The 57,503-nt window shown below is 67.9% G+C and carries 53 protein-coding genes (1 of these 53 running past the window's edge); 22 read left to right on the top strand and 31 right to left on the bottom strand.

Annotated elements, in window-relative coordinates:
* The 4 genes from dnaG to ACFWUR_RS14940 all read right to left on the bottom strand — a co-directional run.
* Positions 1–1,678 carry the 5' portion of a DNA primase gene (gene dnaG, locus ACFWUR_RS14955; protein ID WP_378906995.1) on the bottom strand. 248 nt of this gene lie to the left of the window's left edge, so the window shows 1,678 of its 1,926 coding nt (coding positions 1–1,678); it begins with the start codon at positions 1,676–1,678; the stop codon falls past the left edge of the window.
* Between the two features lie 24 nt (positions 1,679–1,702).
* On the bottom strand, positions 1,703–2,956 hold the full coding sequence (locus ACFWUR_RS14950; protein WP_378906993.1) for a deoxyguanosinetriphosphate triphosphohydrolase: 1,254 nt from the start codon (positions 2,954–2,956) through the stop codon (positions 1,703–1,705).
* Position 2,957: 1 nt separating this feature from the next.
* Complete coding sequence (locus ACFWUR_RS14945) at positions 2,958–3,536, bottom strand: YdcF family protein (protein ID WP_378907474.1); 579 nt, start codon at positions 3,534–3,536, stop codon at positions 2,958–2,960.
* Positions 3,537–3,790: 254 nt separating this feature from the next.
* On the bottom strand, positions 3,791–4,468 hold the full coding sequence (locus ACFWUR_RS14940) for an MBL fold metallo-hydrolase (protein ID WP_378906991.1): 678 nt from the start codon (positions 4,466–4,468) through the stop codon (positions 3,791–3,793).
* A gap of 69 nt (positions 4,469–4,537) precedes the next feature.
* Here ACFWUR_RS14940 and ACFWUR_RS14935 point away from each other — a divergent pair, with 69 nt between their 5' ends.
* Complete coding sequence (locus ACFWUR_RS14935; RefSeq protein ID WP_378906989.1) at positions 4,538–6,523, top strand: TPM domain-containing protein; 1,986 nt, start codon at positions 4,538–4,540, stop codon at positions 6,521–6,523.
* Positions 6,524–6,605: 82 nt separating this feature from the next.
* Here the strand turns inward: ACFWUR_RS14935 and ACFWUR_RS14930 are convergent, their stop codons facing one another.
* Positions 6,606–7,964 (bottom strand): acyltransferase, encoded by a 1,359-nt coding sequence (locus ACFWUR_RS14930; protein ID WP_378906987.1) that lies wholly within the window; start codon positions 7,962–7,964, stop codon positions 6,606–6,608.
* Positions 7,965–8,169: 205 nt separating this feature from the next.
* Positions 8,170–9,570, bottom strand: a complete 1,401-nt coding sequence (locus tag ACFWUR_RS14925; RefSeq protein WP_174551939.1) for a glycine--tRNA ligase — start codon at positions 9,568–9,570, stop codon at positions 8,170–8,172.
* A 189-nt stretch (positions 9,571–9,759) separates the two neighbouring features.
* Between ACFWUR_RS14925 and ACFWUR_RS14920 the strand changes: the two genes are divergently transcribed.
* The 8 genes from ACFWUR_RS14920 to ACFWUR_RS14885 all read left to right on the top strand — a co-directional run bounded on the left by ACFWUR_RS14920 (position 9,760) and on the right by ACFWUR_RS14885 (position 16,268).
* A complete protein-coding gene (locus tag ACFWUR_RS14920; protein WP_056821345.1) occupies positions 9,760–10,110 on the top strand; it encodes a helix-turn-helix transcriptional regulator in 351 nt (116 codons plus the stop codon).
* A 4-nt stretch (positions 10,111–10,114) separates the two neighbouring features.
* Positions 10,115–10,564 (top strand): Fur family transcriptional regulator, encoded by a 450-nt coding sequence (locus ACFWUR_RS14915; RefSeq protein ID WP_378906985.1) that lies wholly within the window; start codon positions 10,115–10,117, stop codon positions 10,562–10,564.
* A gap of 107 nt (positions 10,565–10,671) precedes the next feature.
* The gene (locus tag ACFWUR_RS14910) at positions 10,672–10,965 is read left to right on the top strand and encodes a hypothetical protein (RefSeq protein WP_378906983.1); all 294 of its coding nucleotides are present in this window, start codon (positions 10,672–10,674) and stop codon (positions 10,963–10,965) included.
* Entirely contained in the window at positions 10,965–12,824 is a 1,860-nt protein-coding gene (locus tag ACFWUR_RS14905; RefSeq protein ID WP_378906981.1) for an alpha/beta hydrolase, read from the top strand. The genes ACFWUR_RS14910 and ACFWUR_RS14905 overlap by 1 nt, the downstream gene beginning before the upstream one ends.
* Positions 12,821–13,333 carry a hypothetical protein gene (locus tag ACFWUR_RS14900; protein ID WP_378906979.1) on the top strand — a complete coding sequence of 171 codons (513 nt, stop codon included), beginning with the start codon at positions 12,821–12,823 and terminating at the stop codon, positions 13,331–13,333. The genes ACFWUR_RS14905 and ACFWUR_RS14900 overlap by 4 nt, the downstream gene beginning before the upstream one ends.
* 469 nt (positions 13,334–13,802) lie before the next feature.
* Positions 13,803–14,177: a hypothetical protein gene (locus ACFWUR_RS14895; protein WP_378906977.1), complete on the top strand. Its 375-nt coding sequence runs from the start codon at positions 13,803–13,805 to the stop codon at positions 14,175–14,177.
* Complete coding sequence (locus ACFWUR_RS14890; protein WP_378906975.1) at positions 14,174–15,511, top strand: hypothetical protein; 1,338 nt, start codon at positions 14,174–14,176, stop codon at positions 15,509–15,511. The genes ACFWUR_RS14895 and ACFWUR_RS14890 overlap by 4 nt, the downstream gene beginning before the upstream one ends.
* Positions 15,498–16,268, top strand: a complete 771-nt coding sequence (locus ACFWUR_RS14885; RefSeq protein WP_378906973.1) for an ESX secretion-associated protein EspG — start codon at positions 15,498–15,500, stop codon at positions 16,266–16,268. Before ACFWUR_RS14890 ends, ACFWUR_RS14885 begins: the two co-directional genes overlap by 14 nt.
* Positions 16,269–16,512: 244 nt before the next feature.
* Here ACFWUR_RS14885 and ACFWUR_RS14880 read toward each other — a convergent pair whose 3' ends face one another.
* A complete protein-coding gene (locus ACFWUR_RS14880) occupies positions 16,513–17,487 on the bottom strand; it encodes a hypothetical protein (protein ID WP_378906972.1) in 975 nt (324 codons plus the stop codon).
* A 103-nt stretch (positions 17,488–17,590) separates the two neighbouring features.
* Between ACFWUR_RS14880 and ACFWUR_RS14875 the strand changes: the two genes are divergently transcribed.
* Positions 17,591–18,199, top strand: coding sequence for a TetR/AcrR family transcriptional regulator (locus tag ACFWUR_RS14875; RefSeq protein WP_378906971.1), 609 nt, complete (start codon positions 17,591–17,593; stop codon positions 18,197–18,199).
* 110 nt (positions 18,200–18,309) lie between these two features.
* Complete coding sequence (locus ACFWUR_RS14870) at positions 18,310–19,062, top strand: LGFP repeat-containing protein (protein ID WP_378906970.1); 753 nt, start codon at positions 18,310–18,312, stop codon at positions 19,060–19,062.
* Between the two features lie 61 nt (positions 19,063–19,123).
* Here the strand turns inward: ACFWUR_RS14870 and ACFWUR_RS14865 are convergent, their stop codons facing one another.
* The 5 genes from ACFWUR_RS14865 to ACFWUR_RS14845 form a co-directional block, all read right to left on the bottom strand.
* A complete protein-coding gene (locus ACFWUR_RS14865; RefSeq protein WP_378907471.1) occupies positions 19,124–19,477 on the bottom strand; it encodes a YbjN domain-containing protein in 354 nt (117 codons plus the stop codon).
* A 77-nt stretch (positions 19,478–19,554) separates the two neighbouring features.
* Positions 19,555–20,370 carry an isoprenyl transferase gene (locus tag ACFWUR_RS14860; RefSeq protein ID WP_378906968.1) on the bottom strand — a complete coding sequence of 272 codons (816 nt, stop codon included), beginning with the start codon at positions 20,368–20,370 and terminating at the stop codon, positions 19,555–19,557.
* Positions 20,371–20,517: 147 nt separating this feature from the next.
* Complete coding sequence (gene recO, locus ACFWUR_RS14855; protein WP_378906966.1) at positions 20,518–21,285, bottom strand: DNA repair protein RecO; 768 nt, start codon at positions 21,283–21,285, stop codon at positions 20,518–20,520.
* Between the two features lie 47 nt (positions 21,286–21,332).
* Entirely contained in the window at positions 21,333–21,932 is a 600-nt protein-coding gene (locus tag ACFWUR_RS14850; RefSeq protein WP_378906964.1) for a TetR/AcrR family transcriptional regulator, read from the bottom strand.
* Complete coding sequence (locus ACFWUR_RS14845; protein WP_378906962.1) at positions 21,919–22,785, bottom strand: alpha/beta fold hydrolase; 867 nt, start codon at positions 22,783–22,785, stop codon at positions 21,919–21,921. Before ACFWUR_RS14845 ends, ACFWUR_RS14850 begins: the two co-directional genes overlap by 14 nt.
* Positions 22,786–22,927: 142 nt before the next feature.
* Between ACFWUR_RS14845 and ACFWUR_RS14840 the strand changes: the two genes are divergently transcribed.
* A complete protein-coding gene (locus ACFWUR_RS14840; protein WP_378906961.1) occupies positions 22,928–24,355 on the top strand; it encodes an amidase in 1,428 nt (475 codons plus the stop codon).
* A 64-nt stretch (positions 24,356–24,419) separates the two neighbouring features.
* On the opposite strand, the gene ACFWUR_RS14835 is transcribed toward ACFWUR_RS14840, so the two are convergent.
* The 9 genes from ACFWUR_RS14835 to hrcA all read right to left on the bottom strand — a co-directional run bounded on the left by ACFWUR_RS14835 (position 24,420) and on the right by hrcA (position 34,935).
* Positions 24,420–27,260: a hypothetical protein gene (locus ACFWUR_RS14835; RefSeq protein WP_378906959.1), complete on the bottom strand. Its 2,841-nt coding sequence runs from the start codon at positions 27,258–27,260 to the stop codon at positions 24,420–24,422.
* Between the two features lie 90 nt (positions 27,261–27,350).
* Positions 27,351–28,262 (bottom strand): GTPase Era, encoded by a 912-nt coding sequence (era, locus tag ACFWUR_RS14830; protein WP_378906957.1) that lies wholly within the window; start codon positions 28,260–28,262, stop codon positions 27,351–27,353.
* Positions 28,255–28,590 carry a cytidine deaminase gene (locus ACFWUR_RS14825; protein WP_378906955.1) on the bottom strand — a complete coding sequence of 112 codons (336 nt, stop codon included), beginning with the start codon at positions 28,588–28,590 and terminating at the stop codon, positions 28,255–28,257. Before ACFWUR_RS14825 ends, era begins: the two co-directional genes overlap by 8 nt.
* Positions 28,583–29,953, bottom strand: coding sequence for a hemolysin family protein (locus ACFWUR_RS14820; RefSeq protein WP_378906953.1), 1,371 nt, complete (start codon positions 29,951–29,953; stop codon positions 28,583–28,585). Before ACFWUR_RS14820 ends, ACFWUR_RS14825 begins: the two co-directional genes overlap by 8 nt.
* Entirely contained in the window at positions 29,950–30,498 is a 549-nt protein-coding gene (ybeY, locus tag ACFWUR_RS14815; protein ID WP_378906951.1) for an rRNA maturation RNase YbeY, read from the bottom strand. Before ybeY ends, ACFWUR_RS14820 begins: the two co-directional genes overlap by 4 nt.
* Before the next feature lie 107 nt (positions 30,499–30,605).
* The gene (locus tag ACFWUR_RS14810; protein ID WP_378907469.1) at positions 30,606–31,670 is read right to left on the bottom strand and encodes a PhoH family protein; all 1,065 of its coding nucleotides are present in this window, start codon (positions 31,668–31,670) and stop codon (positions 30,606–30,608) included.
* Positions 31,671–31,870: 200 nt separating this feature from the next.
* Positions 31,871–32,611 (bottom strand): 16S rRNA (uracil(1498)-N(3))-methyltransferase, encoded by a 741-nt coding sequence (locus tag ACFWUR_RS14805; RefSeq protein ID WP_378906949.1) that lies wholly within the window; start codon positions 32,609–32,611, stop codon positions 31,871–31,873.
* Positions 32,612–32,615: 4 nt separating this feature from the next.
* On the bottom strand, positions 32,616–33,773 hold the full coding sequence (gene dnaJ / locus ACFWUR_RS14800) for a molecular chaperone DnaJ (protein ID WP_378906947.1): 1,158 nt from the start codon (positions 33,771–33,773) through the stop codon (positions 32,616–32,618).
* A 130-nt stretch (positions 33,774–33,903) separates the two neighbouring features.
* Positions 33,904–34,935 carry a heat-inducible transcriptional repressor HrcA gene (gene hrcA / locus ACFWUR_RS14795; protein ID WP_378907466.1) on the bottom strand — a complete coding sequence of 344 codons (1,032 nt, stop codon included), beginning with the start codon at positions 34,933–34,935 and terminating at the stop codon, positions 33,904–33,906.
* 415 nt (positions 34,936–35,350) lie between these two features.
* Between hrcA and ACFWUR_RS14790 the strand changes: the two genes are divergently transcribed.
* Positions 35,351–35,725, top strand: a complete 375-nt coding sequence (locus tag ACFWUR_RS14790) for a hypothetical protein (RefSeq protein ID WP_378906945.1) — start codon at positions 35,351–35,353, stop codon at positions 35,723–35,725.
* A gap of 766 nt (positions 35,726–36,491) precedes the next feature.
* Here ACFWUR_RS14790 and ACFWUR_RS14785 read toward each other — a convergent pair.
* The 4 genes from ACFWUR_RS14785 to ACFWUR_RS14770 form a co-directional block, all read right to left on the bottom strand.
* Positions 36,492–36,686: a hypothetical protein gene (locus ACFWUR_RS14785; protein WP_378906943.1), complete on the bottom strand. Its 195-nt coding sequence runs from the start codon at positions 36,684–36,686 to the stop codon at positions 36,492–36,494.
* Between the two features lie 514 nt (positions 36,687–37,200).
* On the bottom strand, positions 37,201–37,443 hold the full coding sequence (locus ACFWUR_RS14780; RefSeq protein ID WP_378906941.1) for a hypothetical protein: 243 nt from the start codon (positions 37,441–37,443) through the stop codon (positions 37,201–37,203).
* Positions 37,444–37,843: 400 nt separating this feature from the next.
* Positions 37,844–39,064 (bottom strand): radical SAM family heme chaperone HemW, encoded by a 1,221-nt coding sequence (hemW, locus tag ACFWUR_RS14775; RefSeq protein ID WP_378906939.1) that lies wholly within the window; start codon positions 39,062–39,064, stop codon positions 37,844–37,846.
* A gap of 138 nt (positions 39,065–39,202) precedes the next feature.
* Complete coding sequence (locus tag ACFWUR_RS14770; protein ID WP_378906937.1) at positions 39,203–39,631, bottom strand: SgcJ/EcaC family oxidoreductase; 429 nt, start codon at positions 39,629–39,631, stop codon at positions 39,203–39,205.
* 435 nt (positions 39,632–40,066) lie between these two features.
* On the opposite strand from ACFWUR_RS14770, the gene ACFWUR_RS14765 reads away from it, so the two are divergent.
* The 6 genes from ACFWUR_RS14765 to ACFWUR_RS14740 all read left to right on the top strand — a co-directional run bounded on the left by ACFWUR_RS14765 (position 40,067) and on the right by ACFWUR_RS14740 (position 46,909).
* Positions 40,067–41,839, top strand: coding sequence for a nitrite/sulfite reductase (locus ACFWUR_RS14765; protein ID WP_378906935.1), 1,773 nt, complete (start codon positions 40,067–40,069; stop codon positions 41,837–41,839).
* A 20-nt stretch (positions 41,840–41,859) separates the two neighbouring features.
* A complete protein-coding gene (locus ACFWUR_RS14760; RefSeq protein ID WP_378906933.1) occupies positions 41,860–42,579 on the top strand; it encodes a phosphoadenylyl-sulfate reductase in 720 nt (239 codons plus the stop codon).
* Positions 42,576–43,535 carry a sulfate adenylyltransferase subunit CysD gene (gene cysD / locus ACFWUR_RS14755; RefSeq protein WP_378906931.1) on the top strand — a complete coding sequence of 320 codons (960 nt, stop codon included), beginning with the start codon at positions 42,576–42,578 and terminating at the stop codon, positions 43,533–43,535. Before ACFWUR_RS14760 ends, cysD begins: the two co-directional genes overlap by 4 nt.
* Positions 43,535–44,830 carry a sulfate adenylyltransferase subunit 1 gene (locus tag ACFWUR_RS14750; protein ID WP_378906929.1) on the top strand — a complete coding sequence of 432 codons (1,296 nt, stop codon included), beginning with the start codon at positions 43,535–43,537 and terminating at the stop codon, positions 44,828–44,830. The genes cysD and ACFWUR_RS14750 overlap by 1 nt, the downstream gene beginning before the upstream one ends.
* The gene (locus ACFWUR_RS14745) at positions 44,830–45,834 is read left to right on the top strand and encodes a CbiX/SirB N-terminal domain-containing protein (RefSeq protein ID WP_378906927.1); all 1,005 of its coding nucleotides are present in this window, start codon (positions 44,830–44,832) and stop codon (positions 45,832–45,834) included. Before ACFWUR_RS14750 ends, ACFWUR_RS14745 begins: the two co-directional genes overlap by 1 nt.
* Before the next feature lie 154 nt (positions 45,835–45,988).
* Positions 45,989–46,909, top strand: coding sequence for a hypothetical protein (locus ACFWUR_RS14740; protein ID WP_378906925.1), 921 nt, complete (start codon positions 45,989–45,991; stop codon positions 46,907–46,909).
* 88 nt (positions 46,910–46,997) lie between these two features.
* Here ACFWUR_RS14740 and ACFWUR_RS14735 read toward each other — a convergent pair whose 3' ends face one another.
* Entirely contained in the window at positions 46,998–47,636 is a 639-nt protein-coding gene (locus ACFWUR_RS14735; protein WP_378906923.1) for a TetR/AcrR family transcriptional regulator, read from the bottom strand.
* A gap of 103 nt (positions 47,637–47,739) precedes the next feature.
* Between ACFWUR_RS14735 and ACFWUR_RS14730 the strand changes: the two genes are divergently transcribed.
* Positions 47,740–49,158: an MFS transporter gene (locus ACFWUR_RS14730; RefSeq protein WP_378906921.1), complete on the top strand. Its 1,419-nt coding sequence runs from the start codon at positions 47,740–47,742 to the stop codon at positions 49,156–49,158.
* Between the two features lie 16 nt (positions 49,159–49,174).
* The gene (locus ACFWUR_RS14725) at positions 49,175–49,870 is read left to right on the top strand and encodes an SGNH/GDSL hydrolase family protein (RefSeq protein ID WP_378906919.1); all 696 of its coding nucleotides are present in this window, start codon (positions 49,175–49,177) and stop codon (positions 49,868–49,870) included.
* A gap of 10 nt (positions 49,871–49,880) precedes the next feature.
* Here the strand turns inward: ACFWUR_RS14725 and ACFWUR_RS14720 are convergent, their stop codons facing one another.
* Positions 49,881–50,819, bottom strand: a complete 939-nt coding sequence (locus tag ACFWUR_RS14720) for a helix-turn-helix transcriptional regulator (RefSeq protein WP_378906917.1) — start codon at positions 50,817–50,819, stop codon at positions 49,881–49,883.
* A 93-nt stretch (positions 50,820–50,912) separates the two neighbouring features.
* Here ACFWUR_RS14720 and ACFWUR_RS14715 point away from each other — a divergent pair, with 93 nt between their 5' ends.
* Positions 50,913–51,323 carry a VOC family protein gene (locus ACFWUR_RS14715; RefSeq protein ID WP_378906915.1) on the top strand — a complete coding sequence of 137 codons (411 nt, stop codon included), beginning with the start codon at positions 50,913–50,915 and terminating at the stop codon, positions 51,321–51,323.
* A 151-nt stretch (positions 51,324–51,474) separates the two neighbouring features.
* Here ACFWUR_RS14715 and ACFWUR_RS14710 read toward each other — a convergent pair whose 3' ends face one another.
* From ACFWUR_RS14710 to ACFWUR_RS14695, 4 genes are all read right to left on the bottom strand, one after another.
* Positions 51,475–52,272: an HAD family hydrolase gene (locus tag ACFWUR_RS14710; protein WP_378906914.1), complete on the bottom strand. Its 798-nt coding sequence runs from the start codon at positions 52,270–52,272 to the stop codon at positions 51,475–51,477.
* A 253-nt stretch (positions 52,273–52,525) separates the two neighbouring features.
* Entirely contained in the window at positions 52,526–54,835 is a 2,310-nt protein-coding gene (locus tag ACFWUR_RS14705) for an Hsp70 family protein (RefSeq protein WP_378906912.1), read from the bottom strand.
* Between the two features lie 672 nt (positions 54,836–55,507).
* Positions 55,508–55,642, bottom strand: coding sequence for a hypothetical protein (locus tag ACFWUR_RS14700; RefSeq protein WP_378906910.1), 135 nt, complete (start codon positions 55,640–55,642; stop codon positions 55,508–55,510).
* 100 nt (positions 55,643–55,742) lie between these two features.
* Entirely contained in the window at positions 55,743–57,329 is a 1,587-nt protein-coding gene (locus tag ACFWUR_RS14695) for an FAD-dependent oxidoreductase (RefSeq protein ID WP_378906908.1), read from the bottom strand.
* Positions 57,330–57,503: the final 174 nt, after the last annotated feature.

The following is a 57,503-nucleotide window of genomic DNA, read 5'->3' as shown; positions in this document are numbered from 1 at the left end:
TGGCCAGCTCGGAGACCAGGGCGCGGATCATCAGGTCGTCGGTGTGGTCGGCCACGGCGGCGACCCACTCCGCACCACTGAGTCCGGCTGCCGTGCCACCCGCTTGGGCGATCATGATGCGCACGGCCACGTAGGCGGGGTGGGTGAAGGCGGCGGCGTCGATGGCGTCGAAGGCCACGCCCGCGATGCCGGGGTATTGCAGTGCGGCGCTGAGGGATTGACGTTGGGCGTAAAGGACCGGATCGTTCGGCGCAGGCCGTACCGAGGAACTTTCCTCGACGCGAGGCGCGGGAATCGCCGCGGCGCCCGACTTCAGCGCGGGCGTCGAGTTGGCGCCCATCCGGTTCTTCTTCGCTTCCTCACCGACCCGGCGTACGACCAGCTGGATGTCGTCCCAGCCGACCCAACCGGCCAGCTTGGTGGCGTACCCCTTGCGGGTGGCGTTGTCCTTGATCTGCGCCACCACGGGCACCGTACGACGCAACGCCTCGACACGACCCTCGACATCGTCGAGATTGTGCTCGGCGAGCAAGCCGCGAATCACGAACTCGTACAGCGGGGTTCGCCGTGCCACCAGATCGCGCACGGCGCTGTCACCGGAGTGCTGACGCAACTCGCACGGATCTTGACCGTCGGGGGCGACAGCGATGTAGGTCTGTCCGGCCAGTCGCTGATCGCCGCTGAAAGCCTTCAACGCCGCGGCCTGCCCGGCCGCGTCACCGTCGAAGGTGTAGATGATCTCGCCGCGCCAGAAGTTGTCGTCCATCAGCAGCCTGCGCAGCACTTGCATGTGCTCTTCACCGAAAGCGGTGCCACAGGAGGCCACTGCGGTTTTCACACCGGCCAGGTGCATGGCCATGACGTCGGTGTAGCCCTCGACTACCACGGCCTGATGACCCTTGGAGATGTCACGCTTGGCGTGGTCGAGGCCGAACAGCACCTGAGACTTCTTGTACAGCAACGTTTCCGGCGTGTTCACGTACTTGCCGGGCATGGTGTCGTCGTCGAACAGCTTGCGCGCGCCGAACCCGATCACCTCGCCGCCGAGGTTGCGGATCGGCCACAGCAAACGGCGATGGAACCGGTCGATCGGACCGCGCTTGCCCTGCTTGGACAGTCCGGCCGCCTCGAGCTCCTTGAACTCGAAACCCAAGCGCTGCAGGTGCTTGGTCAACCCGTCCCAGCCCGCGGGGGCGTACCCGCAGCCGAACTGCTGCCAGGACGCCTTGTCGAAGTTGCGGTCGGTCAGATATTTGCGTGCGGTCTCGGCCTCGGGTTCGTGCAGCAAAGCCGCGTAGAACTCCTGCGCGGCGGCATTGGCGGCGACCAGCCGCGAGCGGGTGCCGCGGTCGCGCTGCACCGAGGTGCCGCCACCTTCGTAGTTGATCTGGTAACCGATGCGATCGGCCATCTGCTCGACGGCCTCGACGAAACCGATGTGTTCCATCTGCTGCAGGAACTTGTAGACGTCGCCGCCCTCGCCGCAACCGAAGCAGTGGAACAGCCCGTGGTTGGGTCGCACATGGAACGACGGTGACTTCTCGTCGTGGAACGGGCACAGACCTTTGATCGAGTCGGCGCCCGCGCGCTTGAGCGCCACGTACTCACCGACTACGTCTTCGATCCGGACACGTTCACGGATCGCCGCGATATCGCGATCTGGGATTCGTCCGGCCACGGGGGCGAGTCTAGTCGGGTCTGCTCAGCGGCAGTCCAGCGAGGCGGCGACGCGTTCGAAGCGACTCTCGGTGTAGGAGGCGATCTGGTCGATCACCACGCGCACTCGGGCGACCTCGGTGGTGGCGGCGTTGAACCAGGGCAGCAGCTGAGCGTCGAGGTGGGCGGGCGCGGTGGTGAGCAGGCGATCGGCGACGGCTTGGACTCGGTCGCGCTGGGTCTGCTGGCGGGCGAGGTGGCCGGGGTCGGAGCGCACGTAGCGCAGCGCCACGGTCTTGAGCACGGCGACCTCGGCGGCCACGATGGGCGGCACGATGAGGTCGGCCTCGTAGCGGCTGAGCGGGCCTTCGCCGTAGCGCTCGTGGGTGGCCGAGATCGCGGCGGTGGCGAAGCGGCCGACCAGTTCGCTGGTGAGCCGTTTCAGAGCTACCGAGGCGGTGAAGCTGCCGTCGTAGTCCGCGGCGTCGGCCACGATGTCGAGTTCGGAGAGCCGCTGGGCGGCGGCGGCAAGCGCTTCGATCGATTGGTCGGGGTGCTGGCCGTGCCCCTGCTCGGCGAGGGCGGCCTGTTCGGCCGGATCGGCGAGGGCGCGCAGGTCGATGCGGCCGACGATCACGCCGTCCTCCACGTCGTGCACCGAGTAGGCGACGTCGTCGGACCAGTCCATGATCTGGCATTCCAAGCTCTGCTTGCGGTCGGGCGCGTCTTTGCGCACCCACGCCAAGCGTTCGAGATCGTCGTCGTAGGCGCCGAACTTGGTACCGGAACCGCTTCTGCCCCACGGGTATTTGAGGGTCGCGTCCAGGGCGGCCCGAGTCAGGTTGAGCCCGAAGCTCTCCCCGTCGGCGGCGAGGACCTTGGGTTCGAGCCGCGTCAGGATCCGCAGATTCTGCGCGTTGCCTTCGAAACCGCCGTATTCGTCGGCGAATTCGTCGAGGGCGCGTTCACCGTTGTGGCCGTAGGGCGGGTGGCCGATGTCGTGCGCCAGGCCTGCGAGGTCGACGAGGTCGGGGTCGGCTCCGACACCGTCGGCGATACTTCGCCCGATCTGGGCAACCTCGAGGGAGTGGGTCAGGCGGGTGCGTGGGGTGTCGCCCTCGCGCGGACCCATGACCTGGGTCTTGTCGGCGAGGCGACGCAACGCGGCGGAGTGCAGCACGCGGGCACGGTCGCGGGAGAACTCACTGCGATGACCCTTGTCCGCGGCACCGGGCCATGCGGTCTTCCCCGGTTCGTGGACCATGCGTTCCTGGTCGTGCGGGGTATAGGTACCTGTCATCTCACTGTCCCGCCTCATAGGGGAAATCCGCCGAGAAATGAGTGAGCTGATACCAGAGCAGCGCGCCGGTTTCGCGGGCGATGCCATGGAATTGCGACTCCCTCGTGTAGACGGCCGGCCCGGTGCGGGTGGGTGCGGTCCACGCTTCCAGGCCTGCGTCGCGAGCCATCGTCCTGGTTCGCAGTGAATGCCACGGATCGCTCACGAGTACGGCCGATGACATGTCGCGCTCCCCCATCGCTGTCGCGACGGCCTCGATGCTGCGCAGGGTGTCCGAGCCTGTTTCCACGGCCACGATGTTCTCGCTGGGCACGCCCTGGTCTTCCAAATACCTTTTGCCCGAGGCGGCTTCGGTGTACAGGTCGCCCTCCTGCTTGCCGCCGACGGTGATCACCGTGGGTGCCACACCGGCTTCGTAGAGTCGCCACGCCTGATACAGCCGCGCCTCGAAAACCGACGACGGTGTCCCCGAATACTGGGCCGCGCCGAGCACCACGATCGCGTTCGCGGGGGTGTAGTCGTCGATCCGCGCGACCTGCCAGACCCGGATCGCCGTCCCGGCGACCAGCACCAACCCCATCAACACCGCTCCGGCGATCAACCGGACGAACCACACCGAGACCGTCGACACCACCCCGCGCGGATGCCTGACATCCGGGGCGGGCGCTGACGTTCGCGAGAAACCCGATTTCACCCTCGTCAGTCTGCCAGGTCGGTCCGTGGCCCCGGGTGGTCAGCGGTCACCGCCGGATTCCGTTCCGATGAACTGCCGGTCGGTGCCGACGAGAACTGCGACGTACCCGCGAATCAACCGCTCTGACGCCGACCCGGTCCTCACCAACCACGCGCACGCCATTCGGGCAGATTCGCGCGGTCGGCGCCGAGCGTGGTGTCGTCGCCGTGGCCGGGGTAGACGACGGTGTCGTCGGGGTAGCGGTCGAAGAGTTTGGTGCTGACGTCGGTGAGGAGGGTGTCGAAGTCGGCGCGACTGTGCGTTTTCCCCACTCCACCCGGAAAAAGTGAGTCACCTGTGAAGAGGTGGGTGTGGCCCGCGTTGTCGGTGAGGGCGAGGGCTATCGAGCCGGGGGTGTGGCCGCGCAGGTGGATGACCTGTAGGACGAGATCGCCGATGTCGATGGTGTCGCCGTCTTCCAACCGACGCTCGGGGCGGTGCGGGAGGTGGTCGGCGTCGAGGGTGTGGGCGGCGGTGGGAACGTCGAGGGTCTTGGTGACCTCGGTCAGTGCCTGCCAGTGGTCGGGATGGCGGTGGGTCGTGACGAGCTGGACGACCTGGCCGGGGGTCTCGAGCGCGGTCAGCTCGATGATGCGCTCGGCGTCGTTGGCGGCGTCGATCAGCACGGCGGCGCCGGTGGCGGTGCTCTGGATCAGGTAGGTGTTGTTGTCCATCGGGCCGACCGACATCTTCACGATGCGGGCGCCGGGGACGTCGCGTTGCTGGGCGTCCTCGCCGGCGGTGACGTGACCGGTGTACTGGCGATCGACTGTGACCATGCACCCGATCGTAGAAGCCACGCGTCGCGCTGTCGTGCCGGTGTCGGTGTCGACCGTTAGATTCGACCCATGCCGCTGTCGAGTTCGGCCCCACGATCGGTTTCCGTGCTCTGCGCGGTGTTCGCCGCGTTGAGTCTGTTGTGCGCGCCGAGTGCTGTCGCCGAACCGCCCTCGCGGATGGGCCCACAGGTGGTCGATACCGCGAACGTGCTCAGCACCGGCGACGAAGGACGAGTGCTCGACGCCGTCGATGCTCTCTACCGCGATCACCAGGTGAAGCTGTGGGTGATCTACGTACGGACCTTCGGCTCGATGACGGCACAGGACTGGGCCGCCCGCACCGTCGACCTCTCCGGCTTCAGCGATCGCGACCTACTGCTGGCGGTGGCCGTCGACGATCGCGGATATTGGCTCGACGGCACCCTGCCCGAGGGCGTGAGCGACGCCGAACTGGACTCGGTGCTCGCTGGTTCGGTGGAACCCGATCTGCGGGACCAGAAATGGGCGCAGGCCGCAGTCGACACGGCCGAGGGGATCGGTTCGGCGATGAAGGGCACGAGCGTGCCGTGGGGCGTGCTCATTCTGATCGCGCTGGCAGTGATCCTGGTGGCAGGCGGCCTGGTGCTGTTCTCGCGCAAGCGTCGCGGCGACAGGGATCGCGCCGAGCTGGCGACCGCGCGCGGTATGGACCCCACCGACTCTGCGGCCCTGGCGAAACTGTCCCTGCCGACCCTGCACGCGCTCTCGCGCGAGCGACTGGTCGAGATCGACGACGCCGTGCGCACCAGCGCCGAGGAATTGACCTTGGCCACCAGCGAATTCGGCGACACCGCGGTGACCCCGTTCCGCGCCGCACTCGATGCCGCCCGCACCGCCACGACCAAGGCGTTCACCATCCGTCAGCAACTCGACGACGCGATCCCGGAGACACCGGATCAGCAGCGCGCCATGCTCATCGAACTGATCGCCACCGCGGGCAAGGCCGATCGAGAGCTCGATGAGCAGGTCGCCGATTTCGACGCCATGCGCGATCTGCTCATCGACGCACCCGCCCGGCTGGATGCCCTCACCCGCGACGTCATCGCGCTGACCGCGCGCATGCCGGGCTCCGAAGCCGAACTCGCCCGGCTCGATTCGACCTATCCGTCCTCGGTCATCGCCCCGATCCACGACAACGTGCGGATGGCTCAGGAACGCATCGCCTTCGCCGAGACCAATATCGACAATGCCCGCACCGCACTCACCCAGCCCGTCGGGAAGCAGGGCGGTGCGGTCGCGGCGATCCGCGCGGCCGAGGGCGCGATCGGGCAGGCCAGGACCTTGCTCGATGCCGTCGACCAGGCGGCGACGAACATCCAGCAGGCACGCGATGGGCTGCCCGCCGCCCTCGACGAACTGCGCGCCGACCTGAGTTCGGCCGAGAACCTGACCGATTTCGGCGGCGCCGACTTGGCTGCCGCGGTCTCTTCGGCCACCGCGGCCCTGAAAACCTCGAACGCAGACGGCGATCCGCTCGGCTCCTTCCACCAGGCGGTCGCCGCGGACGCCGCACTGGACCGGGCGATCGCGGCAGCCTCGGATCGCAAACTGGCCGTGGAAGATCTGCGACGCAGACTCGACCGCACTCTCACCGATGCGGCCGCGCGGATCGACGCGGCCTCGTCGTTCATCACCACCCGGCGCGGCGGGGTCGATGCCCAGGCACGCACCCGGCTCTCGGAGGCACAACGCCATCTCGACGAAGCACGCGCACTCGCGGGCAGCGACCTCGAACGCGCACTCGCCAGCGCGCAGACGGCCGCGGACCTCGGCGGCCGGGCGATGCAGCAGGCACAGGCCAGCGTGCGGGCATGGGAGACACGCCAACCGATGTCGGGCGGCGGCTCGCAGACCGGCGCGGTGCTGGGCGGAATTCTGGTGAACGAGCTTCTGCGCGGAGCGATGGGCGGCGGTTCGCGGCGCGGTGGTTACGGCGGCGGTGGCGGCGGGTACCGACCCGGCTCGTTCGGCGGCTCGTCGGGGTCGCGCCGAGTCAGCCGGGGCGGCAGATTCTGACCCAAGCCGCCGGAAAGTGCCGGCGCCCACTTCCGGGCTTCGGCACATCCGGTCATGCGCGGGCTGTTCGCGTCCGCAGCAATCACGCGGTCGCGGCTGCCAGATCGGCGGGCGACCAGGACAGCTCCGCTGCCACGGCATCCAGTAGTTCGGCGGCGAGCGTGCCGCCGCCCAGGCGGCCGATGGCCAGCCTGCCGAGATAGGTGTAGACGAGGAAAGTGACGGCGGCCGACGCCCCCGTCGACGGGCGGGGGTGCGCGGAGAGGTAGACGATCTCGTAGTCGTCGAGGATCAGGCCGACGGGGGCGCGGAACGGGGGCACCGTACCGGTGTTGGTGAGGGCGATGTGGCCCGCGGTGGAGTGGATTCGGCGGGGTCCGAAGAAGTCGGGGAAGTGCAGAACGGACTGTTCGATCACGCCCTCGGCCAGGTCGTCGTGCAGGCTGGTGCCGATTCGCCGGGCGAGAACGATGAGATCCTCGGTGTCGACGGCGTCCGCGCTGAACGCGGCCAGACCGGACAGGTTCGTGCCCGCGTCCGCCTCGACCGGCGGGTCGAGGCGCCTGCGCAGGTCGACCGGGTACACGCACGAGACACTGTCCGCGCCGGAGAGATGTGCATAGGCCCGCAACGCCGCGGCGGTGACCAACCCGTTGACGCTCACCGCATGGGCGCGCGCCATCTCGAGCACTCGCGCGGTCGCGACGGTGTCGAGCCGAATCCGCTCCGGCCGAACCAGCGCGGCCGGTGCCGCTTCCGACCGCTCGACCCAGCTCACCGCGTCCGCGCTGGCGAGTGGACGCGTCAAGGTCTCGAGCCCCGACCGTCTCCCACGCCGAACCCCCCGCTGTGCGAGCAGAGCCTCGAGCGACACCGGATACTTCCTGGCCGCATCAGCCCCGGTCGCCGACTCCGCGACGACGGAGTTCATGTCCGCGTGGACCGCGTCGATCCCGATCACCACAGCGGCCGGTATCCCCACCTCGGTCTTCCCGGTCTCCACATAGTCGGTGTAGTAGCCCCACAACCGGGCGAACAGTTCGACGCAATGCCCCGCATCGGCCACGCTGTGATGCACGAACAACGTGACCCGGGCCCGATCCTCCTCGGCCAGAACCACATCCAGGTAGGCCAACTGAGCCTCAGGGTCCACCGATTCAGCCGGAACCCGAACCTCGTCGGGATCACCGAAACTCACCCACGCGCCGACGGCTTCGATATCCCCGGGGCGCAACAGGATTCCGTTCTCGTCGGCGTCCTCGACGATCCGGCACACCAGAATCGGATACGCCCGCTGCAACGCCGCGAAGGCTGCGCCGAGCGCCGCCGCGTCGAGCTCCCCGAGCACCGTCACCGACCGCCCGGTGAACGTCGCGTGCCGCACGAATCGCTGCTCCGACGGATCGAGCACCCGCACCACATCTTCCAATTCCCACAGCACAACGAAGATCGTGAGGCAAGCGCCCACCCAACGCAAACCGTCGGCTACACAGTGTGATCAACGCAGCTCGATCAAGATCATCAGGCCCTCAGGGATTTTCCTTCTCGGGCGATGCCTCCCTGAAGGCCTGGTGATCAATCGACCAACCGCCGACGCGGAAGAGCCCGTGCCGGATGGTTTCGGCACGGGCTCTTGCGGGTGGGAGTCAGGCGCCGATCAGGCGTGCTGCCAGGTAGGACTCGACCTTGTCGAGGGCGATGCGCTCTTGGGCCATCGAGTCGCGCTCGCGGATCGTCACCGCCTGGTCGTCGATGGTGTCGAAGTCGACCGTGATGCAGAACGGCGTGCCGATCTCGTCCTGACGACGGTAGCGGCGGCCGATGGCACCCGCGTCGTCGAAGTCGACGTTCCAGTTGCGGCGCAACTGGGCGGCGAGATCCTTGGCCTTGGGGGTCAGGTCGGCGTTGCGCGAGAGCGGCAGCACCGCGGCCTTGACCGGCGCGAGGCGCGGATCCAGGCGCAGGCTGATGCGCTCTTCGGTCGTGCCCTTCGCGGTCGGCACCTGGTCGACGGTGTAGGCATCGACCAAAAACGCCATCAGCGACCGCGTCAGGCCGGCCGCGGGCTCGATGACATAAGGCGTGTAGCGGTCACCGGAGGCCTGGTCGCGGTAGCTCAGGTCGACGTTGGAATGCTCCGAGTGCGTCTTGAGGTCGTAGTCGGTGCGGTTGGCGATGCCCTCGAGCTCGCCCCATTCGCTGCCCTGGAAGCGGAAGCGGTACTCGATGTCGGTGGTGCCCGCCGAGTAGTGCGACAGCTTTTCCTTCGGGTGCTCGAACAGGCGCAGGTTCTCCGGGTCGATGCCGAGGTCGGTGTACCAGGCCAGCCGGGTCTCGATCCAGTACTTGTGCCACTCGACATCCTCGCCGGGCTTGACGAAGAACTCCATCTCCATCTGCTCGAACTCTCGGGTGCGGAAGATGAAGTTGCCCGGGGTGATCTCGTTGCGGAAGCTCTTGCCGATCTGGGCGATGCCGAACGGCGGCTTCTTACGCGCGGTCTCCTGGACGTTCTTGAAGTTGACGAAGATGCCCTGCGCGGTCTCGGGACGCAGGTAGTGCATGCCCTCTTCGTCGTCCACCGGGCCGAGGAAGGTCTTGAGCAGGCCGGAGAAGTTGCGCGGCTCGGTCCACTTGCCGGGCTGGCCGGTGTCGGGATCGTTGATGTCGGCCAGGCCGTTGGCGGGCGGGTGGCCGTGCTTGGCCTCGTAGGCCTCGATGAGATGGTCGGCGCGGTAACGCTTGTGCGTGTGCAGCGACTCGACCAGCGGATCGGAGAAGGTGGCCACGTGGCCCGAGGCTTCCCAGACCTGGCGCGGCAGGATCACCGAAGAGTCGAGGCCGACGACATCGTCGCGGCTGGTGACCATGGTCCGCCACCACTGCCGCTTGATGTTGTCCTTCAGTTCCACGCCGAGCGGACCGTAGTCCCACGCCGACTTGGTGCCTCCGTAGATCTCACCGCAGGGGTAGACCAGACCCCGGCGCTTGGCGAGGTTGGCAACGGTGTCCACCTTCGACTTGGGTGCCACGCGAGATTTCTCCATCCACTGCGAGTCGGAATTGTTCGGCATGCCGTACCGATGTTCGATGCGGCCTACCGTACGTGAGTGGGTCCAGCGTATCGGGACGCGTCCAGTGGGTTTGCAGCAGCCGAGGTGTCCGCGCGGCGCGTCATTTGACATGCGCAACCGTGCATATCAAAATGGAATCTGTTTCCATTAAGGAGTTGGTTCATGACCACCGAGGCTGCGCCCGCGCACCCGCACAACCCGTACCACTCCCCTGCCCCCGCTGCTGTGCCGTCGCGCACGGTACTCGAGGACGCGGGCGAGCTGCTGCGGGCCCTGGCGGCGCCCGTACGCATCGCCATCGTGCTGCAACTGCGTGAGTCGCCGCGCTGCGTGCACGAGCTGGTCGACACGCTCGGCGTGACCCAGCCGCTGGTCAGCCAGCATCTGCGCATTCTCAAATCGGCGGGCGTCGTCCACGGCGAACGCTCGGGCCGCGAGGTGCTCTACGAACTCGTCGACGATCATCTGGCGCATATCGTCGTCGATGCCGTCGCCCATGCCGAGGAAGGCTGAACCGTTGGCAGACAACATCTCCACCAAGCAGGTCGGGGTCCGCAGCACCCGTCAGCGCAGTGCCATCTCGGCACTGCTCAGCAATATCGACGAGTTTCGTTCGGCCCAGGAATTGCACGACGAACTCCGTAGACGCGGCGAGAACATCGGCTTGACCACCGTATATCGCACCCTGCAATCCCTTGCCGACGCGAGCATGGTCGACGTGCTGCGCACCGACACCGGCGAATCCGTCTATCGCCAGTGCTCGAGCGGCCACCATCACCACCTGGTCTGCCGCCGGTGCGGACGCACCGTCGAGGTCGAGGGCCCCACCGTCGAGGCGTGGGCCGAGGCGATCGCCGCCGACCACGGCTTCACCGAGGTGAGTCACACCCTCGAGATCTTCGGCACCTGCCGCGACTGCGTGCGCAGCCGCGCCGCCGCGGACGAGGACGAGCCCGCAACAGTGTGACTCACATCACATGACGGAACCTTCGCTTCGTGTGCCCCGTCCAACCTTCACGAAGGGACCGGCCCACCCGGGCGCGCAGTCCTCTCGACTGCGAAGGAGGGGGCATCGTGAGTGGGACCCTGGGCGTCGAGCCCGATCAGTTGACGACCATGGCGGCGAGCTGGCGTCGGGAGGCCGGCGAGGTCGGCGCGCTGAGCTGGACGGCTTCGAGCGAAGCGACCGGTGACGGCAGCGATGTGCTCGCCGCCGTGCGGAGGCTGTCCGGCCCGGCATCGCAGGCGATGGACTCGATCGCAACCCGGTACACCACGCTGGCCGACCTCGTCGACAGGTTCTCCGCCGACATCCAGGCCAAGGATGTCGAGACCGCTGATGAAATCGGGAAGCTCGGGACCCGCTGATGCGACCGACGATCCCTCAACTCGACACCTGGAATCTCGAGGGGCTGCACCGCACCGCCGAAGCCGCCCGCACCAATGCCGACATCTTGTCCACCTCGGTCGACGACTGCTCTCGCGCAGTCTCGGCGGCAGGCAGCTGGCACGGACACACCAAGGACGCGGCCTCGCGACGCATCGATGAGGAAGTCGATCACGGGCACGAGGTGCGCACCGTGCTGCTGCGGGTCGCCGACGATGCCGAGGATGCCTATCTGGGCCTGAAACACTCCAAAACCTATGTGCTGGAACAGAGGAACCTCGCGGTCGCGCAAGGTTTCGCGGTTGCCCCCGACGGACGGGTGACCCATCTCGATCCGGAGAAGGAAGGCGACGCGGGGGTTTTCCAGCTCAACCTCGCCAGTGGATTGGACGAGATCGAACGTCTCGACAATCTGTTCGGCGTGCGTCTGCGCGAGTCCGTGGGCGACCTCGGCGCGATGCGTGACGGTCAACCCGATATCGCTCTCGCCGACGGGACGGTCCAGGATCCGGATGCTGTGGCGATCCGGTTGGCAGCGATGTCGCCGGATGAGCGGGCGGAATTCCTGGCCGGGTTGAGCCCCGACGCGCAACGCCAACTGGTAATCGCGGCGCCGGAGAAGCTGGGCAATCTGAACGGGGTGCCGTTCCTCATGCGGATCGACGCCAACGAGATCAATGTTCGCAACGCGCTGACGTCGGAAAAGGCGAAGCCGAACCGCGACGAGTCCCGGGTGAAGCAACTGGAAGCGATGCTGGCGCCGGTCCCGAATCCCGAAGGTGCGGGCACTCCCGACACCACCGCGGCGACGACCGGCGACAAGGCGACGGCGTACCTGGGCGTGGTCGACCGCAAGTTCGTCATGTTCAGCACCGAGGGCAACGGTCGCATGATCGAGATGCTCGGTGAGATGAAGGCGGGAGTGCCGGGGGTCGGCGTGTACGTGCCGGGCACCGGTACCGATCTCAACGGTTCGGGGTCGAATCACGTGGCCGCATGGAATCTCGCCGATCAGACGGGCGGCCCGATCTTGCTGTACATGGAAGGTGACTTCCCACAGAGCCTGACCAGCCTTTCCGACGGTGCGCCGAGCCCGAGATTCGCCGCGGACATGGCCCCTCGGCTCGTCGACTTCGGCCGCGAAATCGATCGGGAGGTAGCGGCATCCGCTCCCGGCACCCCGGTCTCCTATGTAGGACATTCCTACGGAGGTTCGATCGTCGGCTCGGCCGAGCAGTTGGGTCTGCGGGCCGACCGCATCCTGCACGCGTCGTCGGCGGGCACCGGCGTGTTCGACACCGGGTGGAACAACGCCAACCCGAACGTGCAACGGTTTTCGATGACGGCGCCAGGGGATCTGATCGGCGTGGTGCAGTCGTACCCCGAAGCCGGCCTCACCATCCCGGGCGCCTTCACGCTTCCCGGAAACCCCCACGCGTCCGACGAATTGGGCGGTGACCCCGACGAGGTACCCGGCGTGACGCGGCTCGACACCGGCTTCTACAGCGACACCTCCACACACCATCCCACCGAGGTCGTCTTCGGCACCGACGGGCACGGAAAGTACTGGGACGACCCGAGATCGACGGCGTTTCAGAACATCGTCGGCGTCATCGAGGGATCGACCGCGACGGCATACGTCGAACGAGGAATCGAAACACAGTACGTCGACGTCGGTGTGGGCGACAACGGCAACGGAGGCAAGGAAGGGTTCGACGCGGCGAAGGCGGCTGCCGCGGCTCGCCTCGCAGCAGCCCTAGGCAACCCCGACCTCGACCCGTACGCCGATCCCCGCATCACCGACAACCCCGATCCCGGCCGAACGATCGACATCACATGAAGAAGGCGATGATCACGGCCTGCATCCTGATGATCACCGCGGGCGTCACGGGGTGCGGTGGTCTCATCCACGAAGGCCCGACCAACCAGCGGATCAAGGACACAACGGGGCTGACGGTCGCCGAGGCGAGTCCGATTGTCGCGCACAATTTCGGACTCATCTGGCCGGAACCGGTGACGGTCGAACTCAGCGACGTGACCATGGGTTCCGGCTGCCGAACCGACCCCGACTCGCTGCGTTCCGAGGGCCCGCCTTGGCGGCCCCGCTACGAGTTGGAGGAGCTCGACCCCACTCCCGAGTTCATCGACCGCGCGCTGGCCAATCTCGAGGCGATGACTGCCCGGGGATTCACCCGCACCCCGAACAGGCGACCGGACAACGACCCGGCGAACCGGCATTACACCGACGCGAGCGGATACTCCGTCGCGTCGTCGCGACTCACCGATGTGGGGCCGACCGACCAGGTGCGGTTCGTGATGGCAGCGTCGGCACCTTGCGCGGCGCAGTAGAACGGACCTGTCGCGATGCCCACCCCGGGTGACTACGCTCTCGGGAGCGGCGACACCATGAACGAGGACCAGTTCTGTGGGAGGGACGAAGACGTGGCAGTTCGAGGTCGAGCGGCGAGGGTGGTCGGTCTCGTCGTGGCGGTGGGATCGGCTGTCGCGGGGTGTGGGGACGACGGGCAAGGGACAGCCGCTCCGCAGACGACGAGTGCGGTGAGTGTGGCGGCGAGTCCTACCCCGGTGGATGCCGAGACGACCGTGAGCTCGCGCAACGCGCTCCAACTGCGGACGACCGGATCCACAGATGAGCTGGGTTGTACTGTCGCCGTGGAGGTCCCGAACGGGTCTGTCCTGTTCAGACTCCTGAACCGCGTCAGCGCATCTTCGCCTCCCGCGCCGTGCCCGCAGGTGCGCGGGCTCACCGACAGCTTCGCTCGATACCTTCCCGAGAGCTAGTGGGTGACCCGTGCTTGTGAGCATCGACCCCGGCGAGTGGAGCCGACTGTTGGTTCAGGCCGAAGCCGGCCAGCTCTCGCTCGATCCCGAAATCGGCAAGGACCTGGACCGGGTATGTGACGACCACCTGGATCGACTGGAAGAGGTCTACGCCCAGGTCGACCAGGTCCGCAATATCTCCGGCTTCGGTTCGTTCGACTCGAGTAGGACGCTGGAGCGGAAATTCTCGCTGACCGCGTCAGGAGGAGAACGCCCGCTGGACGAGGTCATCGAGAAGCACATCGAGGCCGTCCAGACAGCGAAAGAGGTGGTCGCCAAAGCGATCGCGAACTTCGTCGCCCAGGACCAAGCGACCGGTGCCGAGATCTCCGCGACAGGAGAACACCTGTGACCTACGAGGACTACAAGAGCAAGGTGATCGCCGCACAGGAGCAGTGGAGCACCGAACGGGCCGAGATCTACAACCGGCAGACCGCGGGCAACTACGCCACGACCTTCGGCGGCGACATGCAACCACCGCACATCACCACCCCTGACAACTACGACAGCATGACGCTCGAGCAGATGCGGGCAGCGGTGGCGGCGATGAAACCGCGACTCGTCGATGACGCGGTCACCGCGTGGGCGAATATCGGCGATGCGCTGATGGGCACGTTCACCGGGTTCAACCAGCAGTTCGCGCGTACCGTCACCGGCGCCGACGGCCACAGTGGGTGGACAGGCGCGGCGGCTTCCGCCGCGGTCGCCGCCGTGAACAACTATGCACAGCAATCGATTCCGCTCTCTCGAGCGGCGACGGCGATCAGCCTTGCACTGACCGAGATGCGTACCGGAATCGAGCAGACCCAAGCGTTGATGCCCGGTCTCACCGAGCGCACCGATGTCGCCGGCAAGTCGCTGCCCGCCGACGGCGTGATGAAGGTCGACGACCACAATCGCGACGAAGCCACCCAGGAGGGCAGGCGGATTCTGCGTTCGGTGTACAGCCAGGTCGCCGGTCAGACCGACAACGGTGTCCCCTTCCTGCCGGCAGCACCGACCATCGCCGTCGGTCCTGGCAGCGATGCCGACACGAACGTGGTTGATACCCAAGCTGGTTCGACCACCAACGGCACCGAAACCGAAGACCCCGCAGCGGGAACGTCCGGTGCATCAGCGGTGTCCGAGGATTCCGGCACCGAACAGTCCTCCACCACACCGTCTTCGACTGAGGCCGGTACAACTACACTCCGAACAACAACCACCACAACGCAATCCACTACGACACCTACCGCCACTACATCGACCGGTCCCGCCATGGCGATTCCGAGCGCCGGCAGTCTCGGTGCGGCGACCCCGGGCACCGGAAGTCCTAGCGTGACGACTCCGGGCACCAGCAGTCCCGGCAGCGGCGGCGCAGTCGGCGGCAGCGGCCAGGGTGGGAGCGGCTCTCCTCGCGGCAGCGGCGGAGCCCCGACGAGCGCGGCCTCCGGCAAAGCCGTGCCGGGGGGCCAGTCCCCCGCCGCCACAGCGGCCGCAACCCGATCGGGCGCAACGTCCGGCGCCGGCGGCGCGGCGGGCATGGGCGTCCCCGGCGCCGCCCGCGGCAACTCCGACCAGGAACGAACCAGAGACGTCCCCGACTACCTGACCACCCAGGAAAACGGTGAGCTCTTACTCGGCACGAACGAGATCAGGACCGTACCCCCCGTGATCGGCGGAGACAACGACAGTGCACCGAACTGAGTTCACCGGAATCGAGTTCGAGATCCTGTGGTCCGGCTACGGCCGCGACCGCCTCCCCTACCCCCTCCAATACCGCACCGACATAGCCGAATTCGACGAACTGAAGCAACACCGAGAAGCGGCCGTGGAGGCACTGCTGCGCAAATACGACCCCGCGGTAGAGCGCGCCCTGTCCGTCCTGCTCGATCCCGAAGCCAGAGTCGAATCCAAAGGCTATGTGGGCCAGGACAGTGCGAACATCATTCGCTTCCACGGCGCGGTCCGCGGCGCAGTCGGCGCCACTCTGCAACAGGCGCCCGGCACCGCGGAGGACACCGGCGCCGACGTCACCCTCACCTATTGCACCGCCACCCAGGTCGCCGCCCTCACTGTCGCTGCCCTCCCCCGCACGAAACCGGGCAGTAAACCTCCGGTCGAGGTCCGCCGAGACCAACTGGCCGCCGAAGAAGACCACTTCGAATACCGAGCAGGCCGCCTCAGCTCCGCCGAGCAACTCAACCGCATCTTCCGCCGCCCCCGCCGAGCGTTCGGTGAAGTCTCGGCCCTCTCCGGCCCCGCCCTGGACTCCCGGCCCACCCCCGCCCGCACCTTCTGGTGGATGGACTACCCCGACGGCCGCTACTACGTGAAAACCGGCGACCCCGTCGTCGCCGAACCCCTCCCCACCGATCGCATGATCGCCGGCATCCACCGCATGCTCACCCGAGCCCAGCGCTACCACCAGGAATTCGGCACCGACGACTACCGCACCGGCTAGTCGGGCGGCGCTGGTGCAGCGAGTGCCTGCCTGTTCGCTGCAGATTCCGCGACGAAGAGACAGTGCTACCGCTACATCGGGGAGTCCTGTGCGGCTCTGCCTCGAGCGGATGCACTTCCACGAGCTGGCGAAAACCACCGACCCGAGCCGTTGGTAGGCCTCTGTCGGAGGGGTTGGCGTTCGACATCAGAGACAGAAATGCTCCGCACGAGCCCGTTCCGCGCGGAGCACTCGACGAGAGAAGTCAGGCGGGCACTGTCACCGGTTCGGGAGCTGTGACAGGGGTGCTCGTCTGGCGAGAGCGCACGGCACCGAGGCCGAGGAGAGCTACACCGCCTGCCGCCCAGGCGAGTAGGACCAGCAGCGGGGTGATGGCTCCCGCGCCGTCGAAGTAGGCGACCGAGCGCAGGAGAGAAGCGGCCGCGCCCGGAGGGAGCACCTGGCCGATGGCGCCCCAGGGCTGGGGCAGGAGCTCGGGGGCCGAGGTGGCCGCGGAGAACGGGTTGCCGATCAGGAGCATGGTGAGGGCGCCGATGCCGATGCCGGGGCGGCCGACGGCAGCGGCCAGGCCGACGATGACGGCGGCGACGGAGAAAGAGGCCAGGCCTGCGATGGCGGCCAGTTCGAGGTAGGAGCCGGGCAGGATCGACAGCCAGGTGTGGAAGATCAGGGTGCTCAGGAGCCCACCCGCGATGCCGAACGCGGCCAGACCGGCGAAGCGGGCGCCCAAGGCAGGGATCAGCAGGGTGAGCAGGACCCCCGCGGCCAGGCCGGACATGACAAGGGGCAGGACCATCGAGCCGAAGCCGGCGCCACGCTGGTCGTCGGGATCGATAGCGATCACGTCCTGAACGGGAGCGGCGGGAATTCCACTGAGCTGTTGCGCGACGGCGGTGAGCTGCTGGGCGACGGCAGGTGAGGCGGCAGAGGCGACCAAGACCTGCGGTGCGCCGTTGCCGGTGACGATGGCGCCGTAGATCTCGTTGTCGGCCATCGCGTTTCGCGCCTGCTCGACACCGGCGACGGTGGTGATCGCGAAGGCCTCGGGATCGCGTTGCCGCAGTTGCTCAGCGATCTGCGCGGAGGCAGGGCCCGCGACGGCGATCGGCAGATCGCGCGGGCCGACGTTGACGGCGGGCCAGGCGAAGGCGATCAGCATCAGGGCCTGGATCGCGGTGGCCGCGAGGCCGAGAGCTACTGCTCGGCGGGTGATCGTCATGCGATTTCTCCCTTAAAGCGAATGTTCGTTCTTTTTGGTATTTCTACCGTGACACCACCCCGCCTCGCTTGTCAAGAACGGATATTCGTTTTACTTTGAACCCATGCCCCGAGTCAGCGAAGAACACCTGGAACGCCGCAGACAGCAGATCCTCGACGCCGCGCAGCTGTGCTTCGCCCGGAAGGGCTTCCACGAGACCTCGATGCAGGATGTGTTCGCCGAGTCAGGGATGTCGGCGGGTGCGGTATATCGGTACTTCACCAGTAAGAACGAGATCATCGGCGCGCTCGTGAATCGCACGATGGGGCCGTTGCGCGAGCGACTCGCCGAGATCATTCGCAGCGAGAACCTGCCGCCCCCGGCCGAAGTCATCCGGCTGCTGACCACCGAGATCGTCAAGCGGAGCGGACCCGATGGGCCACTGCGCCTCACCCCGCAGGCGTGGGCGTTGGCCCTGGTCTCGCCCGAGGCGGCCGTCCCGGTGCGCACAGCCATCGCGGCGATGCGTGAGCTGTGGTTCGAGTACGCGGACCGGTTGTGCGAAACCGGTTGGCTGCCCCCCGGGACCGATTCCGACGTGATCGCCAAGACGATCATCGGGTTGCTCCCCGGGTTCATCCTGCAACACCTGCTGCTCGGCGACGTCGACCCGGACGATTTCGCTCGCGGTCTCGCGATCATGCTGCCGGGGCCGCCCCACCACCCCAGGTGAGCAAGACCACTGTTGCCACCGGCGCCCAACGGGTAGGTTCGGGTGCGGCACCGGAGGGGGGCCCCGAGCGCCGGACATCGCTGAATACCGATCCGACCAGGGAGTTTCCTGTGACATCTCACCGTCGAACCCTTCGATCGCGCGGCCTGGCCGCGCTGGCGACAGTCACCGTCGCGGCCGCGCTGCCTGCGGCCATGACGGGCACCGCGCAGGCCCGGATGATCGGCGGATTCGAGGTGGGTGGCGCGATCGAGGCCGAATACGACCAGGCGGGCGGCCCGGCGCTGGGCGAGCCCACCTCCCCGGAAGCCGACGCGGCGGGCGGTGGCAAGTATCAGACCTTCGCCAACAACGCGGCCATCTACTGGCACCCCGACACCAACGCCAACACCGTCGCGGGCCAGATCCGCGACAAGTTCGCCGCGACGGGCAACGAGTCGGGCAAGCTCGGCTACCCGACCACCCGCGAGCAGTCCACCCCGTCGGGCGGCGGTCGTTACAACCACTTCCAGAAGGGCTCGATCTACTGGTCCGTCGGCACCGGCGCGCATCAGATCAGCGGCCCGATCCTCGACAAGTGGGGCGCGCTGGGCTGGGAGTCGAGCCCACTGGGCTTCCCACTCACCGATGTCTCCGCGACCGGCAAGGGAGACGGCCAGTTCACCATGTTCCCGACCGGCGCCATCTACTGGACCTCGAAGACCGGCGCGCACGCGGTGTGGGGCAGCATCCAGGCCGACTGGATCCGCGCGGGCGCCGAGGGCGGCCGCTACGGCTACCCGACCAGCGACGAATACGACTACCAGGGCGGCAAGGCCCAGGATTTCCAGGGCGGCAAGATCACCTGGAAGCCGCAGCGCTGAGTACGGCGGTGGCGGCGCTGGTCGCCGCCACGGTGCCATGCGGTCGGCCACAAGGACTCGGTCAGGGCGCGAGCAGCCCCTGCCGGGATCGGCTCGCGCCGGACAGAGCCAGCAACAGCATCGTGGTGAGCGCCCCGTCGTCCAGCCCTTCGGCGGGGAAGGTGTAGCGCAGGATGATGTCGCCCAGTTTGCCGCGGGCGATCAGGGTGATCGAACCGAACTGGATCTCGTTGTTGCGTTCGGCAACTCGCTTGTGCAGCTGCGGTTTCAGCGGGCGGTCCCAGGCCAGAACGCTGGTCAGGGACAGCACGGTGAGGCCGGGGGCGAGGGTGACGGCGCGGATCGAGCACAGGGCACCGTCGTATTCGAAGCCCAGCGAGCCGTCCGCGTCGACGCGGACGTCGATGTCCTGCATCTGCAGGCAAGCGCCGGTGCGCGCCTGCAGGTCGATTTCGGGTGTGACCGTGGTGTCCATGTCGGCTCCGTCGTCACTCATTTGGCGCCACCGAAGCGGCGATCGCGCTTGGCGTATTCCAGGCACGCGTCCCACAGGTTACGCCGGTCGAAGTCGGGGAAAAGCGTGTCCTGGTAGACGAATTCGGCGTAGGCGGCCTGCCAGATCAGGAAGTTCGAGCTGCGGAACTCGCCGGAGGGGCGAAGGAACAGGTCGACGTCGGGCATATCGGGTTCGTCGAGGTACTTCGCGACGGTGGCCTCGTCGACCTTCTCCGGGTCGATCTCGCCGGCGGCCACCCGACGCGCGATTTCCCTTGCGGCGTCGGCGATTTCGGCGCGACCACCGTAGTTGACGCACATGGTCAGCGTCATCACGTCGTTGTCGCGGGTGAGCTCTTCGGCTACCTCGAGTTCCTTGATCACACTGCGCCACAGGCGCGGTCGGCGCCCGGCCCAGCGCACCCGCACACCCATCTCGTGCATCTCGTCTCGACGACGGCGGATCACGTCGCGGTTGAAGCCCATCAGGAAGCGCACCTCGTCGGGGCTGCGTCGCCAGTTCTCGGTGGAGAAGGCGTAGGCCGAGAGCCACTTGACGCCCATCTCGATGCAACCTTCGACGGAGTCCATGAGCACGGCCTCGCCGCGCTCGTGACCGGCGGTGCGCGGCAGGCCCCGCTCCTGGGCCCACCGACCGTTGCCGTCCATCACCAGGGCGACGTGGTTGGGCACGAGCTCCGGCGGGATCGCGGGCGGGCGCGCGCCGGAGGGATGCTGGGACGGCGGGCGCACGGTGCGGGTGCCGTCCTTGCTCGCGGGAGAAGAGTCACGACGCAGGATCACGGCGTCCATCCTGCCTGATCGGCACTTCGACCCCGGACGGTGGTGGGGACCACGCCGTCATCGCACACTTCTCGACTCGTCGGTCGATATCTCGACCTGATGCCGGATCAGTGTGCGGCTACCGCGTGGTCTACGCCCCGAGGCCACGAGCCGCGCTCACCCAGCGACAACGGAACGCGGCTCGACGCCGACGCCCGACCGCTCGATCAACGGCAGCGTGCGCAACTGACGTTCCAGATGCCACTGCAGGTGGGCGGCGACGAGACCGCTGGCCTGACGGCGGACATTGTCGGGGACGCTGTCGATGTAGGCCCACTCCCCCTTCAGCAGGGCGAGGAGCAGATCGAGTACTCCGGTGAGAGGCGTACTCGCGCCCGGCGGGCGACAGTGCACACAGACCGCGCCGCCCGCTGCCACATGGAAGGCGCGGTGCGGGCCGGGGGTGGCGCAGCGCGCGCATTCGTCGAGGGCGGGCGCCCACCCGGCGAAACCCATGGCGCGCAACAGGTATGCGTCGAGGATCAGTTCGTGGGGGCGCTGCTTGGCGGCGATGGCGCGCAGCGCGCCCGCGGTGAGGACGTGCAGTTTCGGGGCGGGCGCGCGTTCTTCGCCCGCGAGGCGTTCAGCGGTTTCGAGGATCGCGCACGCGGTGGTGTAGCGGCCGTAGTCGTCGATGATGTCGGCGGCGAACGCCTCGACGGTGATGACCTGGGTGACGATGTCGAGCGTGCGGCCCGGGTGCAACTGCACGTCGATGTAGGAGAACGGCTCGAGCCGCGCACCGAACTTCGACTTGGTGCGCCGCACCCCTTTCGCCACCGCCCGGACGAGCCCGTGTTGCCTGGTCAGGAGCGTGACGATGCGATCGGCCTCGCCCAGCTTGTGCTGGCGGACCACCACCGCCTCATCCCGATACAACCGCACGCGCCCAGTCTTGCACGCGGGCCCGACACTGCTGCCACGGACACGGATCAGGTCCGCAGCAGGCCGGCGATGAGCAGCAGCAGCGATTGCTGCGTTTCGGCGCGGGCGCGGTCGGGATCGGCGGCGTGGGCGACGATGAGTGAGGCTTCGGTGATGGCGCTGAGCAACAGCTGCGCGAGCACCGCGACGGGGGCGACCGGGATCAGGCCGGCGTCGGTGGCACGTTGCAGTTCGGCGGTGATGAGGCCGAGGCCGTGGCGGGCTTCGAATTCGCGGAAGGCGGGCCAGCCCAGCACCGTGGGGGCGTCCATCAGCACGATGCGCACCATCTCCGGGCGGCCACAGAGTTCGAGGAAACAGGTCAGGCCCGCGGTCATGCCACCGAGGACGTCGGCGCGGTCGACAGCGGCGACGGCGCTCGCGATCTCCGCGGTGGCTTCGGTCTCGACCTGTTCCAGGACAGCGAGGAACAGTCCACGCTTGTCGCCGTAGTGGTGGTGCAGGGCGCCACGGGTGACACCGGCGGCGGCTACCAGCTGCTCGGCCGACGTACCGGCGAAGCCGCGCTCGGCGAACAGGCTGCGGCCTGCCCGCTCGAGCGCGGCTCGGGTGGTGCGGGAACGATCCTCCTGACTACGGCGCTGCATGCAGCCGAGTGAACTCCACGATCAGTTCGGTGAGCAACTCCGGCCGGTCCTCGGGGACGAACGTGTAGGAATCATCGACCGTGCGCAGGCTCGCCCGCGGCAGGTCGGCGACCAGTCGTTGCGCCAGCGCCATCGGGAACAACTTGTCCTCGGTCGCCCAGACAACCAGCACCGGCACTTCGACCGTGGGGAACCGTTCGGCGGCGGCGATGGTGAATCGGTTGTCCACGCCGGCGGCGAAACGGCGTAGATCGTCGCGGATGGCGGCGCTGCGCCGAGCCGGCCCCAGATAGGACTGCGCGATGTCTTGTGGCAGTTCGTGTTTGGTGACCCAGCCGAAGCCAAAGGGCATGCGCTGCACGAACTTCCAGCGCATCGGTGCCAGCAGCGGGCGGATGGCGCCTGCGATTTTCGCCACCTTCAGCAGATTCGCGAAAAGCCGGGGCGGGAACACTTCGTAGCAGTCCACGGCGGCCAGCACTACGCGCCCTATGCGTTCCGGTCGACGCGTCATCAGGATCTGGGTGAGCGCACCGCCGGTGTCGTTGGCGACGAGGGTGACATCGGTGAGGTCGAGCGCCTCGAGGAATTCGGCGATCAGGTCCGCGATGCCGACGGGACCGAGATCGGCGTCGGGCATCGGGAGGGTGTGGGATCCCAGTGGCCAGTCGGGTGCGAGGCAGCGGTGTCCGGCGGCGACGAGGCCGGGCACCACCCCGCGCCAGATGTCGGCGTTGACGAGCAGTCCGTGGACGAAGACGACCGGCGAGCCGGTGCCGGTGTCGTGATAGCGGATGCGGCCGGACGACAGGGCGATCTCGTGCGCCGGGCCGAGTGCTGAGCTGATTCCCATGGGGTCCTCCCCTGGTCGAATGCTGGGCACACCCACCTTTACATACATACTGCATGTATGTCTATACCCACCCTAGGGGATGTGGACGGGTGACCAGCTTCGGGTTACGGTCGAGCCAGTCACCTGCAGAGACGGAGCTTTCATGTCCGCGCCCGACCACGTCGCGCCGCAATCCTCAGCCGACCTCGGCCTCGCCGAATTGTCCGCGGCCGTCGCCGAGGGCACCGTGTCCTCGGTCGCGATCGTCGCCGACGCGCTCGACCGGATCGAGGCGTCGCAGCCGACGCTCAACGCGTTTCGGGTCGTGCGGCGCGAGGCAGCGCTGCGGGAGGCTGCCGAGGCCGATGCGCGGTTGGCCGCGGGTGTACGGCTGCCGCTGCTCGGGGTGCCGATCGCGGTGAAGGACGACACCGATATCAGCGGTGAGATCACCGCGTTCGGATGTGGCGGGCAGTTCGCGCCGAAAACCGACGACGCCGAATCGGTGCGCCGATTGCGCGCGGCGGGTGCGGTGATCGTGGGCAAGACCAATACCTGCGAGCTGGGACAGTTGCCCTTCACCAGTGGCGATGCGTTCGGATACACCCGCAATCCGTGGGATCGCACGCGCACGCCCGGCGGGTCGTCGGGTGGGTCGGCGGCGGCGGTGGCGGCCGGATTGGTTCCCGCCGCACTGGGCTCCGACGGTGCGGGGTCGGTGCGTATTCCGGCCGCGTGGACCAACCTGGTCGGGATCAAGCCGCAGCGTGGGCGCATCTCCACCTGGCCGCTGGCGGAGGCGTTCAACGGACTCACCGTGAACGGGCCGCTCGCGCGCACCGTGCGCGACGCGGCGATGCTGCTCGATATCGCCGCCGGACCGCACGACGGCGACCGGCACACACCCGCGCCGATCGATGCGAGCGCCGCCGTCGGGCGCGATCCCGGCAAGCTCAGGATCGCTCTCTCCCTGAACATTCCGTACACCGCGACCAAGACGGCCCTCGATCCACAGGTCGCGGCGGCGGTGCACGCGCTGGCCGCCACCCTGCGCGCGCTCGGCCACACCGTCACGGTGACGAACCTGCACTACGGGTTGATGATCGGCGCGTCCTTCCTGCCGCGCTCGCTGGCGGGGATCAGCCGGGTGCACCGGGATATGCCCGAGGCCGTGGTCGACCCGCGAACCACCGCCAACGCGCGCATCGGCCGAGTGCTCAGCGGACCCGCGCTCGCCGCGGCACGGCTCGCTGAACCGTTGCTGCACCAGCGAATCGGATCTTTCTTCGACGACTACGACCTGGTGCTGGCGCCGACCACAGCGACCCCTGCCCCACAGGTGGAACAGATCGACGGCATCGGCGTCGGTGCGACCAACAGCCTGATCACCGCCGCGTGCCCCTACACCTGGCCGTGGAATGTCCTCGGCTGGCCGAGCGTGAACGTACCGGCGGGCTTCACCGAATCCGGGCTACCGATCGGCGCCCAGCTGATGGGTATCGCCGACAGTGAGCCGCTACTGATCTCGGTTGCGGCCCAGCTGGAATCGGAGCTGCAGTGGGCACGTCACCGCCCGGTGCCGTGGTGGTGATCCGCCCAGACGCCTTCGTCTATCGGTAGGTCGGACCCCCGCGAACGAAGATCGGCCCGAAATCTCACCGACCCGGTTCGGTCCACCCTTCGAGGTCGCTCTTCGTCCCCGGCGGACAACCGTCCTGGCCGGTTTGCCGAGGAAACATCATCAGACAGCGTTGCGGGCCCGCGCCGCCGACCGCGGTGGTGACCAGCACCGCGATCGACGAGCCGTCGGCGACCCGGCTGGTCGAGAAGCCGAGAGTGCCGGTGACACCGCGATAGTCGGACTCGCGCAATTGGACCGCGATGGCGGTCCGGTTCGGGGGGAGGTCGGTGAGAACACCGCGGCTGCTGCGCACAGCTTGAAGGAACAGCCCGCTCACATCGAAGGCCAGACCCGTGCGGTCGCCTGCCCAGGTGGGCCGATAGTCGGTGAGGTCGGGATAGCCACGGAGATCTTCGATCAAACCGGCCAGTTCGGTGCACAGCTGCTCGTGTTCGAACGGCACCGGCTGGTCGCCGAGCCTGCCTGTGCCGCTCACACAATCGGCGCCGCCGAGCATGACCGGCGATGCCTTCGACACGTAGCGCACCGTGAGGTTGGCGGGCAGCGCGGCGGTGGCTTTCGGATCGGTGATCAGCCTTGTCACCGCGTCGTTGCCGAGAATCGCCGGGCCCGCGCCGCTGATACAGCCGCGACTCACCGCCTTGGCGAAGGTCGGGAAGTCGTCGTTGCGGCCCGCGAAGAACAGCAGCGTGCGGCGGTCGAAGCCTGCGGTCTCACACGGTGCGGGAAAACGATAGAGCTGCTGCTGTTCTCGCCAGCTCATACTCTCCTGCGCCACACCACGATCGGTGAGCTCTTTCTGCAGATCCGCGACCAGGGTGGTCACATACAGGTCACCTTCGACTTCGGGATGGTAGACCGCCACCTTGTTGTAGCGCGGTGCCCCACTGCGGTCGCGAGCGCCCTGCACGTAATCGGCGATCAGCCGAGCCTGCACCGAATTACTCGGTGCCGCTTGGAAATACAGCGGCGATGCCTGATCGAGCCCGTCGGCGGACAGTGTCGTCGCCACCGCCGGGACGCCGAGCTCACCGAGACGGGAGATGGCCCTGCGGGTTTCGTCGTTGCTGCGATCGATCCCGACGACACCGAGCACGCTCGGGTCGTCGGCCACCAGCTCGCGCAGCGGATTGTCGACCACCCAGCCGGCATGGCGCATATCGGAGCCGCCATTGGCGACAATGATGCGCAGCAACGGTTCCGACGAATCGGAGGCCAGCAACGCGCGACGCTGCTGCACCGCGAGCCCGGCCAGTTCCTCGACCTGAGCGTGGGGATAGCGCACATTGGTGTCGACGTAACTCAGACCGGCGAAATACACCAGTGAGACCAGTGGCCGGTTCGGGTTGTCTTGCCTGGCTTCAGCAGCGGCGGCGTTGAGCCGGAACACTTCTCGCTGCATCGCCGACAACTCGGCGTCATCGGCGAAAGTCTGGCGGGCGTTGTCGCTGTAGCCGATACACTCGCCGTCTCGCAGACTCACCGAAACGCCGCCGGTCCACGGCCAGTGCGAACACGACGCGCCCCGCAGCGGCGGGAAGTAGACCAGCGTCGCGGCGACGGCGAGCACGATCGGGATCAGCACGCACAACCCGACGACCCAGCTACGCGCTGCCATCGGTGGCGCGGGCGGCAGTGCGAGACCACGGAATCGGGCATCGTTGACCCGCGGCGTGGAATCGGGCGGCAGGATCGCGCGCAACGGCAGAAACCAGGCGTCGGCCTGCCGGTGCGTGCGCCGGTTGTCGATCTCACGCACCCACTCCTGTAGCGGATCGGGCGGTTGCGGGGTCGGCGCGTCGGCGAGGCTCTCCAGGGTGCGCAGCGGGCGCAGATCGCTGATGTGGGAGAGCTCGCCGACCTCCCGGCTCGGTCCTTCGACACGCAGGGCCACGACCACCAGCGGGTCGAAAAGACCGGTCTCGTTCCGTATTTCGTTGATCCAGGTGAGGATGCGCGCGCCGTCGCTGCCCTCGGCGAGACCACCGAGCAACGCCACCGGATAGGCGGTGCGACGCCAGCTCGACGGGCGCCAGATCCGGCGCCGGTAGGCGTCACGCAGATCCTCCAGAAACGCGTGGATGAGCAGCTTGGCGACCTGCTCCTCGTTCTCGTCCACCCGATGCGAGGCCGTGAGCCGCGACGCGAAACCCAGGAAGCTGCCCGACAATTCGGGTGCGAGGTAGCGCTGATGCAGGAACCACCGCGTCACCTTGGACATGCCGGGAATACGCCCCGACACCCACAGCCACAACCGCAGCACCGGCCACAGCGCCAAGACACCGAAGACCACCCGCGAAATCGTGTCGCCCGCAACGCCTTCGGCGGTTTCGGAGCGGCTGGTCGGCGAACCGCTGCGCAACAGCTTGGGCAGTCGACGGCGCAACTCGTCGGGCGCCTCGGACTCGTCGGAGGTCACCCGCTGACGGGTCAGCCAGTCGGCAGTACGGTAGCGCGGGAACTTGATCGCGCCCATCGCGGTGTCGTCGGCGGCGAAACCGGCCACCAACTGCTGGACGATCGGCAGGCAGTGACCGGGGATCTCCTGATCATCGGCGTGCGGGCCCGCGTCGATCGCGTTGAGGTCGGGAGTGAGCAGAGTGCGCGGCAGGTCGGGCGCGCGCAGGTCGATCTTGGCGCGCGGTGTCGCCCGTCTGCCGCCGGATTCGCTGAGCCAGCTGTAGATTTCGGCGACCAGCGCCGTATGCCCGGAGACCCCGACCACTTCGACGATCGGACGTGGCAGCGCGTGCCGCCCGTGCACCAGGGTGCGCAGCACGCGCGGGCGGGCGTCGGGAATCTCCAGCGCCCGCAACAGCTCCAGCAGCTTGCCCACATCATTGGTATCGGGCACTTCCACGGCCTCCCCCGGACGATCAGCGAACCCGCCGAACGAACCGGCGTGTTCGCCGAACGATACCCCGAACCGCCGACACTCAACCGGTCAAAAGCCCAGCTTCCCCAGCTGTTTCGGGTCGCGCTGCCAATCCTTGGCGACCTTCACGTGCAGGTTCAGATAGATGCGCGTGCCGAGAATATGCTCGATCTGCTTGCGGGCGTTGGTACCGACCTCCTTGAGGCGGGCGCCGTTCTTGCCGATGATGATCGCCTTCTGGCTCGGCCGCTCGACGTAGAGCAGGGCATGCACTTCCAGCATGTCCTCGTTCGCCTCGTAGGGCTCGATGTCGTCGATGACCACGGCCAGCGAGTGCGGCAGTTCATCGCGCACGCCCTCGAGCGCGGCCTCGCGGATCAGCTCGGCCATGAGGGTTTCCTCGGGCTCGTCGGTGATCTCGCCGTCGGGGTAGAACGCCGGGCCTTCGGGCATCAGCGAGGCGATCACGTCGACGAGCACCTCGACCTGCTCGCCCTTCACCGCGGACACCGGGACCACCTCGGATTCGGGTCCGAGCAGCTTCACCAGTGCCATCAGTTGGTGGGCGATCTCGTCGCGGCCCACCTTGTCGATCTTGGTGACCACGCCGAGGATCTTGGTCTTGGGCGCCATCATCTTGATCTGCTCGACGATCCAGCGGTCGCCGGGGCCGATCTTCTCGTCGGCCGGGATGCACAGTGCGATCAGGTCGACCTCGGAATAGGTGTCGCGGACCAGATCGTTGAGTCGCTGTCCGAGCAGGGTGCGCGGGCGGTGCAGGCCGGGGGTGTCGACCAGGATCAGCTGGGCGTCCTCGCGGTGCACGATGCCCCGGATGGTGTGGCGGGTGGTCTGCGGGCGCGAGGAGGTGATCGCGATCTTGGTGCCGACCAGAGCGTTGGTCAGCGTCGATTTGCCGGTGTTGGGGCGGCCGACGAAACAGACGAAGCCGGAGTGGAACACCTTGGCGGAATCAGCCACCGCGCACCTCACTCAGCACCGCGCCGGTGCGATCGGTGCGAACGATCGAGGCCGAGGGCGATACCTCACGCACCGCGTCGATACCCGCGTCGGCGGCATCACCGGCGACGACGACCGCCGCTTCGAAACCCTGCGCACCACTCGAGATCGCGGCGGCCACAGCGGCTTGCAACGCGGTCAGGCGCAGGGCGGTCAGCGTCACCTCGCCCGCGGCGTAGGTGCGGCCGTCGGTGTCGCGCACCGCGGCGCCGCTCGCACCGCCGGTTCGGCCCAGCGCGCCACGCGCCAGCACCAGTAGCTTGTTGTCCTCGGCGTCCAGTTCACTCATGGTCTTCTCCGTTGTCGTCGGGCACGCGCACCTGGTCGGTGTCGGCGGTTGCCTCGTCGGTCGTGCCCTTACGGGACTTGTCGGTCTTCTTCTCCGCCTTGTCGGCTTTGTCGGCGGCGCGACGTACCAGCACGGTGTTGACCCGCATCCGCCCGCGCGCGTCGGCGCCGCCCTCGCCGCGCAGCACCAACCCGTAGACAGTCACCTTGGAGCCGGGCAGCGGGACGCGGCCCAGCTCGTGCGCGAGCAGCCCGCCCACCGTGTCGACGTCGTCGTCCTCGATGTCGAGGCCGTACAGCTCCCCCAGGTCTTCCACCGACACCCGCGACGAGACGCGGTAGCGGCCGTCGCCGAGGTCTTCGACGGGCGGGGTTTCGTCGGTGTCGTATTCGTCGGCGATCTCGCCGACGATCTCCTCGAGCACATCCTCGATGGTCACCAGCCCCGCGATGCCGCCGTATTCGTCGATCAGCAGCGCCATGTGGTTGCGGCGGCGCTGCATCTCGTCGAGCAGTGCGTCGAGTGGTTTGGAATCGGGGACGAAGGTCGCCGGTCGCATGACATCGCGCACCGAGACCTTGCGGGCGCGATCGGCGTAGGGCACAAGATCTTTCAGGTAGACCACGCCGCGTACGTCGTCGACGTTCTCGCCGATCACCGGGATCCGGGAATGGCCGGAACGCACGGCCAGCGACATCGCCTGGGCGGCGGTCTTGTCGTCCTCGATCCACACCATCTCGGTGCGCGGCACCATCACCGCGCGGGCCGGGGTGTCGCCGAGTTCGAAGACCGACTGGATCATCCGGCGTTCGTCGTCGGCCACCACGCCGCGCTCGCGGGCCATGTCGACCACCTCGCGCAGCTCGATCTCGGAAGCGAAGGGGCCGTTGCGAAATCCCTTACCGGGGGTGATCGCGTTGCCGAGCAGGATCAGCAGGCGGCTGACCGGGCTGAGCACCGCGCCGATGATCTGCAGCGGTACCGCGGCGGCGAGCGCGATCGAGTAGGCGTGCTGGCGGCCGAGAGTTCGCGGGCCGACGCCGATGACGACGTAGGAGACCACGACCATCAGCGCGGCGGTGACCAGCAGCGCCGTGCTCTCGTTCCACAGTTCCAAGGTCGCCGCGGCCAGCAGCACCGTGGCGGTGATCTCACACAGAATGCGCAGCAGGACAACAAGGTTCACATAGCGAGGACGGTCGTCGACGATCTTGCGCAAGCGGGCAGCGCCCGAACGATCCTCGCGGACCATGTCGTCGAGCCTGGCCCGCGACACCGTGTTCAGCGCCGAGTCGACGCCCGCGAACACCCCGCCGATGCCGATCAACAGGATCGCCAGCGGGATCAGGGTCAGTGCGGTCACGCGGGGCCTTCACCGGGCGCGGTGAACCCTGCCTTGCCGAGTAGTCGGTCGTCCCGCTCGGCCAACTCCGCGCGACGCTGTTCCTCGCGCAGGCTCACGTACCACTCCTCGAGCAACTGACCCTGCAGCGCGAACATCTCCTTCTCCTCCTCCGGCTCGGCATGGTCGTAGCCGAGCAGGTGGAGCACGCCGTGCACGGTGAGCAGGGCCAACTCGTGGTCGAGCGAATGGTCGGCTTTCTGCGCCTGACCCATCGCGAACTCCGGGCACAGCACGATGTCGCCGAGCATCGACGGGCCGGGCTCCGGGCTGTCGGGACGACCGCCGGGCTCGAGCTCGTCCATCGGGAACGACATCACGTCGGTGGGGCCGGGTAGGTCCATCCAGCGCACGTGCAGGTCGGCCATCGTGTCGAGATCGACGAGCACCATCGACAGTTCGGCGGCCGGATGCACATCCATCCGGGCGATCACGAAACGTGCGACGCTGACCAGGTCTTCTTCGGGAATGTCCATACCCGATTCGTTGGCGATCTCGATGCTCACCTGTTCAGGGTACGGTCTGGCCCCGATGCCGCCGGGAGCGGCATCGGTCCAGCGTGATCGTGTCCGGCCCCGATCGTCGGCCCTGCCGATCATGGGCGCTGCGCAGGTTACCTCCGGTCGCTGCGACCGGCGGCCCGACGCTGCGCGCGGTTGCCCGGGTAGTGCGGACCGGGCACCGCGCGGGTCTCGGATTCGAAGCGGTCGTAGGCATCGACGATGTCGGAGACCAACCGGTGCCTGACGACGTCGGCGCTGGTGAGCTCCGAGAAGTGGATGTCGTCGATATCGGTGAGGATCTCCGCGGCCGCCCGCAGACCCGAGCGCTGACCGTTGGGCAGGTCGACCTGCGAGATGTCACCGGTGACCACCATCCGCGAGCCGAAGCCCAGGCGGGTGAGGAACATCTTCATCTGCTCGGCCGTGGTGTTCTGCGCCTCGTCGAGAATGATGAACGAATCGTTGAGGCTGCGACCACGCATGTACGCCAGCGGCGCGACCTCGATGACACCCGACGCCATCAGCTTGGGGATGGCTTCGGGGTCCATCATGTCGTGCAGGGCGTCGTAGAGCGGGCGCAGGTACGGGTCGATCTTGTCGTTGAGGGTGCCGGGCAGGAACCCGAGCCGCTCGCCGGCCTCGACCGCGGGCCTGGTCAGGATGATGCGAGTGACCTGCTTGGACTGCAGGGCCTGCACCGCCTTGGCCATGGCCAGGTAGGTCTTGCCGGTACCGGCGGGACCGATGCCGAACACGATGGTGTTGTCGTCGATCGCGTCGACATAGCGCTTCTGGTTCAGCGTCTTGGGGCGGATGATCTTGCCGCGCCGCGACAGGATGTCCAGGCTCAGCACCTCGGCGGGCGATTCGGACACGCCCTCGTCGGTGAGCATCGAGATGGTGTGACGGACCGCCTCGGGAGTGATCACCCGATTGCGGCCGGTGAGCGCCACGAGCTGCTCGATGACCCGCTCGGCCAGCGCCACGTCGCCGGCTTTACCGGTGATGGTGACGGTGTTGCCGCGCACGTGGATGTCGGCCGGGAGCAATTGCTCCAGCTGACGCAGGTTCTGGTCGGCGGAGCCGAGAAAACCGAAAACCGACTCGGGGGCGAGTTCGATGCTGGAACGCACGGTCCGCGCCGCGGGACCAGCACTGTTACCGCCTGCGCCGATGTTCGATACGGGGTTGGTGGGGTTGCCGATCTCGCCTGAGTTCTTCAAAAGTGGCTACAGCCTGCTTCCGGTTTCGACCTGGTGTTCGATGAGATCAGTTTACCGCCGAGCACCGACACCGCACAGCGGTTAAAAATTCGCCCGTGGTATGCCGTTCGCGACCCCGGGGGAATACCCGATCCCAGGCGGTCCACTCCTGCTCACCAGCGTGCGGTCAACGCCCCCAGCGCGCCGAGCGCGACAGCGGCCGCGGTGGAGGTCCGAAGGACGGTCGGCCCGAGGAGCACGATGTCGGCACCTGCCTCGCCCAGCGCGGCCAGTTCGGCGTCGTCGAGACCACCTTCGGGGCCGACGATCAGGACCACTTCGCTCGCTTCGGCCAGCGGCAGTTCGGTGAACTTGCCCGCGCCGGATTCGTGCAGGGCGGCGACGATCGCGCCGTCCGCCTTGGCTTTTCGCACCAGCTCCACCAGATCGCGGGTGCGGTGCAGCCCGGCGATGTCGGGGATGTAGGCGCGACGGGACTGGCGGGCCGCGGACTTGGCCGCCGCGCGCCACTTCTCGATCCCCTTGGCGGCCTTGGCGTCCCAGTTCGCGACGCAACGCGATGCCTGCCAGGGGACGATCAGGTCGGCGCCCGCCTCGGTCATCAACTCGACGGCCAGCTCGGAGCGATCCGACTTCGGCAAAGCCTGCACCACGGTCACCTGTGGGGTGGGTGGTGCGGCCGTGCGGCGGTCGCGGACCGCCAGCTCCAGGCGATCCTTCTGGGCCGCAACGACTTCCGAGTCGGCGAGGACACCGTGCCCATCGGACAGGGTGATCGGCTCGCCGACCTTGATCCGGCGTACGGTCGCGGCATGGCGACCCTCCGGACCGTCCAGCACCGCGACGGCGCCCGGCTCGGGTACCTCGTCGAGATAGAAGACCGTCGCGGCCACGGACTCAGCGTCCGCTGAACGACGCGCGCAACCGGGCGAACAGGCCGCTGTTGTGCTCGGACTGGGTCGACATCACCTCGGCGCGATCCCTGTCACGCATGCCCTTGAACTTGCGCAGCAGATCGGTCTGCTTGCCGTCGAGCTTGCTCGGAACGACGATGTCGAGGTGAGCGAGCAGGTCGCCGCGCGCTCCCGATCGCAGCCGTGGCATGCCGTGCGCGCGCAACTGGATGACCTCGCCGGGCTGGGTGCCCGCCGCGATGGTGAGTTCGGTGGGGCCGTCGAGGATGGTGTCGACGACCACGGTGGTGCCCAGGATCGCGTCGACCATCGGCACTCGAACGGTGCAGTGCAGGTCGTCGCCGTCGCGGACGAAGGTGTCGTGGGGCTGCTCGACGACCTCGACGTAGAGGTCACCGGCGTGGCCGCCACCGGGGCCGACCTCGCCCTGCGCGGCCAGGCGAACCCGCATGCCGCTGGCGACACCGGCCGGGATGGGCGCGGCGATCTCGCGACGAGCGCGCACGCGGCCGTCGCCGCCGCATTTGTTGCAGGGGTCGGGGATGGTCTCGCCCGCGCCACGACAGGTGGGGCAGGGCCGCGAGGTGAGCACCTGGCCGAGGAACGAGCGCTGTACCGACTGCACCTCGCCCGCGCCGTCGCACGTCTCGCAGCGGACCGGTTTGGAGTTGCCGTTGGTGCCCGAGCCCACGCAGACATCGCACAGGATCGCGGTGTCGACGGTCAGATGCTTGGTGACTCCGACCGCGCATTCGGCCAGGCTCAGCCGAGTGCGGATCAGCGAGTCGGCGCCGGGCTGCACGCGGCCACGCGGCTTGCGCTGACCACCACCGCCCTGGCCACCCATCCCCCCGAAGAAGGCCTCGAAGACATCGCCGAGGCCACCGAAGCCCGCGCCGTTGAATCCTGCTCCGCCGCCGCCGTTTTCGAGCGGGTCACCACCGAGGTCGACGATCCGGCGCTTCTCGGGGTCGGTCAGCACCTCGTAGGCGGTGGAGACTTCCTTGAAGCGGGCCTGTGCGCCCTCGTCCGGGTTCACATCGGGGTGCAGTTCGCGGGCGAGCTTGCGGTAAGCGCGCTTGAGCTCCTGGTCGGTGGCGTTCTTGCCGACGCCGAGCAGTCCGTAGTAATCCCGTGCCACGTGAGTTCTCTAGTCCTTGGTCGGTGTGGGCCGGCCGAGCGCCGGGCGCATCCTTTAGTCGAATCCACTCAACTTTACCGGCCGAAGTATCGACCTTAACAGTCCGGTTGCCATCGCTTCCGAGCTGGCTTCACCTTTCGGCGAGCACCTCGCCGATGTAGCGGGCGACGGTCGCCACCGACGCCATGGTGCCTGGGTAGTCCATCCGGGTGGGGCCGAGCACACCCATACCGCCGAGGACGGCACCGGCCGCGCCGTAGCCGGTGGAGACGACGGAGGTGCCGCGCATCTGCTCGACCTGGGTCTCCTCGCCGATCTGCACCATCACTTGACCCGGCCGCTGCGCGGCGGCGAGCAGTTTGAGCACGATGACCTGTTCTTCCAGGGCCTCCAGCACAGTCCGCAGGGAGCCGGGGAAGCCGAAATCGGCGACGTTGCGGGTGAGATTGGCGGTGCCGCCCAGGACCAGACGTTCTTCGGGATGCTCGACCAGCGTCTCCACCAGCACCGTGGAAACCCGCACCAGCACGTCGCGGATCGCGGCGGGCGCGCGTTCCGGCACGCCGGCCACCGACGCGCTGGCCACCGACAGCAGCTTGCCGTCCATCGCGCCACCGAGCAGGCCGCGCACGGCGGCGAGGTCTTCGTCGGAGATCACCGCGCCCAGGTCGACGATGCGCTGGTCGACGCGGCCGGTATCGGTGATCACGACCAGCAGCAAACGGGCCGGGTTGAGGGCGACGACCTCGATGTGGCGCACGATCGATGCCGACACGGTGGGGTACTGCACGACCGCGACCTGGCGGGTGAGCTGGGCCAGCAAGCGCACCCCACGGCGTAGGACGTCGTCGAGGTCGACCCCGGATTCGAGGAATTCCATGATCGCGCGGCGTTCGGCGCCGGAGAGCGGTTTCACCTCGGCGATCCGGTCGACGAACTCGCGATAGCCCTTGTCGGTGGGGATACGGCCCGAACTCGTGTGCGGCTGGGTGATGTAGCCCTCGGCCTCGAGCACCGCCATGTCGTTGCGGACAGTGGCGCTGGAGACGCCGAGATTGTGCTTCTCCACGAGGGACTTGGAACCGATCGGTTCCTTGGTGGCGACGTAATCTGCGACGATCGCTCGCAGGACCTCGAAACGTCGATCTTCGGTGCTCGACACCATCGACCCACCTTCCTCGCTCGTGCCTGGGTACCTCATGCCTACCGTGCTGTGTTCGCACAGGGTCGCACGCCGACGCTCGCAGCGTCGTGTTGTCCAGTCTAATTGTCTCGATCCCGATCATCGGATGGCGCGGTTGGGGCGGCATCGAACCGCCGTGCGGGGATATCCGGCTTCGGGGGCGGTGTTCGGCCCGCCGACTCGATTTTCCCGGCGGGAAGTTATCCACAGGCCCGAGTTGTCCACAGGTGGCATTTCGGGGGTTGTCGGGCTCGGGGAGCGGGCGTAGGTTCGGATCCGAATCAGGGGGATCACCAGCAATTTTCGTCTATCGACCGTCGTGTGTGGGGAGGAAACTGTGGTGCGTCCGAGTGGGGTCGACGAAGTGTGGAGTATCGGGTCCGGGTCCGTCGAGGTGCGGCCGACGGAGTTCGCCGCGATCGATCACGCGTGCGCGGAGTTTCTGCGGGCGATCACGCGGATTCGGGCGCTTGCCGTCGAGATCGGCGATCAGGTTCATTGGGGGCTGGGCGAATCGGAGGCGCGGCTGATTTCGGCCACCGCGTTGGTCTCGCGACTGCGTGACGTGGCGGGAGCGAGAGAGAACGGCATCGCTGCAGCGATGGACGCGCATGCGCGAATCGCGATGGATATTCGCCACTCGTTCCGGGAAGTGCGCGATCGGCTGGAAGGTGCCGACGAGGTCTGGGCGGGCCGTCTCGGCTCGGTGGAATCATCAGTGGGACAGATTGTTTCGTCAGCCGAGGGGTCGAAGTGGCCGACCGTGTGACACCCGGAGAGAACACGCATCGCACTGGTCCGCCATCGGGAGTTCCTGGCGGTGGGGAGAACACGCATTCCTGGCGGCATCAGGAGATCGCGGTGGCGTTCGGGTCGCTCGAAGTGACCGATGCGGTCGCGCAAGCGGACAGATTCGAGCGGATCGCGGCATGGTGGAACGACGCGGTGCAGGTCTTCCGGCACGCGATGGGGGAATCGTCGGCCCAGGCTTGGTCGGGTGTCGGTGCGGCGGCGGCGCGTGCCGCGGTCGAGGCCTATATCGAGGACGCGTGCGTGTTGGCAGCGGCGTTGAACGAGTTGCCCCCGATTGTTCGGGAGGCGGCCGAGGCGATCGTGGCGACCAAATACACGGTCGGGTCGCCGGCGATCGAGAAGACCGCTGATTCGGCGTGGTCGGTGAGTGCAGCGGTAAACACCGCGGGCTCGGCATCGGGCCACGGAGCAGCTTCGGCCGCGGAGGAGAATGCGCGCACTGCGATGCGGCAGCGGTACGTGTTGCCGTTCGCCGAGCTCGTCGCTCGTATTCCCTCGCTGCCCATGCCGCTTCGGTCACTCGACCCTGGCGGGCAAAGCGATCGACAATTGCTGATCGGCACCGCCGGGCAATCGCGCGGCGTGAGTCGCGCACAGTCGCCGGTGGGCGTTTCGGCAGGGGGCGAGCAGAACTCGGCCGACGCGACCGGGGACAGTTCGGGCCCGCACAGGACGATCGACGATTTCGAAACGATGGGACGCGATGGTCGCGGAACCGGATCTCAGGCTGACGACCCGACCGGGGTCGACAGCCGGGCGGCGGAAGCCGACGACAGTTCGGTGGATTCGGGCAGCGACTCTACGAGAACAGCCTCGGTGTCGACGGCTGCCACCGGCATGACGCCGCCGAGCGGTGCGGTTGCTTCGACGCCACCCAGCGGCTCAGGCGCGATCGCAGCGCCCAAGTGGCGACCCATGGCGGCGACCGACCCACCATTCGTTTCGACAGGGCGTGGTCCATCGCTCGGCTCGGCCGGGCGTACGGGGCCGACCTTCACTGCGAGCGGACTCGGTGACCGAACGCCGGGTGACGCTGCGCGGTATCGGCCGCACGGTCACCACGATGCGCCGAGGCCAGGTGTCGGGCACAGTGTCGCGGGATCGACAGGCCCGGTCATCGGCGCCAATCCAGCGGCGGGGCACACCCCGGTCAGGTCGGTCGATCGCTTCTTCCATTGCGGTGCAGCGCCGACAACACCCACGCCGGACACAGATGCCGTGCGGGATTTGCCGGGGTACTTGATCACGCCGGCGAACACCGTGGAACTGCTCGGCGAACCACGACCGGCGGTGGCCGGTGGGGTGATCGGTGGTGGCGATGAGTTCTTGCCCGGTGAGCGGTGCTCGACGGCGACTCGGGGCTGACGGCGATGTCAGCGAGTCGAGGCGAGCATCGGCGGTGGCCGCCCGAGTCGGGCGGCCGGAGCCGAGTCAGACTCGGGCAGCCGCACCGCAACGAGCGGCAGAGTCGGGGGCGCCGACCTCCTTGCCCGCGAGGGCGTCGAGACCGAGCATCGCCAACAGTGACGTGCAGTCCTCGGCGTCGTTCGAGTGCGAGGCGACCGTCCGCGCGGCGACCGCGCACTGACGAGCGGTCTCCGCCTTCTCAGCAGAGCGCGCTTCGGCGAATTCGCTCTGCTCGTGGACGAGGGTGATGTGCCGTTCGGTGGACATATAACTCCCTAGGATCAAGCCGAAGCCTACGCCCCTGATCGTTATCTTCCACCCCGAACCCACCGAACATACCCTTAGAGCACCCCACTGCTCCAAGCCCCTCACCTGGTGTGCATTGGTTGGTTACACCAGGATGACCGGGCAATTCTCAGCTCCGATCACATGCCCGAAAAATCTCGAAATTCAGATCACGATGACATCACCGCCGCGCGTTTCGCCGTTCCCCGAGGCAATGGACCGCTGCTCCACCGGCGAGTCGACGAAACGCTGACCTATCGCGACCAGCCGCCGAGCCGACAGGGGGCGAAAAGGCTGTCAATGGCGGTCGACGCGTGGGCCGAATCTTCGCGATCCGGGGGCTCGACCCCCACCCGGTGGGCGGCCCGCGGCGCTGTGCGGGTCAGGCGAGGAGATCGCGGACAATGCCGTCGGCGAGGAGACGGCCGCGGTCGGTGAGAACCAGGTTGGCGCCGCGGACGCAGGCGAGGCCGTCCGCGATGATCCGGTCGAGGGCAGGCTCGGCGGTGGGGGCGAGATCGGCCAGGGGCAGGCCGGTGCGCAGACGAACCGTGAGCATGAGGTGTTCGGTGTAGCGCTCGTCGTCGGTGAGGGCTTCCCAGCCCGCGGCCGGGAGACCGCCGAGGGCGACGCGGTCGGCGTAGCGGGCGGGGTGCTTGACGTTCCACCAGCGGACACCGCCGACGTGGCTGTGCGCGCCGGGGCCCGCGCCGAGCCAGTCGCCGCCGTCCCAGTAGCCGAGGTTGTGACGGCAGCGCCCGGAATCGTCTGCGGCCCAATTGGAGACCTCGTACCAGGTCAGACCGGCGGCGGCGAGGCGTGCATCGATGCGCTCGTAGCGGGCGGCGAGGACATCGTCGTCGGGTGCGGGCAGTTCACCACGGCGGACCTTGCGCGCCAGCGCGGTGCCGTCCTCGACGATCAGGGAGTAGGCGGAGACATGATCGACACCGGCGGCCAGCACCGCGTCCAGACTCAGGTCGAGATCGGCATCGGTCTCACCCGGGGTGCCGTAGATCAGATCGAGGTTCACGTGATCGAACCCGGCCGCGCGCGCTTCCTTCGCCGCGGCGACCGCGCGACCCGGGGTGTGCGTGCGGTCGAGCACCTTCAACACGTGCTGCGCCGCGGATTGCATGCCGAGCGAGATGCGCGTGTAACCGGCCGCGCGCAGCCGCTCGAAGAACTCGGGCGAGGTGGATTCCGGGTTGGACTCGGTGGTCACCTCGGCATCGGCGGCCAGGACGAAGTTCGCACGCACGGCGTCGAGGACCGACGTCAGCCCGTCACCACCGAGCAACGACGGCGTCCCGCCGCCGACGAAGACCGTCGAGACCTCAGGGGTCGCGCTCGGCAGGGCGTCGAACTCGGCAGCGGCGGTCGCGAGCTCCGCGCGCAGTGCCTCCAGCCAGGACTGCGGCGACGCCGACGTGCCCAACTCCCCCGCCGTGTAGGTGTTGAAGTCGCAGTACCCGCAGCGCGTGGCGCAGAACGGCACGTGCACGTACACCCCGAACGCGCCGCCCCCGAAATCGCGCAGCACCGGGCGATCGGCGTCGGCCGGTGTCACGCCGGGAGCCCCGGTAGCAGCGCTGGTAGTCACCCCTCCAGTCTGCCGGGCCCTGCTACAGCGCCCCGCCCGACCCCTGGCCGCCACCGCTGCCCCGCTCTGGCCGGGGCCGTCGCCGCGGCGACCGGGGCCCGGTCGGCTGCGGCGCGCCTGCCTCGCGGTGTCGGTCCGTCAGTCCGTCACGACGGGAGTGTTCTGGTTGGCGGTGAGCACCCAGGTGCCGGCTTCCTTGGTCATCACATACATCGGCGTGCCCTGACCGGACAGCTCTCCGTCGAGGGTGAAGTAGCTCTGGCGAATTTTCACGGCGGCGCCATCGGGTCGCAGGAACAGCACATGCTCGACCTCGTAGGTCGCGGTGCCGTGTGTCGTGGCGCCGGGCAGCACCTGCGCGGTGAACTCGGCGATCGCCGGGCGGCCGTACAGGCGCTTGCCGTGGCCGGTGGTCCAGATCGCGTCTTCCCGGAAGACGGCGACGAAGTCCTCGGCCAGTTCGTCGGCCTGGGCGTGCGCGATGGTGTCGACGACCGCGCGGATGGCGGCGAGTTCGATGTCGAGATCGACGGGGGTCTGACCGGTGACAGTGGCGGCGTTGCTCATGCCACTACTGTGCAACCTCGAGCGCACTTCGGGTCAACCGCGCTGTTCGGCACCGCACACGCGCCGGCGCGGGCATATCACAGGTCGGTTCCGGGCGGTGAGCTATGACCCCCGTCACAGAACAGGACGACCGTCCAGGGAATTTCCCCCAAAAGTGCGGGAAATATCTCCTTGCGGTCGGAACGACCGGGCTGACGTGGCACAATAGGCGCATGCACGCAACTGGAGTACGACTCGTGGCCCGTCGCCACGTCGACTTCCAGCGTGTCTGCAGCGCCTGTTGTCGGCCCGGATTCCACCGGTAGCGCAGCGGCGTCCACGCCCGGGTATCCCCCGGTGCCTTCGACTTTCATCGGCCCGCTGACTCCCTGACGCGAGCCAGCCCCTCGCGCCTTCAGCACGGATGTCCCATCACCCCCGCAGGAGCGACCCCACATGACGTCGAGCACCGACGCCGGTTCGACCGAGCAGGCCGGCACCGAGCGTGCCGCAGCCGCGCGCCCCGTCCGGCCGAGCAGCGATGCCCCCGTAGCGCCGCGCGCCCGTACCGGCAAGCCGGTGCGTCGCCGCTCCGAAGGCCAGTGGGCCCTCGGTTACCGCGAGCCGCTGAACCCCAACGAGCAGTCCAAGAAAGACGACAACCCGCTCAACGTGCGCGCGCGCATCGAGAACATCTACGCCAAGGGCGGCTTCGACTCGATCGACAAGGCCGATCTGCGTGGCCGTTTCCGCTGGTGGGGTCTCTACACCCAGCGTGAAGAGGGCTACGACGGCACCTTCACCGACGACGACAACATCGACCTGCTCGAAGCGAAGTACTTCATGATGCGGGTGCGTTGCGATGCCGGTGCGCTCAGTGCCGCTCAGCTTCGCACCATCGGTGGCATCTCCACCGAGTTCGGCCGCGACACCGCCGACCTGTCCGACCGCGAGAACGTCCAATACCACTGGATCGAGGTCGAGAACGTCCCGGAGATCTGGCGCCGCCTCGAGTCGGTCGGTCTGCACACCACCGAGGCCTGCGGCGACTGCCCGCGCGTGATCCTCGGTTCGCCGCTGGCCGGTGAGTCCCTCGACGAGATCATCGACCCCACCCCGGCGATCGACGAGATCGTCAAGCGCTACATCGGGAAGAAGGAGTACTCCAACCTTCCCCGCAAGTTCAAGACCGCGATCTCGGGCCAGCAGGACGTGGTGCACGAGATCAACGACATCGCTTTCGTCGGCGTGAACCATCCCGAGCACGGTCCCGGTCTGGATCTGTGGGTCGGCGGCGGTTTGTCGACCAACCCGATGCTGGCCCAGCGCGTCGGTGCGTTCGTGCCGCTCGACGAGGTGCCCGATGTATGGGAAGCGGTCGTCGCGCTCTACCGCGACTACGGCTACCGTCGCCTGCGCACCAAAGCGCGCCTGAAGTTCCTGATCAAGGACTGGGGCATCGAGAAGTTCCGCGAGGTTCTCGAGACCGAGTACTTGAAGCGCAAGCTGATCGACGGCCCCGCACCCGAGCAGCCCGCCAAACCGATCGACCACGTCGGCGTGCAGAAGCTGCGCAACGGTCTCAACTCCGTCGGCTTCTCCCCCATCGCCGGTCGCGTGTCGGGCACCATCCTGAGCAAGGTCGCCGACGCCGCCGAGAAGTACGGCTCCGACCGCATCCGCTTCACTCCGTACCAGAAGCTGATCGTCCTCGACATCGCCGACGACCAGGTCGACGCGCTGATCGACGAGCTCGAACCGCTCGGACTGCAGGCACGTCCGTCGGTCTGGCGTCGAAACCTCCTCGCCTGCAGCGGCATCGAGTTCTGCAAGCTCTCCTTCGTCGAGACCCGCAAGCGTTCGCAGGTGCTGGCACCGGAACTCGAGCAGCGCCTCGCCGATATCAATGCCGAACTCGACGTGCCGATCACCATCAACATCAACGGTTGCCCGAACTCGTGCGGCCGGTCCCAGATCGCCGATATCGGCTTCAAGGGCCAGCTCGTCGACGACGGCACCGGGAATCAGGTGGAGGGTTTCCAGGTTCATCTGGGCGGCAGCCTCGGCCTGGACAGTGCGTTCGGGCGGAAGTTGCGTCAGCACAAGGTGACCAGCGTCGAGCTCGGTGACTACATCGATCGCGTCGTCCGCAACTTCGTCAAGAACCGGGAATCCGGGGAACGCTTCGCGGTGTGGGCTGTGCGCGCCGACGAGGCCGACCTCCGATAGTCGATGAGGAGATCCCCACTGTGACCACCAATCTCGCGGCAAAACTGTCCGAAGAGCAACTGCGCTCGCTCGCCGAGCAGGGCGCGGCAGAACTCGGCCCCGACGCGTCCGCGGCCGACCTGATCGCCTGGACCGACCGCACTTTCGGCAACGGCTACATCGTCGCCTCGAACATGCAGGACGGCGCGCTGGTCCACCTGGCCGCGCAGACCCGACCCGGTGTGGACGTGCTGTTCCTCGACACCGGCTACCACTTCGCCGAGACCATCGGCACCCGGGACGCGGTCGAGGCCGTGTACGGGGTGAACGTGGTCAACGTGCGCCCGGAGGCCGACGTCGCCGAGCAGGACCGACTGCTGGGCAAGGACCTGTTCGCCCGGGACGCCGCCGAATGCTGCCGGCTGCGCAAGGTCGTCCCGCTGAAGAAGTCGCTGAGCGGCTACAACGCGTGGATCACCGGCATCCGCCGCGTCGAGGCGCCCACCCGCGCCAACGCCCCACTGATCTCATTCGACGAAGGCTTCGGACTGGTGAAGATCAACCCGATCGCACCGTGGTCCGACGACGAGATGGCCGCCTACATCGAGGCCAACGGCATCCTCGTCAATCCCCTGGTGGAGGAGGGTTACCCGTCCATCGGCTGCGCACCGTGCACGCGCAAGCCCGAGCCGGGATCCGATCCGCGCAGCGGCCGTTGGGCCGGTATAGCCAAGACCGAGTGCGGATTGCACCAAGCATGACCATCACCACCACTGGGAGTGAGCCTGTGAGTACCGACACCACCGAACGCGACCTCGGGCTGACCGAGTTCGACACCCTCGCGGCGCTGGAATCCGAGGCGATCCACATCTTCCGTGAGGTCGCGGGCGAGTTCGAGCGTCCCGTGATCCTGTTCTCCGGCGGCAAGGACTCCACTGTCCTGTTGCACCTGGCGCTCAAGGCCTTCTGGCCCGCGCCGCTGCCGTTCACGTTGCTGCACGTCGACACCGGACACAACCTCGACGAGGTACTCGAGTTCCGCGACAAGGTGGTCGAGCGCTACGGCCTTCGCCTGCACGTCGCCTCGGTCGAGGAGTACCTGGCCGACGGCCGCCTGACCGAGCGCCCCGACGGCATCCGCAACCCGCTGCAGACCGTTCCGCTGCTCGATGCCATCACCGAGAACCGCTTCGACGCGGTCTTCGGCGGTGGCCGCCGCGACGAGGAGCGTTCGCGCGCCAAGGAGCGGATCTTCTCGCTGCGCAACGCGTTCGGCCAGTGGGATCCGAAGCGTCAGCGCCCCGAGCTGTGGAACCTCTACAACGGCAAGCACGCTCCGGGTGAGCACGTACGCGTGTTCCCGCTGAGCAACTGGACCGAGCTCGACATCTGGCGCTACATCGCCCGCGAGGACATCGATCTGGCGTCGATCTACTACGCGCACGAGCGTCCGGTGTACTCCCGCGACGGCATGTGGATGACGCCCGGCGTCTGGGGCGGCCCGAACGAGAACGAGGTGCTGGAAACCCGTTCGGTGCGCTACCGCACCGTCGGCGACGGTTCCACCACCGGCGCCATCATCTCCGATGCCGCCGACAACCAGGCCATCCTGGCCGAGGTCGCGGCGTCACGACTGACCGAACGCGGTGCCACCCGTGGCGACGATCGCGTCTCCGAAGCCGCCATGGAAGACCGCAAGCGAGAGGGTTATTTCTGATGTCCGACCTATTGAGGCTGGCCACCGCCGGTTCTGTCGACGACGGCAAGTCAACACTGGTCGGACGGCTGCTCTACGACACCAAGTCCGTGCTGGCCGATCAGATCGACGCCGTCACCCGCGCCTCGGTCGACCGTGGGCTGTCCACACCGGACCTGTCGCTGCTCGTCGACGGCCTGCGTGCCGAGCGTGAGCAGGGCATCACCATCGATGTGGCGTACCGCTACTTCGCCACGCCCAAGCGGTCTTTCGTGCTCGCCGATACGCCGGGGCACGTGCAGTACACCCGCAACACGGTCTCGGGTGCGTCCACCGCGCAGCTGGTGATCCTGCTGACCGACGCGCGCAAGGGTGTCATCGAGCAGACCCGTCGGCATGCGGCCGTGCTGGCGCTGCTCGGCGTGCCGCGCCTGGTGCTCGCCGTGAACAAGATCGACCTCGTCGACAACCCGGCCGAGGTGTTCGCCGAGATCTCCGCCGAGTTCAACGAGCTCACCTCGAAGCTGGGTTGGGCCACCGAAGACGTCATCGAGATCCCGGTCTCGGCGCTGCACGGCGACAATATCGCCAGTCGCTCGGAGAACACCCCGTACTACACCGGTCCCTCGCTGATCGAGCATCTGGAATCCGTTCCGGTGGACGCTGATTCGACCGGCACGCACGCACTGGGCCTGCGTTTCCCCGTGCAGTACGTGATTCGTCCGCGCACCGCCGAATACCCCGATTACCGGGGTTACGCGGGTCAGATCGCGGCCGGTTCGGTGTCGCCCGGCGACGAGATCGTGGTGCTGCCCTCGGGCAAGAAGACCACCGTCGAGCGCATCGACACCCCCGACGGTGAGCTGGCCGTCGCGCAGGTCGGGCGCAGCGTGACGCTGATCCTGGCCGATGAGGTCGACATCTCACGCGGCGACATCATCGCCTCGGTGCACGACGCGCCGGAGTCGATCGACGCCTTCGACGCGACCGTGTGCTGGCTCGGCGACAAGGGTCTGCGTCCCGGTGCTCGACTGCTGCTCAAGCACGGAGCCAAGACCACCCAGGCCATCGTCGGCGCGCTCGTGGAGCGCTTCGACGAGCAGACGCTGACCGCCCAGCCGAGCCCGGAATCGTTGGAGCTCAACGATATCGGTCGCGTCTCGTTGCGGCTGGCCGAGCCGATCCCGGCCGACGACTACCGCACCAACCGGCACACCGGATCGTTCCTGCTGATCGACCCCGCCGGTGGCAACACCCTCGCGGCCGGCCTGGTCGGCGACGTGCTGGCCTCGGTCGAGGTCGGTACCGCGGTCTGATGTATCGCCTGCCCGCCCTGCCGCGTGGTGCCGTTGCGGTGCCGCGCGGCGGTGGCGGGCCCGCGTTGATCGCGGTCGCCCACGGCAGCCGCGATCCACGTTCGGCGGCGACCATGGCCGGCGTAGTCGCCGAAGTGGCCGCCGCCCGCCCCGACACCCCCGTCCGGCTGGCTTTCCTCGATCTCAGCGCACCCTCGGTGGACGACGTGGTCGACGACCTCGCCGCGCGGGGCCACACCGACGTGATCGTCGTTCCCCTGCTGCTCGGCCACGCTTTTCACGCTCGTATCGACCTCCCAGCCCTGCTGGTCGACGCCACCCGCCGCCATCCCCGGATACGACTCGTCCAAGCCGCGGTCCTCGGCCCCGATCCCCTGCTCATCTCCGCGCTGGTCGACCGGGTCGCAACCGCGTGCCGTCTCCCCGGACTCGCCGCCGGGCCGGCTTCCCCCTCGACGCCACCAGTGGGCGTCGCCTCATCGACACCGACGGGCGTCACCGCGACGGCTTCCCACACGCCGGACAGTCGTATCCCGGCGAGTTCTCGACCCGAGTCGCCGGCTGAGTACCTCCGCCGGCCGGCGACAGCAGCACCTTCCGGTCTCGCGCCGCTGAGCATGCTGACACCTGCGACTGGATCGTCGGCCGGGCCCGCCCTGGGGATCGCCGTCGCCGCAGTCGGCTCCCGCGATGGCGCGGCCAACCGGCGGACCGCCGTGGTGGCGCGGCGATTGGCGACCGTGACCGGTTGCCCCACCGAAATGTGCTTCGCGACAGTCGAACCCGGTATCGAGCGGGCCGTGGTTCAACTGCGCGCACGCGGAGCCGAACGCATCGTGGTCGCGCCGTGGTTCTTGGCGCCGGGGCTGCTGACCGATCGGCTTGTCGCCGCCGCGCCCGAGGTTGTCCACGCCGCCGTTATCGGGGCGCACTCCGCGCTGGTCGACGTGATCTGGGCACGGTACGACAACGCCGTCGCTACCGATCTCGAACTCTCCGCCTGATTCCAGCGTTCTGGGCCGCGAGGTCTCAGTCCGAACGACGCAATTCTCACGAGCTTGCCCGGTGGCGCATCTCACGCGCCGACACCTCTGTATTAGATACCCCCCTGGGGTATATATTGGTCTCACACGCACAGCGAGCCGAGAGGTGAAAACAATGACCGCCAACGCACACATCGGACACTCCGCTACCGCCGCCGAGCCCGAACACGACGGACGCAGCGGACCCGACGACGCGCACGCGGGCCACACCGGACACGGTGGCGCCCCTACGGGACACGCGGCCGGGCACGGTGCGGATTTGCCCGGGGGACTGCGGATTACGCAGGACGGGTACACGCTCGACCTCGACACCGCGATCGCCGAACCGGGCAGGATCGACTTCCGGTTCCGGATTCTCGGGCCGGACGGGGCGGCGGTGACCGAGTTCGACGCGATTCATGATCGGGAACTGCATTTGATCGTGGCGCGACGGGAGTTGACCGGGTTCTGGCATGTGCATCCACAGCGGGAAGCCGACGGCACCTGGGCGATCCGGTTGGACCTTCCCGAGGCCGGCGCTTACCGGGTATTCACCGATATCGCGCCGCGGGCGCTCGGCCGGACGATCACGCTCGGTGCCGATCTGGCAGTCGCGGGACACTACTCCCCGCAACCGGTTCCAGCGGTTGCCCGTACCGCCGAGGTGGACGGCTACGAGGTGACCGTTGCGGGCGATCTGCGCGCCGAGGGCGGCCTGCTGACCCTCAGCGTCCGCAAGGACGGCGAGCCGGTGACAGACCTACAGCCCTACCTTGCCGCGTTCGGCCATCTCGTAATCCTGCGCGCAGGCGACCTCGCCTACGTCCACGTCCACCCCAGCGGCGAACCCGGTGACGGAGTCACTCCCGCCGGCCCCGAGATCACCTTTCACGCGGCCGCACCGGGGCCGGGCACCTACCGCCTGTTCCTGGACTTCCGACACGACGACGTCGTCCGCACCGCCGCCTTCACTGTTGCGCCACTGCGCGCCTTCGAGCCGGGCTCAGGTGCCACACCGGCAGCGTCGGCGGCCGACGATGTAGCGCGGGGCAGGTGAGTTGCCCATGTGCTCCGGAGATCACAGCCACTGACGCGGGCGAGGTTCTCGCCGCGTCGGATCCGAACACGCCCGCCGACACGTCCGGCTAGGCTCCGTCCGGCCCGGCCTCGTCCGGCGCGGCCGACAGCAGGCGGTTCGCGATCGTGCGCGCCGCGTCGACGCGAGCCGAATCACCGGTCTGGCGAGCGATATTGGCGGCGCTCACGATCGCATCGAGTTCGAAGACGAGCAGATCGGGGTCGAGGTCGACGAGTTCGCCCATCGCCTGAGCCTTGCGAACCTCGCCGGCCAGAAAGGCCAGCCAGTCGTCGTGGTCGGCCACGACGGCATCGCGGACAGCGCCCGGCTTGCTGCTGAATTCGGTGAGGGTCGCCACCCGGAAGCACCCACCGGGGAACGGCGGGTTGTCGATATGGGCGAACCAGCGGTCGATCAGGTCGCGAACCCGGGCGGCGCCGCGCGGGGTGCCGAGGCCCTTGGCGACGACGCGCTCGATGAAGATCTCGCGGGCCGCCTGGACGGCGGCGAGCTGCAAGGCCTCTTTGGTGCCGAACAGGGTGGCGATGCCACTTTTGCTGATGCCGAGGTCGGTGGCGAGTCGGCCGATACTGAGACCTTCGAGTCCTTCGACGGAGGCGAGTTCGGCGGCACGACGGGCGATGGTGGCGCGAGCGCGGGCACCCTTGGCCAACCGCTGGTCGCTCGGTTCCGTCAACTGGGTCATGGGAATCATTGTTCCACCGCGGGGTTGCGAAGGCGAACGATCGGTCGTACTTTTATTTACGAACGATCGTACGTTCTTATTTCGTCTCCTCGAAGGACTCCGCATGACCGACGTGTCAGCTCGGCCCGAAGATCCGCTCAGTACAGCGCCTCCCGACTCCGGCGCCGCAGGCCGCACCCTCGCCGTGGCCGCAGGCGCGGCATTCATCGCCTTTCTCGACCTCTCCGTTGTCAATATCGCGTTCCCGACGATCGCGCTGAGCTATCCCGGCACCACCACCGGCACGCTCACCTGGATCGTCAGCGGTTACGCGATCGCGTTCGCGGCACTGCTCACCCCGGCCGGGCGGATCGCCGACGCACTGGGCCGCCGGCGCCTGTTCGCCCTGGCATTGGCCGGCTTTGCCGTCACCTCCCTGCTGTGCGGGCTCGCGCCCGGCGCGAACTGGCTCATCGCGGGGCGGGTCCTACAGGGCATCGCGGCGGCATTCATGGTCCCCGCCGCGCTCGGGCTGGTGCTGGCAGCCACGCCACGGGCAAAGATCGGTGCCGCCATCGGCGCTTGGTCGGCGGCCGGTGGGTTCGCGGCGCTGGTCGGCCCGGCGCTAGGTGGTGCGCTGGTCGAGACGTTCGGCTGGCGTGCGGTATTCCTGATCAATGTGCCGATCGCGTTGGCACTGATCGTGCCGGGACTGCGGCTGCCCGGCAGCGACAAGGCCGCACCCGATACGACGCTGCCCGATCCGCTCGGCACGCTCGCCATCGCGATCGGTCTCGGCGCGCTCGTCGCCGCCGTTACCGAAGGTCAGTCGTGGGGTTGGACCGCGCCCGGCACGCTCATCGCCCTGATCGGTGGTATCGCGCTGACGGTGTTCGCGCTGCTTCGCTCACGTCGGCACCCAAACCCCGCGGTCGCTGTGCTGTTGTGGCGTGACCGGCAATTCGCGCTCGCGAACGCGGGTTCGTTCCTGTTCGGCGCCTCGATGTTCGCGTGGTTGCTGGCCGGGCCGCTGTTCCTGAATGCGATCTGGGGCTATTCGGTACTCGGGTCGGCGGCAGCGATGACCGTCGGCGCGGTGGCATCGATGGTGACCGCGGTTGTCACCGGGCGGATTACGACCCCACGCGGTCGGCGCTGGGTGGGGGTGCTCGGCGCCCTGATGTCCACGGCCGCGACGGCCTGGATGAGCACCGATGCCTTCGGACCCGAACCCGCGCTGTGGACCGCGTGGATTCCGGCCGGTGTGCTCGGCGGCGGTGGGATCGGCATCGTCGTCACAGTGCTCGGCACAGCGGCGGCGAGTTCGGTACCGCCGCAACAGTTCGCGGCGGGCATCGGGATGAACCTCACCGCACGCCAAGTGGGTGGAGCGCTCGGCATCGCCCTCCTGGCCGCGATCTTCTCGGCGACATCCGACGACGCCCTTCGTGGTTTTCACATCCTGTTCGCCGTATGCGCGGCGATCAACCTCGCCGTCGCTCTGCTGCTCGCATTGCCGTTGCGGCCCGACTCGACCGACTGAACCCAGGAGCTCAACAATGACTTTCAGCACACCACTGTCCATGGAATTCGCTGCCGAAGCCGACGATCCGCTGGTACTGCCGCCGGAGCAGACCACCGCGCTGCTCGCAGGAGCGCCGTGGCAGCGTTTCGCGGTGCTCGGTGATTCCATCGCCGCAGGCACCGGCGATCCGAGCCCCGGGTACGCCCCGACCGGCTGGGCCGATCGGGTCGCGGCGAATCTCACCACGGTGAATCCCACTCTGGCCTACCGCAACACGGGTCGAATCGGTGCGACCAGCCAGCAGGTCATCGATCGGCAGCTGTCCGAAATCCTCGAGTTCGCGCCGGACCTCGTGCACGTCAGTTGCGGCGGCAACGATCTGTTCACGGCGGGCGGTGATGTGGACCGGCTGCACGAGAATCTGTCGACGATCCTCACCGCGCTGTCCGCCACCGGGGCGCAGTTGTCGATTTTCACGATGGCCGATGTGTGGGGCGTCGAGCGGATGGCGCCGATGCGAGCCATGCGGCCACGGATGATCGCGCTCAACGAGGTGCTGCGGGCGGTGGCCACCGAGTTCGACGCGGTGCTCACCGAGCTCTGGGATCACCCGCTGCAATCGCGACCCGAATTGATGAGCGCCGACCTCATCCACTTCACCACGAGTGGGCAGGCAGTGCTGGCCAGTGCGGTCGTGCGGTCACTGGCCTCGCGGATCGGCCAGTCGTAGCGGACCGCACTCACCTGTTGTCGCGCACCAGTTGAGTGCCGAGTGCCACCAGTTCGGATCTGACCTCGGCGGGTCCGGTGACCTCTACGTCGCCACCCCATCCCGCGAGTTGCCGGGCGAGCATCTTCGCGGTGTCGGCGGTGATCCGGGCCCGTATCCGCCCGTCCGTGGCCGGGCCGAGCAGAGTGCAGTTGCGGCCCTGCTGGTCGGCCAGGACGGGCGCGAGATCGGTGGAAACGAGGACCGTCGCGGCGACGGCGGCGCGACGGTCCTCCATCCGCTCGACAATCCGAGACCACTCCGCTTGGAGATCGAAATCGGTTGGCCGGTGAGCTGTTTCGTCGAGAGTGACGACGCCGACGACGCGGTCCAGCCGGAAGGTTCGCTGCCCGCTGTCGGTGCCCGCGACGAGATACCAGACCGTTTCCTTCTCGACCAGCCCCCATGGATCGACCGTGCGGACCGTGCGCTCACCCTTGCTCAGATAGTCGATGCGTACGCGACGGCGATCCACCACCGCGCGCTGCACCGTTTCGAGCACCGCGGGCGCTTGCGGATCCGGGCGCCCCCATCGGGCCGGATCTACGACAACGGCGTCGGCCGCGGCGGCCGCATCCGCGCGGAAAGTATGCGGTAGGGCCCGAACCAACTTGCGGAGAGCCGATTTCAGTTCTGGGGCGGCCTGGGCCGCGGGGCCCGCGAGCAAGAACAGCGCCCTGGTCTCCCCCGCGGTCAGCCCGGACAGATCCGTTCGCGCGCCGCCGATCAACGACCAGCCGCCCCCGCGACCCGACTGCGGGTAGACCGGGATACCGGCGGACGACAATGCTTCCAAGTCACGCCGTGCGGTCGCCACCGATACTTCCAGTTCGGCGGCGACCTGGGCGGCGGTCACCCGCCCACGGGCCTGCATCAACAGCAGGGTGGCTACCAATCTGTCGGCTCGCATACTCGGTGATTCTGCCGAACAAAGTGCTCATTCGGTGAGCACTTTGGCTGGCAAGGTCGTTGACACAGCGAAACGACGATCGAAGGAGCAGACATGCTGCGCGGAATGGCGACCACCACCTACTACGCCGACGACCTCACCGCCGCCAAGGACTGGTACAGCGAGTTCCTCGGCATCGCACCGTATTACGAGGTCCCCGGCGGGTACTACGAGTTCCGCCTCGGGCCGATGCAAGCTGAGCTGGGAATCATCAACCGCGCGTACGCACCGGCGGGCGCACACAACGCGCCGGGCGGAGGCGGAGTGGTGTTCTGGCAGGTCGACGACCTCGCTGCCACGCTCGCTCGATTGCTCGAACTGGGCGCCACCGAGTACGAGCCGATCACCGAGCGCGGGGAGGCCACCGGGTTCGTGACCGCGGCGGTGCTCGATCCGTTCGGCAATGTGCTCGGAATCATGGCGAATCCGCACTATGTGGCGATGACCGCGCCGATGTCGGCCTAGCCGTGCGGTAGCAGTGCTCATCCGGTCGGCCGGGCCCACGCACAGCGATAATCGAGTCGATGCGTCGGCTTCGGCGAATACCCGCTCCACCCGCGTGCAATGCCCTGGCATCCGGCGAGTTCGAGGTCGGCCCCGGCGACGACGTCGGCACTCAGGCGAACCAGCGCTCGAGGACGGTGGCTACCCCGTCCTCGCTGACGTCGCCGGTCACTTCGTCGGCCAGGGCGAGCACCGCGGCGGGCGAGCCGGCCATCGCTACCGAATGCGCTGCCCAGCGCAACATCTCACGGTCGTTGAAGCCGTCGCCGATGGCCAAGGTCGCCTCGGCCTCGACGCCGAGGAGCTGCCGAAGTTGTTCCAGCGCCCAACCTTTGGAGACGCCACGGCGCGAGACGGTGAGCCACGGGCCGTACTCGCCGTGGACCCAGGAGGCGTCGGGAACCTCGAAGGTTTGTAACATTCGCAGCATTTCGTCGGGGCTGCCGTCGGGCCACCAGCCGTTGAGGCGCGGCGTCGGCACACTGCTCAGCTGGCGATAGTCGACGAGCTGGAAGTCGCCGATCGAGAACTCCCCGGGTCCGTGCCCGGTCGCCCAGGTACCGATGCCCACGCGTTCGGCGGCGAAGACCATGTCGGGGAACAGCGTGCGCAGCGCGAGCACCGCCGGTCCCGGATCGAACGACTGGACCGCAACCGGTTCGCCGCGTGCCACATCGATGTGCACAGCACCGTTGGAGCACAGGGCATGCCCCTCGGCGAGCCCGAGCTCGCTCAGCACCGGACGCGTGGTGAGCAGGGTGCGCCCGGTGGTGACCACCACATGCGCCCCCGCCGACACCGCCGCCCGCACCACTGTTCCCACCCGTGCGCTGATCTCGAACCCCGTTGCCAGCAGAGTTCCGTCCACATCGAGCGCGATCAGCTTCGGCGCTCCCCCGACTAAAGCCACCGCCCCATTGTGCCCGCACCCGACGGCACTCACTCGTGTTTCACCGCCGTCGGGCTACGCAGCTGGGCGCACAAGATCAACTCGAGAAGGTAGGCCGCCGGGAGCAACCGAACCTATCGGGCAGGGCTGAGACGGCCACGCATCACAATCAACGTTCCGAAGGGAACGATCTGCGCCCGCCCTGTGCGGTATGTCGAACCGTTCTGTCCGCGAGCCTGTTCCGCCGCGAAATCCTGATCGCGTTGCGGATCGGTCAGCGGCGAGAGCCGCCACCACCGCCACCGCCACCGCCACCGCCACCGCCACCGCCACCGCCTGAGGATGCTCCACCCGGGCCGCCAGAGGATGTGCCACCGCCCGAAGACGCTCCGCCCGAGGAGGCGCCGCCGGAGGACGCACCGCCTCCTGATGCGCCGCTGTCCGATCCGCCAGAGGACCTGCCACCGCCCGAAGACGCTCCGCCCGAGGAGGTTCCGCCGCCCGAGGTGCTTCCACCCGAAGCTCCGCCACCACCACCGGAGGCACCACTGTCGGATCCACCGCTGGACGCACCACCGCCGCTACCGCCGCCGGAGGCACCCCCTCCACCACCGCTCGAAGCGCCGCCGGACGCTCCACCCCCGCTACCGCCGCCCGAAGTACCACCACCGGAAGCGCCACCACCACCGCCACCACCAGAGGCACCACCGCCGGAAGCACCGCCACCGCCGCCAGAGGCACCACCGCTACCGCCAGTCGAGGTACCGCCACCGGACGCGCCGCCGTCTGCCGAGCCACCGGAAGTATCCGAGCCACCGGCGGTTCCACCGCCGGTCGAGCCGCCTGTCGCGCCACCGTCGGTGGTGCCGCCGGCCGGAGTGCCTCCCGAGCCGAGTCCGCCCGACCCTCCGGTCGAAACACCCGAATCCGAAGGTGCTGTGCCAGAGGTACTTCCATCGGCAGGTGCCGATCCCCCGGTGTCGCCGGAGGCGCCGCCGGTGCTCGGTGCCGAGGTCCCGTCGGCGGGAGCAGTGCCACCGGTGGGCGCGGAGTCGCCGTCCGTCGGCGTGGTGCCCGGCGCAGGAACATTGCCGGAGCCCGGTGCGCCGGGTTCGGTCGGGGTATTCGGCGCTTCGGGAGTTCCGGGGGTCGAGATCGGGCCTCCCTGGGGCAGTTCGGGGGCGCCGGGCTCGGTCGGGGTGCTCGGGGGGTGGGCGGCCGGCTGGCCGAAGGGTAAGGGGTTGATGAAGCGGGCCGGGTCGCCGTAGGTGGTGCGGGCGAGGAACGGCGACTTGCACTCGTCGCGGATCTCGTGATGGCCGGAGCCGCCGCGGTCGCCGCCATTGCCCGAAAACCCACCGGTGCGGGGCTTCCCGCCGGGAGCCGAGGCGGGAGCGATGAAGTTCTCGTAGGCGCTGCGAGCAGCGGCCGCGCCCGCCACTCGAATGCGGCCGCTGACCGGGTCGACATCGCTGACCAGACCGGCGGCGCGGGCGGCGAGGAGATCGGCGCTCATGTCGTAGAGCAATGCTTCGGCGGGCGCGCCGAGAGCCGGAAAACGCTCGAGCACCGGCATCAGGCCGGGATCGAAGGGGCTGCCGAACACCGTCATCGCCGACATGGCGAGCGCGGAAACGACTGCCGCGCTGGAGAACACCGCGACGTGCGGCACAGCGGCACCGCTCTGCTGCTCGGGCGCGAAGGTACGAGCAGCCAAACCCGCGGCACCCGCGGCGATCACCTGGCCGGGGTCGGCGACGGTGACGAGGGGGACGCCGAGTTCGGCGAGGGTGCGGGCGACTTCGGGTGGGCGAGAGGCACCGCCGACGACCAGGATGCGCGACAGATCCGCCAACCGCAGCCCCGCCGCCGCCACGCTCTTGCTGACCAGCGGGAAGGTGTCGCGGATGTGTTCGGCGCGCAGCGCATCGATGTTCACCATGGAGGTGAGGGTCTGGGTCGCACGGCCCGACCCCGGGTGCCCGGCGTAGCGGGCGACCATCTCGCCGAGCGGCTTGCCACCGAAATCGGTGGACCGCGTGGGGGTTCCGACCATCGGATGGTGCGGCCAGTCGGGACCGACGCGCAGCACGGTGAGGTCGAGGCTGGTGGCGCCCAGGTCGTAGACGAGCACGAAGCCCGGCTCCAGTGGGCCGCGATCGATCTCGAGCCATTCCGCGGCGGCGACCGGCTCCGGCGCCAGCAGAACCTCACCGGCGCCCGCGAGGTGCAGCGCCTGGCCGAGTAACGAGACCTGTTTGTCGGTATAGACCGCCGGATAGGTCAGGACGATCCCGGCCGATGGTTCGGCCAGCTCGATCAGGCCGGTGACCACCGCGGCGATCAGGTTGGTCGCCGAGTAGAAGCGCCCACCCACCACCATCGGTTCCGGTTCGCGGGTCAGGTCCGCGAAATCCGTGATCGCCGAGGCGAATTCGTTGATCGCGCCGATGCGGGGCCTGCCCACGTCGTCGAATGTCAGTGCGGTGCGTCGTGTGCGCACCGTCGGCTTGGCCGGATCGTCGGCGACTACCGCCGAAATCGCATTGACCGCACCGATACTCAAGCCCAGACCTCTGGTCATGTTTTTGCTATCCCGTCAACGCACCGTGACCACGTCCAGCACGCGAGCGCACCATGTGGCCGCGGTCGTCTTCCAAACAGCTCGCCTAGATTAACTGGCACGTCCGCGAATTGCTGCCAGATTGATACGGAATCGGCAACCACGCGCCACCGCAATACGATTCGCGCAGGTGAGATGGTTGAAGGCTAAATATCTACCCCCCTGAACGACCTCCCTCCGATTCGCATACTCCGAGAAGCAGCTACCTGCGAGTAATCGGACAGAGCGCCCGATCAATACAATCTCAGAGTTTGTTATTCAGGCTATTGGAGCACTTACCGACCGGTAACCAATTCGTTTACTACCGGCGCGATTCAAGTAGCGGTGAATTGCATTCCGTTCATGTCGAAATACACCCACTTTTGTTGACACGTCATCGCAGTGGCCGATTCCCGGCAGCACCGCCCGAAGTGCGGCGGTTGACCGAATGCACGGAGAGAGACCGTTCGGATCTCCGAAACGTCAAGGCAAAGAAGGCACTACGCATGTCCACTCGATTCGCCCACCAGGGCGTTCTCATCGCCGCGCCGGTCCGGCATCGACAAGGCGTTCGCACTGCGAGTCGCGGCCGAAGGCCGCCGTGGTCCTCGGCTCCCGGGGGCGAGGACCACGGTGAGGCGGTTGCCGAGCAGATCAGACCAAGTCGGTGGCGCTGGAGACCGCCGCGGCGGGGGCTCGGGTCAACGCCCTGATCTCCGGCGCGGTCGAGACCCCGGCGTCCCCCGCGTCGATGGCAGCGACCCCCGAAGGCGAGGCGTCCTTCGTCACCGGGACGGCCGTTGCCGCGGATCGCGGCTTCACCGCGCAGGAGGAACGAGAAAGGCCCGCAACGTCTCCCAGTGACGATGCGGGCCTTCGGTTCTCAGTCTCAGCCGCGAGCGAACAGCCGCTTCACCGAGCGTTCCCGTGGCGCCGCGGCACCCCCGGCGACCGCCTGCGGGCGACGGGCGCGCACGAGTCGGTCGAACTCCTGCGCGTCGCGAACGGGCGCGCGCAGCTTGCCGCCGTTGAAATCTTCGGCGAGCTGCTGCACGGTTTCCTGCGCACACGACTTGTTGGTTCCGATGAAACCGGTCGGGCCGCGCTTGATCCAGCCGGTCACATACGTGCCGGGGAAGACCTCGCCACCGGGGGCGGTGAGCACCCGGCCCGCTTCGTTCGGGATCACCGCACGAGCTTCGTCGAACGGCAGATCCGCGGTCGGCACCCCTCGGTACCCGACCGAGGTGAGCACGACGCCCGCCTCGAGCAACGCGATATCACCGGTCGGCGTGGCGGCCACGCGACCTTCGGCGTCGGTGACGAGCTCGTTGCGCTCCACCCGTACCCCGGTCACCGCGTCGGTGCCGACGATCTCCACCGGCGAGGACAGGTAGCGGAACACGATGCGCTTGCGCGCACCGAACGGGCGATTCGCGACGCTGTGCAGCAGGCGAAGCTTCTGCTCGACCTTGTAGGGCAGATCGGGCGTGACCGCGGGCAGCTCGCCCTCGATCGCGATGTCGATGTCGGCGGCCAGCAGGCCGACGAACTCCGGCACGGTGAACGCCGACTCGGCCGGACCGCGACGGCCCAGGATCACGACTTCCTCGATCTTGCTCTCCCGCAACGCCTTCAACGCGTAGGGCGCGATGTCGGTGTCGGCGAGCAGGGCCGGATCGACGGTCAGGATGCGGGCGACGTCGAGGGCGACGTTGCCGTTGCCGACGATGACGACCCGCTTCTGGTTCAGATCGAACCGATCGTCGGCGTGGTCGGGATGGCCGTTGTACCAGGCCACGAAGTCGGTGGCCGAGACGTTGCCCGCCAAGCCCTCACCCGGGATGCCCAGCTTGCGATCCGAGGACGCGCCCACGGCGTAGATCACGCTGTGGAAGTGCTCGAGCAGTTCGGCATGGCTGATGTGCTTGCCGATCTCGACATCGAGGTAGGTGCCGAAATCGTCCTGCTTCGACATGATGTCGAACAGGTCGGCGACCTTCCTGGTGTGCTGGTGATCGGGTGCGACGCCGAGGCGGGCCAGACCGTAGGCCTGCGGCAGGCGGTCGAACATCGTGACCGCGACGCCTGGCTGGGTGAGCAGCTCGTCGGCGGCGTACATCGCCGAGGGGCCCGAACCCACGATGGCGACACGCAGCGGGGAGCGCTGCGTGTCGATCGCGGGCGGCATCACCGGTGCGGCCAATGTCGGCCGGTCCCGCTGCACGCGGTAGAAATCGGCGTTGATCTCGATGAACGGCTTCTGTTCGTCGGTCAGCTTCTTCGACGAGGTGATGGCATCGACGGGGCATGCGGTGGCACAGGCACCACAGTCCACGCAGGCCGCCGGATCGACGTAGAGCATCTCCGCGGTACGGAAATCCGGCTCATCCGGGGTGGGATGAATACAGTTGACCGGGCATGCGTAGACGCACGAGGCGTCACTACAGCATGACTGGGTAACGACATATGGCATATTGCTATCGTCTCAGGCGGCGTGCTTCGCGGAGCGCTTGGGCTCCGAACGGTACCGGCTCGACGGACCATCGATCCCCAGCAGCTTCCACACCTTGCGCGCGACCGGGTTCATCAAACCGATCTCCTCGGCCAACGCGCGCACGTCGACGTAGTAGTCGGCGAAGGTCCGCTT

The sequence above is a fragment of the Nocardia sp. NPDC058633 genome (genome assembly GCF_042717045.1).
Lineage (GTDB): Bacteria > Actinomycetota > Actinomycetes > Mycobacteriales > Mycobacteriaceae > Nocardia.
Note: the sequence above shows the minus strand (reverse complement) of the source record. Positions and strands in the feature narration are given on the sequence as shown.

What these genes read in the sequence shown, in the direction of transcription:
- ACFWUR_RS14950 (WP_378906993.1), bottom strand. Translation starts at nt 2,956, where the DNA reads ATGACAGGTACCTATACCCCGCACGACCAGGAACGCATGGTCCACGAA.
- ACFWUR_RS14945 (WP_378907474.1), bottom strand. Translation starts at nt 3,536, where the DNA reads ATGGGGTTGGTGCTGGTCGCCGGGACGGCGATCCGGGTCTGGCAGGTC.
- ACFWUR_RS14940 (WP_378906991.1), bottom strand. Translation starts at nt 4,468, where the DNA reads ATGGTCACAGTCGATCGCCAGTACACCGGTCACGTCACCGCCGGCGAG.
- ACFWUR_RS14935 (WP_378906989.1), top strand. Translation starts at nt 4,538, where the DNA reads ATGCCGCTGTCGAGTTCGGCCCCACGATCGGTTTCCGTGCTCTGCGCG.
- ACFWUR_RS14925 (WP_174551939.1), bottom strand. Translation starts at nt 9,570, where the DNA reads ATGGAGAAATCTCGCGTGGCACCCAAGTCGAAGGTGGACACCGTTGCC.
- ACFWUR_RS14920 (WP_056821345.1), top strand. Translation starts at nt 9,760, where the DNA reads ATGACCACCGAGGCTGCGCCCGCGCACCCGCACAACCCGTACCACTCC.
- ACFWUR_RS14905 (WP_378906981.1), top strand. Translation starts at nt 10,965, where the DNA reads ATGCGACCGACGATCCCTCAACTCGACACCTGGAATCTCGAGGGGCTG.
- ACFWUR_RS14900 (WP_378906979.1), top strand. Translation starts at nt 12,821, where the DNA reads ATGAAGAAGGCGATGATCACGGCCTGCATCCTGATGATCACCGCGGGC.
- ACFWUR_RS14880 (WP_378906972.1), bottom strand. Translation starts at nt 17,487, where the DNA reads ATGACGATCACCCGCCGAGCAGTAGCTCTCGGCCTCGCGGCCACCGCG.
- ACFWUR_RS14875 (WP_378906971.1), top strand. Translation starts at nt 17,591, where the DNA reads ATGCCCCGAGTCAGCGAAGAACACCTGGAACGCCGCAGACAGCAGATC.
- ACFWUR_RS14865 (WP_378907471.1), bottom strand. Translation starts at nt 19,477, where the DNA reads ATGCAGGACATCGACGTCCGCGTCGACGCGGACGGCTCGCTGGGCTTC.
- ACFWUR_RS14860 (WP_378906968.1), bottom strand. Translation starts at nt 20,370, where the DNA reads ATGGACGCCGTGATCCTGCGTCGTGACTCTTCTCCCGCGAGCAAGGAC.
- ACFWUR_RS14850 (WP_378906964.1), bottom strand. Translation starts at nt 21,932, where the DNA reads ATGCAGCGCCGTAGTCAGGAGGATCGTTCCCGCACCACCCGAGCCGCG.
- ACFWUR_RS14845 (WP_378906962.1), bottom strand. Translation starts at nt 22,785, where the DNA reads ATGGGAATCAGCTCAGCACTCGGCCCGGCGCACGAGATCGCCCTGTCG.
- ACFWUR_RS14840 (WP_378906961.1), top strand. Translation starts at nt 22,928, where the DNA reads ATGTCCGCGCCCGACCACGTCGCGCCGCAATCCTCAGCCGACCTCGGC.
- ACFWUR_RS14825 (WP_378906955.1), bottom strand. Translation starts at nt 28,590, where the DNA reads ATGAGTGAACTGGACGCCGAGGACAACAAGCTACTGGTGCTGGCGCGT.
- ACFWUR_RS14785 (WP_378906943.1), bottom strand. Translation starts at nt 36,686, where the DNA reads ATGGGTCGCCACTTGGGCGCTGCGATCGCGCCTGAGCCGCTGGGTGGC.
- ACFWUR_RS14780 (WP_378906941.1), bottom strand. Translation starts at nt 37,443, where the DNA reads ATGTCCACCGAACGGCACATCACCCTCGTCCACGAGCAGAGCGAATTC.
- ACFWUR_RS14770 (WP_378906937.1), bottom strand. Translation starts at nt 39,631, where the DNA reads ATGAGCAACGCCGCCACTGTCACCGGTCAGACCCCCGTCGATCTCGAC.
- ACFWUR_RS14765 (WP_378906935.1), top strand. Translation starts at nt 40,067, where the DNA reads ATGACGTCGAGCACCGACGCCGGTTCGACCGAGCAGGCCGGCACCGAG.
- cysD (WP_378906931.1), top strand. Translation starts at nt 42,576, where the DNA reads ATGACCATCACCACCACTGGGAGTGAGCCTGTGAGTACCGACACCACC.
- ACFWUR_RS14750 (WP_378906929.1), top strand. Translation starts at nt 43,535, where the DNA reads ATGTCCGACCTATTGAGGCTGGCCACCGCCGGTTCTGTCGACGACGGC.
- ACFWUR_RS14745 (WP_378906927.1), top strand. Translation starts at nt 44,830, where the DNA reads ATGTATCGCCTGCCCGCCCTGCCGCGTGGTGCCGTTGCGGTGCCGCGC.
- ACFWUR_RS14740 (WP_378906925.1), top strand. Translation starts at nt 45,989, where the DNA reads ATGACCGCCAACGCACACATCGGACACTCCGCTACCGCCGCCGAGCCC.
- ACFWUR_RS14735 (WP_378906923.1), bottom strand. Translation starts at nt 47,636, where the DNA reads ATGACCCAGTTGACGGAACCGAGCGACCAGCGGTTGGCCAAGGGTGCC.
- ACFWUR_RS14730 (WP_378906921.1), top strand. Translation starts at nt 47,740, where the DNA reads ATGACCGACGTGTCAGCTCGGCCCGAAGATCCGCTCAGTACAGCGCCT.
- ACFWUR_RS14725 (WP_378906919.1), top strand. Translation starts at nt 49,175, where the DNA reads ATGACTTTCAGCACACCACTGTCCATGGAATTCGCTGCCGAAGCCGAC.
- ACFWUR_RS14720 (WP_378906917.1), bottom strand. Translation starts at nt 50,819, where the DNA reads ATGCGAGCCGACAGATTGGTAGCCACCCTGCTGTTGATGCAGGCCCGT.
- ACFWUR_RS14715 (WP_378906915.1), top strand. Translation starts at nt 50,913, where the DNA reads ATGCTGCGCGGAATGGCGACCACCACCTACTACGCCGACGACCTCACC.
- ACFWUR_RS14705 (WP_378906912.1), bottom strand. Translation starts at nt 54,835, where the DNA reads ATGACCAGAGGTCTGGGCTTGAGTATCGGTGCGGTCAATGCGATTTCG.
- ACFWUR_RS14695 (WP_378906908.1), bottom strand. Translation starts at nt 57,329, where the DNA reads ATGCCATATGTCGTTACCCAGTCATGCTGTAGTGACGCCTCGTGCGTC.